At 61.1% G+C, this 57671-nt stretch carries 42 protein-coding genes, 4 tRNA genes and 9 pseudogenes (1 of these 55 running past the window's edge); 28 read left to right on the top strand and 27 right to left on the bottom strand.

What is annotated here, in order from left to right; genetic code table 11:
* Both JWR98_RS00505 and JWR98_RS00500 read right to left on the bottom strand, forming a co-directional pair.
* On the bottom strand, positions 1–808 hold the 5' end (the start) of the coding sequence (locus JWR98_RS00505) for an autotransporter assembly complex protein TamA (protein ID WP_205489107.1). 920 nt of this gene lie to the left of the window's left edge; the window shows 808 of its 1728 coding nt (coding positions 1–808); it begins with the start codon at positions 806–808; its stop codon lies beyond the left edge, outside the window.
* 63 nt (positions 809–871) lie between these two features.
* A complete protein-coding gene (locus JWR98_RS00500) occupies positions 872–1522 on the bottom strand; it encodes a GNAT family N-acetyltransferase (protein WP_078733750.1) in 651 nt (216 codons plus the stop codon).
* A 169-nt stretch (positions 1523–1691) separates the two neighbouring features.
* Here JWR98_RS00500 and xthA point away from each other — a divergent pair, with 169 nt between their 5' ends.
* Together xthA and JWR98_RS00490 are read left to right on the top strand one after the other, a co-directional pair.
* Complete coding sequence (gene xthA / locus JWR98_RS00495; protein WP_205489106.1) at positions 1692–2504, top strand: exodeoxyribonuclease III; 813 nt, start codon at positions 1692–1694, stop codon at positions 2502–2504.
* Positions 2505–2633: 129 nt separating this feature from the next.
* Entirely contained in the window at positions 2634–3965 is a 1332-nt protein-coding gene (locus JWR98_RS00490; RefSeq protein ID WP_205489105.1) for a substrate-binding domain-containing protein, read from the top strand.
* Between the two features lie 121 nt (positions 3966–4086).
* On the opposite strand, the gene JWR98_RS00485 is transcribed toward JWR98_RS00490, so the two are convergent.
* Positions 4087–5316: an acyl-CoA dehydrogenase gene (locus JWR98_RS00485; RefSeq protein WP_205489104.1), complete on the bottom strand. Its 1230-nt coding sequence runs from the start codon at positions 5314–5316 to the stop codon at positions 4087–4089.
* A gap of 166 nt (positions 5317–5482) precedes the next feature.
* Here JWR98_RS00485 and JWR98_RS00480 point away from each other — a divergent pair.
* From JWR98_RS00480 to JWR98_RS00470, 3 genes and pseudogenes are all read left to right on the top strand, one after another.
* Positions 5483–6417: pseudogene (locus JWR98_RS00480) on the top strand (LysR family transcriptional regulator).
* Positions 6418–6556: 139 nt separating this feature from the next.
* Positions 6557–6949 (top strand): MerR family transcriptional regulator, encoded by a 393-nt coding sequence (locus JWR98_RS00475; protein ID WP_003174785.1) that lies wholly within the window; start codon positions 6557–6559, stop codon positions 6947–6949.
* 16 nt (positions 6950–6965) lie between these two features.
* Positions 6966–7864 (top strand): annotated as a pseudogene (locus JWR98_RS00470) (hydroxymethylglutaryl-CoA lyase).
* Between the two features lie 549 nt (positions 7865–8413).
* Here the strand turns inward: JWR98_RS00470 and JWR98_RS00465 are convergent.
* Positions 8414–8581 carry a hypothetical protein gene (locus JWR98_RS00465; RefSeq protein ID WP_179119935.1) on the bottom strand — a complete coding sequence of 56 codons (168 nt, stop codon included), beginning with the start codon at positions 8579–8581 and terminating at the stop codon, positions 8414–8416.
* A 189-nt stretch (positions 8582–8770) separates the two neighbouring features.
* Complete coding sequence (locus JWR98_RS00460) at positions 8771–10402, bottom strand: AMP-binding protein (protein ID WP_205489103.1); 1632 nt, start codon at positions 10400–10402, stop codon at positions 8771–8773.
* Positions 10403–10552: 150 nt separating this feature from the next.
* On the opposite strand from JWR98_RS00460, the pseudogene JWR98_RS00455 reads away from it, so the two are divergent.
* From JWR98_RS00455 to JWR98_RS00440, 4 genes and pseudogenes are all read left to right on the top strand, one after another.
* Positions 10553–11715: pseudogene (locus JWR98_RS00455) on the top strand (isovaleryl-CoA dehydrogenase).
* Between the two features lie 11 nt (positions 11716–11726).
* Positions 11727–13332: pseudogene (locus JWR98_RS00450) on the top strand (carboxyl transferase domain-containing protein).
* Between the two features lie 15 nt (positions 13333–13347).
* Positions 13348–14154 (top strand): gamma-carboxygeranoyl-CoA hydratase, encoded by an 807-nt coding sequence (locus tag JWR98_RS00445; RefSeq protein WP_078733758.1) that lies wholly within the window; start codon positions 13348–13350, stop codon positions 14152–14154.
* Positions 14151–16073 (top strand): annotated as a pseudogene (locus JWR98_RS00440) (acetyl/propionyl/methylcrotonyl-CoA carboxylase subunit alpha). Before JWR98_RS00445 ends, JWR98_RS00440 begins: the two are co-directional and overlap by 4 nt.
* Here JWR98_RS00440 and JWR98_RS00435 read toward each other — a convergent pair.
* Positions 16070–16705 carry a LexA family protein gene (locus JWR98_RS00435; RefSeq protein ID WP_078733760.1) on the bottom strand — a complete coding sequence of 212 codons (636 nt, stop codon included), beginning with the start codon at positions 16703–16705 and terminating at the stop codon, positions 16070–16072. The pseudogene JWR98_RS00440 and the gene JWR98_RS00435 overlap by 4 nt on opposite strands.
* A 130-nt stretch (positions 16706–16835) precedes the next feature.
* On the opposite strand from JWR98_RS00435, the gene JWR98_RS00430 reads away from it, so the two are divergent.
* Together JWR98_RS00430 and JWR98_RS00425 are read left to right on the top strand one after the other, a co-directional pair.
* Positions 16836–17186, top strand: a complete 351-nt coding sequence (locus JWR98_RS00430) for a DUF6124 family protein (protein WP_078733761.1) — start codon at positions 16836–16838, stop codon at positions 17184–17186.
* Between the two features lie 460 nt (positions 17187–17646).
* Positions 17647–18798 (top strand): M14 family metallopeptidase, encoded by a 1152-nt coding sequence (locus tag JWR98_RS00425; RefSeq protein ID WP_078733762.1) that lies wholly within the window; start codon positions 17647–17649, stop codon positions 18796–18798.
* A 56-nt stretch (positions 18799–18854) separates the two neighbouring features.
* On the opposite strand, the gene JWR98_RS00420 is transcribed toward JWR98_RS00425, so the two are convergent.
* Both JWR98_RS00420 and JWR98_RS00415 read right to left on the bottom strand, forming a co-directional pair.
* A complete protein-coding gene (locus tag JWR98_RS00420; protein ID WP_003174798.1) occupies positions 18855–19394 on the bottom strand; it encodes a cytochrome b in 540 nt (179 codons plus the stop codon).
* Positions 19391–20473 carry a catalase family peroxidase gene (locus JWR98_RS00415; protein WP_078733763.1) on the bottom strand — a complete coding sequence of 361 codons (1083 nt, stop codon included), beginning with the start codon at positions 20471–20473 and terminating at the stop codon, positions 19391–19393. Before JWR98_RS00415 ends, JWR98_RS00420 begins: the two co-directional genes overlap by 4 nt.
* A 167-nt stretch (positions 20474–20640) precedes the next feature.
* On the opposite strand from JWR98_RS00415, the gene JWR98_RS00410 reads away from it, so the two are divergent.
* From JWR98_RS00410 to JWR98_RS00395, 4 genes are all read left to right on the top strand, one after another.
* Positions 20641–21147 carry an RNA polymerase sigma factor gene (locus tag JWR98_RS00410; RefSeq protein WP_078733764.1) on the top strand — a complete coding sequence of 169 codons (507 nt, stop codon included), beginning with the start codon at positions 20641–20643 and terminating at the stop codon, positions 21145–21147.
* Positions 21144–21881: an anti-sigma factor family protein gene (locus tag JWR98_RS00405; RefSeq protein ID WP_078733765.1), complete on the top strand. Its 738-nt coding sequence runs from the start codon at positions 21144–21146 to the stop codon at positions 21879–21881. The genes JWR98_RS00410 and JWR98_RS00405 overlap by 4 nt, the downstream gene beginning before the upstream one ends.
* Positions 21882–21957: 76 nt before the next feature.
* Positions 21958–23058, top strand: a complete 1101-nt coding sequence (gene zapE / locus JWR98_RS00400) for a cell division protein ZapE (protein WP_205489102.1) — start codon at positions 21958–21960, stop codon at positions 23056–23058.
* Between the two features lie 39 nt (positions 23059–23097).
* Positions 23098–24399 carry a protein kinase gene (locus JWR98_RS00395; RefSeq protein ID WP_205489101.1) on the top strand — a complete coding sequence of 434 codons (1302 nt, stop codon included), beginning with the start codon at positions 23098–23100 and terminating at the stop codon, positions 24397–24399.
* Positions 24400–24459: 60 nt separating this feature from the next.
* Here JWR98_RS00395 and JWR98_RS00390 read toward each other — a convergent pair whose 3' ends face one another.
* Positions 24460–25167, bottom strand: coding sequence for a YebC/PmpR family DNA-binding transcriptional regulator (locus tag JWR98_RS00390; protein ID WP_003174804.1), 708 nt, complete (start codon positions 25165–25167; stop codon positions 24460–24462).
* Positions 25168–25266: 99 nt separating this feature from the next.
* Positions 25267–26124 (bottom strand): LysR substrate-binding domain-containing protein, encoded by an 858-nt coding sequence (locus tag JWR98_RS00385; protein ID WP_078733767.1) that lies wholly within the window; start codon positions 26122–26124, stop codon positions 25267–25269.
* A gap of 111 nt (positions 26125–26235) precedes the next feature.
* Here JWR98_RS00385 and JWR98_RS00380 point away from each other — a divergent pair, with 111 nt between their 5' ends.
* From JWR98_RS00380 to JWR98_RS00370, 3 genes are all read left to right on the top strand, one after another.
* Positions 26236–27363, top strand: coding sequence for a 2-aminoethylphosphonate--pyruvate transaminase (locus JWR98_RS00380; RefSeq protein ID WP_205489100.1), 1128 nt, complete (start codon positions 26236–26238; stop codon positions 27361–27363).
* Positions 27360–28187 (top strand): phosphonoacetaldehyde hydrolase, encoded by an 828-nt coding sequence (gene phnX, locus JWR98_RS00375; RefSeq protein ID WP_078733769.1) that lies wholly within the window; start codon positions 27360–27362, stop codon positions 28185–28187. Before JWR98_RS00380 ends, phnX begins: the two co-directional genes overlap by 4 nt.
* A 172-nt stretch (positions 28188–28359) precedes the next feature.
* Entirely contained in the window at positions 28360–28917 is a 558-nt protein-coding gene (locus JWR98_RS00370; protein WP_078733770.1) for a cytochrome b, read from the top strand.
* Here JWR98_RS00370 and JWR98_RS00365 read toward each other — a convergent pair.
* Positions 28907–29797 carry a 1-aminocyclopropane-1-carboxylate deaminase/D-cysteine desulfhydrase gene (locus JWR98_RS00365; RefSeq protein ID WP_078733771.1) on the bottom strand — a complete coding sequence of 297 codons (891 nt, stop codon included), beginning with the start codon at positions 29795–29797 and terminating at the stop codon, positions 28907–28909. The genes JWR98_RS00370 and JWR98_RS00365 overlap by 11 nt on opposite strands.
* A 68-nt stretch (positions 29798–29865) precedes the next feature.
* On the bottom strand, positions 29866–31905 hold the full coding sequence (locus JWR98_RS00360) for an NADPH-dependent 2,4-dienoyl-CoA reductase (RefSeq protein ID WP_205489099.1): 2040 nt from the start codon (positions 31903–31905) through the stop codon (positions 29866–29868).
* Between the two features lie 212 nt (positions 31906–32117).
* Between JWR98_RS00360 and JWR98_RS00355 the strand changes: the two genes are divergently transcribed.
* Both JWR98_RS00355 and JWR98_RS00350 read left to right on the top strand, forming a co-directional pair.
* Positions 32118–33248 carry a carbon-nitrogen hydrolase family protein gene (locus JWR98_RS00355; RefSeq protein WP_078733773.1) on the top strand — a complete coding sequence of 377 codons (1131 nt, stop codon included), beginning with the start codon at positions 32118–32120 and terminating at the stop codon, positions 33246–33248.
* A 4-nt stretch (positions 33249–33252) separates the two neighbouring features.
* Complete coding sequence (locus JWR98_RS00350; protein ID WP_078733774.1) at positions 33253–34287, top strand: AraC family transcriptional regulator; 1035 nt, start codon at positions 33253–33255, stop codon at positions 34285–34287.
* Positions 34288–34295: 8 nt separating this feature from the next.
* Here the strand turns inward: JWR98_RS00350 and JWR98_RS00345 are convergent, their stop codons facing one another.
* On the bottom strand, positions 34296–34433 hold the full coding sequence (locus JWR98_RS00345; RefSeq protein ID WP_179119933.1) for a hypothetical protein: 138 nt from the start codon (positions 34431–34433) through the stop codon (positions 34296–34298).
* A gap of 277 nt (positions 34434–34710) precedes the next feature.
* Between JWR98_RS00345 and JWR98_RS00340 the strand changes: the two are divergent.
* Positions 34711–35931 (top strand): annotated as a pseudogene (locus JWR98_RS00340) (transketolase-like TK C-terminal-containing protein); the annotation flags it as partial.
* 1 nt (position 35932) lies between these two features.
* Here the strand turns inward: JWR98_RS00340 and JWR98_RS00335 are convergent.
* The 11 genes and pseudogenes from JWR98_RS00335 to JWR98_RS00285 form a co-directional block, all read right to left on the bottom strand.
* A complete protein-coding gene (locus tag JWR98_RS00335; RefSeq protein WP_205489098.1) occupies positions 35933–36742 on the bottom strand; it encodes a DUF2242 domain-containing protein in 810 nt (269 codons plus the stop codon).
* 207 nt (positions 36743–36949) lie between these two features.
* Complete coding sequence (locus tag JWR98_RS00330) at positions 36950–38824, bottom strand: SurA N-terminal domain-containing protein (RefSeq protein WP_205489097.1); 1875 nt, start codon at positions 38822–38824, stop codon at positions 36950–36952.
* Between the two features lie 231 nt (positions 38825–39055).
* Positions 39056–39328: an HU family DNA-binding protein gene (locus JWR98_RS00325; protein WP_003174819.1), complete on the bottom strand. Its 273-nt coding sequence runs from the start codon at positions 39326–39328 to the stop codon at positions 39056–39058.
* Positions 39329–39478: 150 nt separating this feature from the next.
* Positions 39479–41873: pseudogene (gene lon, locus JWR98_RS00320) on the bottom strand (endopeptidase La).
* Positions 41874–42033: 160 nt separating this feature from the next.
* Complete coding sequence (gene clpX, locus JWR98_RS00315) at positions 42034–43317, bottom strand: ATP-dependent Clp protease ATP-binding subunit ClpX (RefSeq protein ID WP_003238279.1); 1284 nt, start codon at positions 43315–43317, stop codon at positions 42034–42036.
* Positions 43318–43429: 112 nt separating this feature from the next.
* Complete coding sequence (gene clpP / locus JWR98_RS00310; protein ID WP_116626622.1) at positions 43430–44065, bottom strand: ATP-dependent Clp endopeptidase proteolytic subunit ClpP; 636 nt, start codon at positions 44063–44065, stop codon at positions 43430–43432.
* Positions 44066–44156: 91 nt separating this feature from the next.
* Positions 44157–45467, bottom strand: coding sequence for a trigger factor (gene tig / locus JWR98_RS00305; protein WP_078733780.1), 1311 nt, complete (start codon positions 45465–45467; stop codon positions 44157–44159).
* Positions 45468–45869: 402 nt separating this feature from the next.
* Positions 45870–45945, bottom strand: a tRNA-His gene (locus JWR98_RS00300).
* 77 nt (positions 45946–46022) lie between these two features.
* Positions 46023–46107: transfer RNA gene (locus tag JWR98_RS00295), tRNA-Leu, on the bottom strand.
* 57 nt (positions 46108–46164) lie between these two features.
* Positions 46165–46240: transfer RNA gene (locus JWR98_RS00290), tRNA-His, on the bottom strand.
* 32 nt (positions 46241–46272) lie between these two features.
* Positions 46273–46349, bottom strand: a tRNA-Arg gene (locus JWR98_RS00285).
* Positions 46350–46625: 276 nt separating this feature from the next.
* Here JWR98_RS00285 and folD point away from each other — a divergent pair.
* Positions 46626–47483, top strand: coding sequence for a bifunctional methylenetetrahydrofolate dehydrogenase/methenyltetrahydrofolate cyclohydrolase FolD (gene folD / locus JWR98_RS00280; RefSeq protein ID WP_205489096.1), 858 nt, complete (start codon positions 46626–46628; stop codon positions 47481–47483).
* Positions 47484–47687: 204 nt separating this feature from the next.
* Positions 47688–48611 carry a D-alanyl-D-alanine endopeptidase gene (gene pbpG / locus JWR98_RS00275; RefSeq protein WP_003174825.1) on the top strand — a complete coding sequence of 308 codons (924 nt, stop codon included), beginning with the start codon at positions 47688–47690 and terminating at the stop codon, positions 48609–48611.
* Between the two features lie 64 nt (positions 48612–48675).
* On the opposite strand, the gene JWR98_RS00270 is transcribed toward pbpG, so the two are convergent.
* Complete coding sequence (locus tag JWR98_RS00270) at positions 48676–49338, bottom strand: peptidase C39 family protein (RefSeq protein ID WP_003174826.1); 663 nt, start codon at positions 49336–49338, stop codon at positions 48676–48678.
* Positions 49339–49549: 211 nt separating this feature from the next.
* On the opposite strand from JWR98_RS00270, the gene JWR98_RS00265 reads away from it, so the two are divergent.
* Positions 49550–49702: a hypothetical protein gene (locus tag JWR98_RS00265; protein WP_179119936.1), complete on the top strand. Its 153-nt coding sequence runs from the start codon at positions 49550–49552 to the stop codon at positions 49700–49702.
* Here JWR98_RS00265 and JWR98_RS00260 read toward each other — a convergent pair.
* The gene (locus JWR98_RS00260) at positions 49699–50109 is read right to left on the bottom strand and encodes a PA0061/PA0062 family lipoprotein (protein WP_078733783.1); all 411 of its coding nucleotides are present in this window, start codon (positions 50107–50109) and stop codon (positions 49699–49701) included. The two genes, JWR98_RS00265 and JWR98_RS00260, sit on opposite strands and share 4 nt — an antisense overlap.
* 194 nt (positions 50110–50303) lie before the next feature.
* Between JWR98_RS00260 and JWR98_RS00255 the strand changes: the two are divergent.
* From JWR98_RS00255 to JWR98_RS00240, 4 genes and pseudogenes are all read left to right on the top strand, one after another.
* Positions 50304–53524, top strand: a pseudogene (locus JWR98_RS00255) (efflux RND transporter permease subunit).
* Positions 53514–54683, top strand: a complete 1170-nt coding sequence (locus JWR98_RS00250; protein ID WP_205489095.1) for an efflux RND transporter periplasmic adaptor subunit — start codon at positions 53514–53516, stop codon at positions 54681–54683. Before JWR98_RS00255 ends, JWR98_RS00250 begins: the two are co-directional and overlap by 11 nt.
* Entirely contained in the window at positions 54667–56100 is a 1434-nt protein-coding gene (locus JWR98_RS00245) for an efflux transporter outer membrane subunit (protein ID WP_078733786.1), read from the top strand. The genes JWR98_RS00250 and JWR98_RS00245 overlap by 17 nt, the downstream gene beginning before the upstream one ends.
* 199 nt (positions 56101–56299) lie before the next feature.
* Positions 56300–56758, top strand: coding sequence for an REP-associated tyrosine transposase (locus JWR98_RS00240; protein ID WP_078733787.1), 459 nt, complete (start codon positions 56300–56302; stop codon positions 56756–56758).
* 114 nt (positions 56759–56872) lie between these two features.
* Here the strand turns inward: JWR98_RS00240 and JWR98_RS00235 are convergent.
* Positions 56873–57671, bottom strand: a pseudogene (locus JWR98_RS00235) (hydantoinase/carbamoylase family amidase); the annotation flags it as partial.

Below are 57671 nucleotides of genomic sequence, written 5' to 3'. Positions count from 1 at the left end.
CCAGGCCCATGGTGCGTGGTTTACGGGTTTCCAGGCGCACGGCCACCGGGATCACATCGTTGGCCGACGCAGCTGGCGCGGCATCCACGCGCACGCCTTCGAAAAAACCGCTGGCCTGCAGGTTCTGGTTGAGTTCGGCGATCAGTTCGGAATCGTAGGGCTCGCCGGCCTTGAACGGCACCATGCGCTGCAACAGGTCTTCGTCGAACGGCGTGTCGCCGGCGAAGTTGACCTTGCCCAAGGTGTAGCGCGGGCCGCTGTCATACACCAGTTCGATATCGGCGACGCCCGCCTGCGGGTCCACCGCGAGTTTCTGGCTGGTAAAACGCCCGCTGAAAAAGCCGTAGCGCGAGGCCTGGTTCTGGATCAGCCGCTTGGCCTCTTCGTAGTGGCCGTGGTTGAGCACGGCACCGGCCTTGAGCTCGTCACTGGCGGGCACGCGAAACGCCTTGAGGTTCGCCGCAGGGCCGTCGACCCGAATGGTTACGTCGCGCAAATGCACCGGTTCGCCGGGGTCGATGTTGAGGATCAGGCGCGGGTTCTTGCCGCCCTTCACATCGCTGTCGATGCGTGGCTGATAAAAGCCCAAGGCCTGGGCCGCTTTGCGTGCCTGCTCCTCGGCGCCATGGCTGAACCGCAGCAAGGCTACTTCATCACGATCGCCCACCCCGCCGATGTAGCCTTCGATATTGGCTTTCAACGCGTCGTTCGAGGGCTTGATCCGCACGTCCAATTCGCTTTGCGCCACTACGCCGCAGCTTACGAACAGCAGAACCAAGCCGCTGGTGTATCTTCCTGGAAATTTCATAGGCGCGGATGCTACAGAGCTGAGGGGACTCTTTGAACTGAGAATTGTGTGAATAATTCTGTCTTAAGCTGTCGCAGCCTGTGACGGTTGCGGATTGGGATGAAAAAACACGTGTTCCAGAATAGGCCCTACAGCAACTTCACCGATTTCCTCGTAGCCCTGACGCTTATAGAAGTCCAGATAACGTGAATTCCCCGTATCCAACACCACGCCGGAGGAATGCGGGTCTTCGGCGCACCAGTTGTGCACCGCTTCCAGCAGCTGCTCACCGTAGTGCTTGCCCTGGAATTGCGGGTGGATGCCCAGCAACGGCAACACATGCACCGACTCACCGGGCAGGCATGCCATGACCGCGTGATGGTAGTCCAGATACCGCCGCGTACCGCGCACACCAGTGCTCAGCCACATGCGCAATTGCCAGGCCCAGCTCTCGGTAATCCCCAGCCGTCGTTGCGGCGGAGCGATCAGGGCGATGCCGATCAACCGGTCATTGACGAACAGGCCGATGGCCGGCAGTTTCTGGAAAAAATGCTGCTTGACCAGCTCGCGCACGGTGGCGCGTACCCGCTGTTCATAGCCGGCGCGCTCGGCTTCGAAGATGTAGGCGAACGTCGGCTCATGCCGATAGGCCTGGTACAACAGGGAGCGGGCCTCACGCGAATACCCGCTGTTGAGCAGGCGGATGTCAGCAATGGCAGTCGAAGTGTCAGGCATACGGTGAATCTCCCTGGGCGCCATTCAAACGACGGCGTTCGTATGGGTACGAACCTGTGCAGCGCGAGTCGTTCCCAGACCTTAGCAGCGCAACAGTGCCAGCGCCACGCTGGCCCCCATCCGACTTGTCGGCTAGCATCGCCTTTTTGCCAGGACCGGACCGCCGACCATGAAAATCGTCTCCTTCAATATCAACGGGCTGCGCGCCCGCCCTCATCAGCTGGCGGCGCTGATCGAAAAGCACCAACCGGACGTGATCGGTCTGCAGGAAACCAAGGTCCACGATGACCAGTTCCCCCTGGCCGAAGTACAAGCCCTTGGCTATCACGTGTATTACCACGGCCAAAAAGGCCACTACGGCGTGGCTCTGTTGTCGCGCCAAGAAGCCTTGAGCGTGCACAAAGGCTTTGCCGGCGATGAGGAAGACGCCCAGCGCCGCTTTATCTGGGGCACGTTCGCCGATGAACACGGCAACCCCGTCACGGTCATGAATGGCTACTTCCCGCAGGGCGAAAGCCGCGATCACCCCACCAAGTTCCCGGCCAAGCAGCGTTTCTATGAAAATTTGCAGCAACTGCTGGAAAGCCAGTTCAGCAATGACCAGGCGCTGGTGGTGATGGGCGACGTGAATATTTCCCCGGAAGATTGCGACATTGGCATCGGCGCCGACAACGCCAAGCGCTGGCTGAAAACCGGCAAGTGCAGCTTCCTGCCGGAAGAGCGCGAATGGATGGCCCGCTTGAAAAACTGGGGCCTGGTGGACAGTTTCCGCCATCTCAACCCGGACGTGACCGACCGTTTCAGCTGGTTCGACTACCGCAGCCGTGGGTTTGAAGACGAGCCCAAGCGCGGGCTGCGCATTGACGTGATCATGGCGTCCACGGGCCTGGTGCATCGGGTCAAGGATGCCGGGGTGGATTACGATCTGCGCGGCTTGGAGAAACCATCGGACCATGCGCCGATCTGGCTTGAACTGAGCTGACCCCCTGACCGTGTTGGGGCTGAATGTGGGAGGCCCCTTCCACATTTGATCGCTTGATCGCCAGTCACATTATTGAAACCCAACTGACTTAATCTCGCGGCACTCCCTTTGGCTTGAGAAGGTGCCGGCATGACGCTGCGCGTTCTGTTTCTGTTGTGTTGCGCGTTGTCCCTCCCCGCTGTGGCAACTCCCCTACCCGTCCCCGAACAAGGTCCTGCGCTACGCATCCAGGGTTCCAACACCATCGGCGCTGCACTGGGCCCTGCATTGGTCAAGGGATTGATGGAGCAACAGGGCTTGCACGCGATACACAGTGAATCGGCCGGTGCCAACGAACAGCGCGTGATCGGTACGACTCACCAGGGAAAGTCGGTCACGATCGAAGTGGCAGCGCATGGTTCCAGTACAGGTTTTGCAGCGCTGAAAAATGCCACGGCTGACCTCGCCGCTTCGTCTCGCTCGATCAAGGACAGCGAACTGGTCGACCTCGAACCCCTCGGCGACCTGAAAAGTCCTGAAGCCGAACAGGTGATCGCCATCGACGGCCTGGCCATCATTCTCAACCCCCGCAACCCGCTGAACACGTTGAACACCGAGCAACTGGCGCAGATTTTCAATGGTGAAATCAGCACCTGGGAGGCACTGGGCGGTATCGGCGGGCCCATTGAGGTGTACGCGCGGGACGATCAGTCCGGCACCTACGACACGTTCAAGGAGCTGGTGCTGCGCCTGCGCGGCAAGCCGCTCATCGCTTCGGCCAAACGCTACGAGTCCAGCGAGCAATTGTCCGACGCGGTGAGCCAGAACCCCCAAGGTATCGGTTTTATTGGCCTGCCCTACGTACGAAAGGCCAAGGCCGTGGCGATTGTGGATGGCGACTCGCAGCCGATGTTGCCGCTCAACAGCCTGATCGCCACCGAAGATTACCCGCTGTCCCGCCGCTTGTTTCTCTACCTGCCGCCGTCAAGCCATAACCCATGGGCCAAGGCGCTGGTAGCGTTTGCCCAGAGCGGCAAAGGCCAGGCCATCGTCGCAGCCAACGGCTTCATTGCGCAGCAAGTGCAGGCAATGGCCGTGGAACCGCGCGCATCGATGCCCCAGGACTATCAAGCCATCGCCCGTGACGCCCAGCGCCTGAGCGTGAATTTTCGTTTCGAGGAAGGCAGCGCCAGCCTGGATAACAAGGCGCGCCAGGATCTGCAGCGGGTAGTGGCGTATCTCAAGGGCCACGACAAACTCGACAAACAGGTCACGCTGGTGGGGTTCGGCGATGCCAAGAACGATCCGCAGCGGGCGGCGTTGCTGTCCAAGCTGAGGGCGATGGCGGTACGGCGCGAATTGGTCAAGAACGGCGTGGTGCTGAGGGATATTCGCGGCTTTGGCGCGCAGATGCCGGTGGCGGCGAATACGGCGGATGAGGGGCGGATCAAGAATCGGCGGGTGGAGGTTTGGGTGTATTGAGCCCTGCTGGATCTTCATTGCCTGAACCGGCCTCATCGGGGGCAAGCCCCCTCCCACATTTTGTCCGTGTACACCAATCCAAGTGTGGGAGGGGCTTGCCCCGATTGCAGACGACTCGGTCTTACTGCCCGCCGCGCATCAGCTCTTTGGGCACATACTTGCCGATCTCGAATTTACCAATCGCCGCGCGGTGCACTTCGTCCGGGCCGTCGGCCAGGCGCAGGGTACGTTGCATGGCGTACATGTAGGCCAGCGGGAAATCGTTGGACACGCCGGCACCGCCATGGATCTGAATCGCGCGGTCGATCACTTTCAAGGCTACGTTCGGCGCCACCACCTTGATCTGGGCGATCTCGCTTTTCGCCACTTTGTTACCCACGGTGTCCATCATGTAGGCCGCCTTCAAGGTCAGCAGGCGCGCCATGTCGATTTCCATGCGTGAGTCGGCGATCTTGTCGATATTGCCGCCCAAACGGGCCAACGGCTTGCCGAAGGCGCTGCGGCTGACCGAGCGTTTGCACATCAACTCCAGCGCACGCTCGGCCATGCCGATCGAACGCATGCAATGGTGGATACGGCCTGGGCCAAGACGGCCCTGGGCGATTTCAAAGCCGCGACCTTCGCCGAGCAGGACGTTTTCATACGGCACGCGCACGTTGTCGAACAGCACTTCGGCGTGGCCGTGGGGGGCGTCGTCGTAGCCGAACACCGGCAGCGGCCGTACGATTTTCACCCCGGGGGTGTCCACCGGCACCAGGATCATCGAGTGCTGTTGGTGACGCGGCGCATCCGGATTGCTCAGGCCCATGAAGATCAGGATCTTGCAGCGCGGGTCACAGGCGCCGGAGGTCCACCATTTTTTGCCATTGATCACCCATTCGGCGCCCTGGCGTTCGGCGCGGGCGGCCATGTTGGTGGCGTCCGAGGAGGCCACGTCCGGTTCGGTCATGGCGAACGCCGAACGGATCTCGCCGCGCAGCAGCGGTTCGAGCCAGCGGTGTTTCTGCTCTTCATTGGCGTAGCGCACCAGCACTTCCATGTTGCCGGTGTCGGGGGCCGAGCAGTTGAACGGCTCCGGGCCCAGCAAGGAGCGGCCCATGATTTCCGCCAGCGGTGCGTATTCAAGGTTGGTCAGGCCGGCGCCCAGTTCGGACTCGGGCAGGAACAGGTTCCACAGGCCTTCGGCCTTAGCGCGGGCTTTGAGTTCTTCCATGATGGCGGTGGGCTGCCAGCGGTCGCCTTCGCTGACCTGGCGTTCGAACACCGGCTCGGCGGGATAGACATGAGCGTCCATGAATGCGGTGACGCGTTCACGCAGTTCCTGAACCTTGGGCGAATAGGCGAAATCCATGAGCAGCTCCCTTCTCTGAGAGGTTGTTTAAGTCATGCAATCGATGCTAGAACAGCGTTGATAATTTACCTAGCCTATTCTCGGCGTGTATTAACATTCATCACCGATATATGATCGACGCCTCGGCACGCAACAAATCGCCATCTAACAATAAGAGCGCACCCCAATGAATCTGAGCAAGGTCGACCTCAACCTCTTTATCGTCTTCGACGCGATCTACACCGAAGCCAACCTGACCCGCGCCGGGCAGATCGTCGGCATCACCCAGCCGGCGGTGTCCAACGCGTTGCGCGCCTGCGCGAAACCTTCAACGACCCGCTGTTCGTGCGCACCGCACAGGGCATGGTGCCCACGCCGATGGCGCAGAACATCATTGGCCCGGTGCGCAACGCGTTGTCGTTACTGCGGGTGTCGGTGCAGGAAAGCCGCATCTTCAACCCGCAACAGGCGGCCAAGACCTACCGCATCAGCATGACCGACCTTACCGAGGCGGTGATTTTGCCGGCGTTGTTCCAGCGCCTGCGTCGCCTGGCGCCGACGGTGGTGATCGAAAGCTTCCTGTCCAAACGTCGCGAAACCACCAAGGAACTGGCCGCCGGCCGTCTGGACTTTGCGGTGGACGCACCGCTCAACACCGACCCGCAAGTGCGTCACGTCAAGCTGATGGAAGACCGCTACGTATGCGCCATGCGCAAGGGCCATCCTATGGCGACAAAGGACAAGCTGACCCTGGACGATTACCTGGGGCTGACCCATATCCATATTTCCAGCCGCCGCAACGGCCTGGGCCATGTCGACCTGGCCCTGGGCAAGATGGGCCTGCAGCGCAAGATCGCCCTGCGTTCCCAGCATTACCTGATGGCCTCGCAAGTGCTGCAGCAGACCGACATGGTCATGACCGTGCCCGAACGCTTCGCCCGACGCCACGAACTGCACTGGTTCAATTTGCCGGTCAACGACGTACCCGCGGTGGAAACGCACTTGTACTGGCACGAAAGCACCGACCAGGACCCGGCCAACCGCTGGATGCGTGAACAGATGATCGAGCTGTGCCAGCAGGTTACCGCCCATGAGAAGAAGCTCGATGGCAAGCAGGCTTGACCCGCACAAGAGAGCTTGCTGCAGCAGGCAGGCTTGTTGTAGTGAGCAGGCTTGCCCTACGCCGGGCTGCAAAGCAGCCCTTGACGTTAACGTAAACCAGCCACTAGCCTAACGCCCAAGCCACCCCTTGAGCACCGTCATGAGCACCACCTACAGCATCTCCGACCTCGCACGCGAGCTCGACATCACGACCCGCGCCATTCGCTTTTACGAAGAGCAAGGCTTGCTGGCCCCGGAACGCCGGGGCCAGGAGCGCATTTACTCGGCGCGTGACAAGGTCAGCCTCAAGCTGATCCTGCGCGGCAAACGCATCGGTTTCTCCCTGGCCGAATGCCGCGAACTGATCGAACTCTACGACCCCACCAGCGGCAATCACATCCAGCTCAACAGCATGCTGGCGAAAATCGCCGAGCGCCGTGAACAGCTGGAACAGCAACTGCTGGATATCGAACAAATGAAACTGGAACTGGACACCGCCGAAGAGCGCTGCACCCAGGCCCTTGCGCACACCATGAGCCAGGCCGGCCATTGATCAGAAGGTAACCGTCATGTCCCTCCCCTCACACGTACGCCTGGTGGAAGTCGGCCCGCGCGACGGTCTGCAGAACGAAGCCCAGCCCATCAGCGTGTCCGACAAGGTGCAGTTGGTGGACGCGCTCAGCGCCGCCGGTTTGAGTTATATCGAAGTCGGCAGTTTTGTCTCGCCCAAGTGGGTGCCGCAAATGGCCGGTTCGGCCGAGGTGTTTGCGCAGATCCAGCGCAAGCCCGGCGTAACCTATGGCGCGCTGGCGCCGAACCTGCGCGGCTTTGAAGATGCGCTGGCGGCCGGGGTGAAGGAAATCGCGGTGTTTGCGGCGGCGTCCGAGGCGTTTTCCCAGCGTAATATCAATTGCTCCATCAGCGAAAGCCTGGAGCGGTTTGTGCCGATCATGCCGCGGCCAAAGAACACGGGGTGAGTGTGCGCGGGTATGTGTCCTGCGTGCTGGGTTGCCCGTACGAAGGCTCGGTCGCCCCGGAGCAGGTGGCGGTGGTCGCACGGGAGCTGTTTGCCATGGGCTGCTATGAGGTGTCCCTGGGCGACACCATCGGCACGGGTACCGCAGGCGACACGCGCCGGCTGTTTGAAGTGGTGAGCGCACAAGTGCCACGGGACAAGCTGGCCGGCCACTTCCATGACACTTATGGTCAGGCGATTGCCAACGTCTACGCCAGCCTGCTCGAAGGCATCCATGTGTTCGACAGCTCGATCGCGGGCCTGGGCGGCTGCCCGTATGCCAAGGGCGCCAGCGGTAACGTCGCCACCGAGGATGTGGTGTACCTGCTCGATGGGCTGGGCATCGACACCGGTATCGACCTGGAGGCGCTGATTCTCGCGGGCCGGCAAATCAGCCAGGTACTCGGACGCCCCAGCGGCTCACGGGTGGCCAAGGCGCGTAACGCCGTGTGAGTAGAGCGCCTGTGACAATGTGTTACCGCGCGCCTACACATCGAGTAACACGGGAACATATTTTCTCGTGTTTGCTGCGAGGCATTTCCTCACAAAAATACAACTCATTGATTTTAAACACTTTTTAAAAGTTGGCACGGCTTCTGCTATCTCTATGGCATAACAAGAATAAAAAGCGCCAAACCTAATAAAAATAAGACGAAACGACTCTGACATAACAAAAACAACACGGCAGAGACGCAGCTAACAGATTTTTTTGGAGAAGATGTGCTTCGCAGGGTACGGCTCGCCGAAACCCGCAACCGGATAGAGAAAAATAAAACTACCTCAGGTAGCTACCCACTGGTTGGATCGTTTACGAAGAAGCAGATCAGCGCTCAAAAAAATACGTTTGCTCTTGACCCCGAATGGGGGTCGACAAAAACAGCGGTAAAGGGTCACGGCTGCCAAAAACAACAATAGGCCGCCCCTCAATAATAAAAAAAGAGCACGCAACGACAAATTAAAGGGGACCTCCGGGTCCCCTTTGTGCTTTCTGCGCTGGGTGCTTCAAAGCTGCGAGCCCTGCTCCGCCGCGTGGTTATTGAGCACTTTTCGCGTCAATCGTTTTAGCCCCAGGTTTGCCTCTCTGCTTCGTTCGATGCTGAGCGCGTCCATCTGCTTTACATAAAAGTCACTTTGCATCGAGCCATCGACCAGCATTTCGTCGCGGCTCATGCCCAGCGCGCTGGGCCCTCTTGCAACCTCGACAGTTCATACAACGCATCGCTCTTTTCATCTATCAGCTTGATGCCGGGGGCTGTCAGCGCTTGCAACTCATCGCTGTAGTGGGTGCGCAGGTACCCTAGGCTGTGGCACCGGCACACAAGCGGCACACGAGTATCGCCCTGCGCATGCTCAAGTGTGTCAACCGCGGCGGAGTTCGTTCAGAGTGATCTCACGCATGCGAAACTTCTGGATCTTGCCGGTCACCGTCATCGGGAATTCATCCACGAACTTGAAGTACCTCGGCGTCTTGAAGTGCGCAATGCGGCCCTTGCACCAGTCCTGAAGCTCCAGCTCGTTGACGCCATGGCCGGGATGGCACTTGACCCAGGCGACGATCTCTTCGCCATAACGTTCATCGGGAATGCCGATGACCTGCACGTCGGCCACCGCTGGATGCGTGAAGAAAAACTCCTCCAACTCCCGTGGATACACGTTCTCGCCACCGCGAATAATCATGTCCTTGTTGCGCCCGACGATGCACACGTAGCCCTGCTCGTCCATGGTTGCCAGGTCACCGGTGTGCATCCAGCCGGCCTCGTCGATGGCGTCGCGAGTGCCTTCGGGGTTGTTCCAGTAGCCGAGCATCACGCTGTAGCCGCGGGTGCACAACTCGCCGATCTCACCGCGCGCGAGCGTGTTGCCCGCGGCGTCGATGATTTTGTTTTCCAGTTGCGGCTGAGTGCGGCCGACGGTGGTGACACGGCGTTCCAGGTCGTCATTGGCACCGGTTTGCAAGGATACCGGGCTGGTTTCGGTCATGCCGTAGGCAATCTGCACTTCGCTCATGTGCATTTCGTCGATGACACGGCGCATGACTTCGATGGGGCACGTGGCGCCCGCCATGATGCCGGTGCGCAGGCTGGATAATTCAAACTCGCCACGTCGTGGGTGGTCGAGCAAGGCGATAAACATGGTGGGCACGCCGTATAGGCCGGTGGCGCGTTCTTCGGCGACGGCGGTGAGGGTCAGCAGCGGGTCGAAGCCATCATTGGCGTAGATCATGGTGGTGCCGTGGGTGATGCAGCCCAAATTCCCCATCACCATGCCGAAACAGTGATACAGCGGCACCGGGATCACCAGGCGATCCTGCGCGCTGAGGCCCAGGCTTTCGCCGACCATGTAACCGTTATTGAGGATGTTGTGATGACTGAGGGTGGCGCCCTTGGGGAAGCCGGTGGTGCCGGAGGTGTACTGGATATTCACGGGCTGGTCGAAATGCAGGCTGGCCTGGCGGCTGTGCAATTGCTCGGGCGGCACGCCTGCGCCGAGAGCCGCCAGTTGCGCCCAGGGCATAAAGCCCGGGGGCGGGCTGGGATCAAGGCTGATAAGGCCGCGCAGGTCTGGGTTCAGCGCCTGCAACATGGCGTGGTAGTCGGAGGTCTTGAACGACCCGGCGCACACCAGCCACTGGCAGCCGGACTGTTTGAGCACGTAATCCAGCTCGCTGCTGCGATACGCCGGGTTGATATTCACCAGGATCACACCGAGCTTGGCACTGGCAATCTGGCTGATGCACCACTCGGCACAATTGGGCGCCCAGATACCCAGGCGGTCGCCGGCCTGCATGCCCAGCGCCAGGAACGCACGGGCGTGCAACTCAACCGTTTCGGCCAGTTGCCGCCAGGTATAACGACGCGACTGATGGCGCACCACCAGGGCTTCACCTTCCGGGTACCGCGCGACGGTTTTATCAAAGGCCTGGCCAATGGTCATGGCCAGCAAGGTCTTGTCCTGAGAGCCACGGCTGTAGCTCGGGTGTGGTTGATCCATAACGACCCCTGTTGTCTTTTTTGTAGGTTGACGTAAACGTAAACTACGATTGACAGCGCGCTAACGCAAGCTTACGTTAACGTAAAGGTGAGCGCCCTCCCCTAGCGCGTGCTCCACACAACAACAACGCTGACATTAAGGTGCCTGTCCATGAATTACCCGTCCCTGAACTTCGCCCTCGGTGAAACCATCGACATGCTGCGCGACCAGGTGCAGTCCTTCGTGGCCAAGGAAATCGCCCCCCGCGCGGCACAGATCGACATCGACAACCTGTTCCCCGCCGACCTGTGGCGCAAGTTCGGTGACATGGGCCTGCTGGGCATTACCGTGCCGGAAGAATACGGTGGCGCCGGGCTGGGTTACCTGGCCCACGTGGTGGCCATGGAAGAGATCAGCCGTGGCTCGGCCTCGGTGGCACTGTCCTACGGCGCGCACTCGAACCTGTGCGTGAACCAGATCAACCGCAACGGCACCCACGAACAGAAACTCAACTACCTGCCCCAACTGATCAGCGGCGAACACGTCGGCGCCCTGGCCATGAGCGAGCCCAACGCCGGCTCCGATGTGGTTTCGATGAAACTGCGTGCCGACAAACGCGGCGACCGCTACGTGCTCAACGGCAGCAAGACGTGGATCACCAACGGCCCCGATGCCAACACCTACGTGATCTACGCCAAGACCGACCTGGAAAAGGGCCCGCACGGCATCACCGCGTTTATCGTCGAACGCGACTGGAAAGGCTTCAGCCGCAGCAACAAGTTCGACAAGCTGGGCATGCGCGGCTCCAACACCTGCGAGTTGTTCTTCGATGATGTGGAGGTACCCGAAACCAACATCCTCGGCGCACTCAACGGCGGCGTGAAAGTTCTGATGAGCGGCCTGGACTACGAACGCGTGGTGCTCTCCGGCGGCCCCACCGGGATCATGCAAGCCTGCATGGACCTGATCGTGCCCTACATCCATGACCGCAAACAGTTCGGCCAGAGCATCGGCGAATTCCAGCTGATCCAGGGCAAGGTCGCCGACATGTACACCCAACTCAACGCCAGCCGCGCCTACCTCTACGCGGTGGCCCAGGCGTGCGAGCGTGGCGAAACCACGCGCAAGGACGCGCCGGGGTGATCCTCTACAGCGCCGAACGCGCCACGCAAATGGCCCTGGATGCGATCCAGATCCTGGGGGGCAATGGCTACATCAACGAATTCCCCGCCGGACGCTTGCTGCGCGACGCCAAGCTGTACGAAATCGGCGCCGGCACCAGTGAGATTCGGCGGATGCTGATCGGTCGCGAACTGTTCAACGAAACCCGCTGAGGGAGCGCGCCATGGCCACCTTGCACACCCAGCTCAACCCGCGCTCGGCGGAATTCGCCACCAACAGCGCGGCGATGCGCCAGCAGGTCGACGCCCTGCACACCTTGCTTGCCCACGTGCAGCAAGGCGGCGGCGCCAAGGCTCAGGAGCGGCATACTTCACGGGGCAAATTGTTGCCGCGTGAGCGCATCAATCGCCTGCTAGATCCGGGCTCGCCGTTTCTGGAACTCAGCCAACTGGCCGCCCATCAGGTGTACGGCGAAGACGTGCCCGCCGCCGGGGTAATCGCCGGGATCGGCCGCGTGGAAGGTATCGAATGCATGATCGTGGCCAACGACGCCACGGTAAAAGGCGGCTCGTACTACCCGCTCACCGTAAAAAAACACCTGCGCGCCCAGACCATCGCCGAGCAGAACCGCCTGCCGTGCATCTACCTGGTGGACTCCGGCGGCGCCAACCTGCCGCGCCAGGACGAAGTGTTTCCCGACCGCGAGCACTTCGGCCGGATCTTCTTCAACCAGGCCAACATGAGCGCTCAGGGCATCCCGCAGATCGCCGTGGTGATGGGCTCGTGCACCGCCGGCGCGCCTATGTACCGGCCATGGCGACGAAGCGATCATGGTGCGCCAACAGGCCACCATCTTCCTCGCCGGCCCGCCGCTGGTGAAAGCCGCCACGGGTGAAGTGGTCAGCGCCGAAGACCTGGGCGGTGCCGATGTGCATTGCAAGGTCTCCGGCGTGGCCGACCACTACGCCGACAGTGACGAACACGCCCTGGCCCTGGCCCGGCGCAGTGTGGCCAACCTCAATTGGCGCAAACAGGGCCAGTTGACGCAGCGCGCGCCGGTGGCGCCGTTGTACAGCGGCGAAGAGTTGTACGGCGTGATCCCGGCCGACGCCAAACAACCCTTCGACGTGCGCGAAGTGATTGCGCGGCTGGTGGACGGTTCGGTGTTCGATGAGTTCAAGGCGCTGTTCGGCACCACCCTGGTGTGCGGCTTTGCGCACCTGCAGGGCTACCCGATAGCGATCCTGGCCAACAACGGGATTCTGTTCGCCGAAGCCGCGCAGAAAGGCGCGCACTTTATCGAACTGGCCTGCCAGCGCGGGATCCCGCTGCTGTTCCTGCAGAACATCACTGGTTTTATGGTCGGCCAGAAATACGAAGCCGGCGGCATCGCCAAGCATGGCGCCAAACTGGTCACCGCCGTGGCCTGCGCCAGGGTGCCGAAGTTCACCGTGATCATCGGCGGCAGTTTTGGCGCCGGTAATTACGGCATGTGCGGCCGTGCCTACGACCCGCGTTTTTTATGGATGTGGCCCAACGCGCGCATCGGCGTGATGGGCGCCGAGCAGGCCGCCGGCGTGCTGGTGCAGGTCAAGCGCGAGCAGGCCGAACGTGCCGGTAACGGCTTCAGCGCCGAGGAAGAAATCGCCATCAAGCAGCCGATCCTCGATCAGTATGAAACCCAGGGTCACCCCTACTATTCGAGTGCGCGCCTGTGGGATGACGGGGTGATCGACCCGTTGCAGACCCGCGACGTGCTGGGCCTGGCCCTGTCCGCCGCGCTGAACGCCCCCATCGAGCCGAGCCGCTTCGGCGTGTTCCGCATGTAAATGGAGCTGTACCCCATGAGCGATTTCAACACCCTCGAACTGATCACCGACCGTCGTGGCTTCGCCACGCTGTGGCTCAGTCGCGAAGCCAAGAACAACGCGTTCAACGCCGAAATGATCCGCGAACTGATCATCGCCCTCGATCAGGTACAAGGCGATGCCTCCCTGCGCTTTCTGGTGCTGCGAGGGCGCGGCAAGCACTTCAGCGCTGGTGCGGACCTGGCCTGGATGCAGCAGTCGGCCGAGCTGGATTATCACACCAACCTGGACGACGCCCGCGAACTGGCGGAGCTGATGTACAACCTGGCCAAACTGAAAATCCCTACCCTGGCGGTAGTACAAGGCGCGGCCTACGGCGGCGCGCTGGGCTTGATCAGTTGCTGTGACATGGCGATTGGCGCCGATGACGCGCAATTCTGTTTATCGGAAGTGCGCATCGGCCTGGCACCGGCGGTGATCAGCCCCTTCGTGGTGCAGGCCATCGGCGAACGCGCGGCACGCCGTTATGCCCTGACCGCCGAACGCTTCGGCGGCCAGCGTGCGCGGGACATCGGCCTGCTGGCGGAGAGCTACCCGGCGGACGAGCTGAACACGCACGTGGAGCAGTGGGTCACCAACCTGCTGCACAACAGCCCGGCCGCAATGCGTGCCAGCAAGGACCTGCTGCGCGAGGTGGGTAACGGCGCCCTCACCCCTGCCCTGCGCCGCTATTGCGAAAATGCCATCGCGCGGGTTCGCGTCAGCGCCGAGGGTCAGGAGGGCTTAAGGGCCTTCCTGCAAAAACGTGCGCCGAGTTGGCAGTCGCAGGAGCCGCGTTCATGAACACATTGACCACTGTACTGGTGGCCAACCGTGGCGAAATCGCCTGCCGGGTGATGCGTACCGCCAAGGCCATGGGCTTGACCACCGTCGCCGTGCACAGCGCCATCGACCGCGATGCACGGCACAGCCGCGAGGCGGATATCCGCGTCGACCTGGGCGGCAGCAAGGCTGCCGAGAGCTACCTGCAGATCGACAAACTGATTGCCGCCGCCCAGTCCAGCGGTGCCCAGGCGATTCATCCGGGCTATGGCTTTTTGTCGGAAAACGCCGCCTTTGCCCGTGCGATTGAAAGCGCGGGCCTGATCTTCCTTGGTCCACCCGCCTCGGCCATCGACGCCATGGGCAGCAAATCCGCCGCCAAGGCGCTGATGGAGACCGCCGGTGTGCCACTGGTGCCGGGTTATCACGGCGAAGCCCAAGACCTGGAGACCTTCCGCGAAGCCTGCGCGCGCATTGGCTACCCGGTGCTGCTCAAGGCACGCCGGCGGCGGTGGAAAGGGCATGAAGGTGGTCGAGCAGGTCGACCAACTCGCCGAAGCCCTGGCCTCGGCGCAGCGTGAAGCGCTGTCCTCCTTTGGCAATGGGCAGATGCTGGTGGAAAAATACCTGCTCAAGCCGCGCCACGTGGAGATCCAGGTATTTGCCGATCAGCACGGGCATTGTTTGTATCTCAATGAACGCGATTGTTCGATTCAACGTCGCCACCAAAAAGTCGTCGAAGAAGCGCCGGCGCCAGGGCTCAGTGTTGAACAACGCCGGGCCATGGGCGAAGCCGCCGTACGCGCGGCCCAGGCGATCGGCTACGTAGGTGCCGGCACCGTGGAGTTCCTGCTGGACGCACGCGGCGAGTTTTTCTTCATGGAGATGAACACACGGTTGCAGGTGGAACACCCGGTGACCGAGGCGATCACCGGCCTGGACCTGGTGGCCTGGCAGATTCGCGTGGCCCTGGGTGAGGCGCTGCCGATCACCCAGGAACAGGTGCCGCTGATCGGCCACGCGATTGAAGCGCGCTTGTATGCCGAAGACCCAGCCCATGATTTCCTGCCCGCCACCGGGCACCTGGCGCTGTACCGCGAGTCTGCCGCGGGCCCTGGCCGACGGGTGGACAGTGGCGTCGAGCAAGGCGATAGCGTGTCGCCCTTCTACGACCCGATGCTCGGCAAGCTGATTGCCTGGGGCGAGGACCGCGAACAGGCGCGGCTGCGCTTGCTGAGCATGCTCGACGAATTTGCCGTCGGTGGGCTGAAGACCAACCTGGGCTTCCTGCGGCGCATCATGGCCACCCGGCGTTTGCGGCGGCCGAACTGGATACCGGGTTTATTCCGCGTTATCAGGATCAGTTGCTACCCGTGCCCGGCGAGTTGAACGACGCGTTCTGGCAGGCGGCGGGCTCGGCGTTTATGCAGAGCTTGCCGGTGGGGGATGGGCCATGGGCGGATACACGCGGTTTTCGCGCCGGTTTGCCCGCTGAGGTGTCGTTGCATCTGAGCTGCAATGGGCAGGATCGGCTGGTGACCTTGGCGGGCACTGCGGCGCAGTTGCGCGGTGAGCAGTTGCTGATCGAACGTGAAGGCGTGCGGCGTTCACATCTGGCAATACGCAGCGAAGGCTCAGTATTCCTGCGCTGGGACGGCGAGATGCACGGCGTCAGCCTGTTCGACCCGATTGCGGCGGTGGACGCCAGCCAGGCTCATCAGGGCGGCCTCACCGCACCGATGAACGGCAGCATTGTGCGCGTGCTCGTGGCGGTGGGCCAAGCGGTCCAGGCCGGCGCGCAACTGGTGGTCCTGGAGGCGATGAAAATGGAGCACAGCATCCGCGCGCCACAGGCTGGGGTGGTCAAGACGCTGTTCTGCCAGGAAGGCGAAATGGTTGCAGAGGGTTGCGCATTGGTGGAGCTGGAAAGTGCCGATTAGAACTTCGCGCAAGCCTGCACCACCACGCCAAGGATGCGGCAATCGGCGGTGAACCGCTGTTTCGGATAGGTGGGATTGAGCGGTACCAGGTAACGCTGGCCGCTTTCTTCGAGCAACTGACGGAAGGTGGCCTGGGGACCGTCGGCCCATTGGGCGACCACCAGTTTGCCGGGTTCGGCGATAAGGGCTGGGTCCACCAGGATCAGCATGCCTGCCGCGATGCTCAGCCCAGTGGGCGCGGTCATGGCATCGCCTGTCACCGGTAGCCAGAAGGCATCACCCCGAGCGTGGTAATCGCTCAGTTCGAAGCGCGCATCGCCATAGGCCGGGCGCTCATCGCGCACTTCGCACAGAGCGTCCCAGTCACTGACCGGGTAACGGAAATACGGGTTGTACTGTTTGACCAAGGCCGGTGCGTCGTCGGCCCTTTCTCGCACCTGCTGCACCACCTCCAGGTAGCCCAGCCCCAGAGCCTCCAACACCCGGTTCATGTCCTCCAGGCTGGGTACGCGGCGCTTGTTGAGCCAGTGGCCGACACCGCCCTGGGACATCCCCAGGCGTTCAGCCAGCTCACCTTGCGTGACCTTGCGGTCTTTCATGTTGGCCTTGACCAACGCTATCCAGTTATCCATGGACGCGACGATACGTCAGCCAATTTTCAGGGCAATAAACAGTTTGTAGTAATCCATAAAACGACATAAATACGATACGTACTATCATCAGGCATAAGGTTTTCGACACCCACCCAGAGTACCGCCCCTTATGACGACGAGCCCGTATCTCCTGCCCGAAACACTCGAAGACAACGACCTGCAACACCTGCGCAGCAGCGGCGCCGCCAAGCGTGCGCTGGACTTTTACTTGAAAGAAGAAATGTCGGCCGCGACGGCGGATCAGACCCTGTTCGCCATCAAACCCGGCATCAGCCAGGAAGAAGCCCTGGTGCATGCCTCCGACCTGCTGCGCAGCGCAGCGGCAACGGCCTATGAGTCGGCGAGCAGCCATCAGGGCAATCAGCGCGACCTGGCGTTTTCAGTGGTGTATTTGATCGATATGGCGAAGGCGATGGTGGAGCGGTCGTTGCAGCCGCCGCCGAGTCAGGCGAACGTATAACGACGCGAAAGAAAAATATTTCTATCCGACGGATAAAAACATTTGACTTGCAAATGATAATGATTATTATTGGGCTCAGCTGATCGCGAGATCAGTCGATAGGCCAAGGGACCTTAGGTCGGACTCTTGGAATATCTCCTCATCAGGCTAATCACGGTTTTTGACCCGGCTCTTTGGCCGGGTCTTTTTTTTGCCAGTTTCCCTGGCATGGCTTCAGGCTAATGAAGACTGTGTGTTGCTTGATGACACGCATGGTAGCAAAAGACCATCGCCCAAAGAAACCCAGCCGAGCGCTCTGGCTCACATCTCTGCGAAATAGCGCTTGAGAATCAATCTCATAGAACCTAAGCTGCGGCCGCGTCAGGGATGATGCCCCCTCCTGCGCAACAATTTTGCGTCCAGCCTTTACCAGCGTCCTGTGTAATATAGCCGCCACAACTCATATTCAGGCAACCAGACTATGACCGTGGCCTTGACCTCCATCAAGATCAGCACCAACTTCGACAGTGGCAATATCCAGGTGCTCGACGCCAGCGATGCCTATCAGTTGCTGCTGGCAATCAAACCCGATACCCGCAGCCAACATTTCCAATGGTTCCACTTCAAGGCCGAAGGCATGCATGTGGGCCACACCCACACTTTCCGCTTGAGCAATGCCGGTAAGTCTTCCTATAGGCATGCGTGGAGCGGCTACAAGGCTGTCGCGTCTTACGACCACGTCAACTGGTTTCGGGTGCCGACGGTGTTTGACGGCGAGATCCTGCACATCAGCCTGCAAACCCGCGAGAAACATGCGTGGTTCGCATACTTCGAACCCTATAGCCGCGAGCGCCACGACGGGCTGATCGAGCAAGCATTGAAATACGCCGGCACCCAGCTGCTGGCCACCGGTAAAAGCGTCGAAGGCCGCAGCATCCAACTGCTGCGTCGCGGCAAAGGTGGCGAAGGCCGACGCAATATCTGGATCATCGCCCAGCAACACCCCGGCGAGCACATGGCCGAATGGTTTATGGAAGGCATCATCGAACGCCTGCAACAGGATGGTGATGCCCAGATGAAAAAACTGCTGGCCGTCGCCGACCTGTACCTGGTACCAAACATGAACCCCGACGGCGCCTTCCACGGCCACCTGCGCACCAATGCCGCGGGCCAGGACCTCAACCGCGCCTGGCAAAGCGCGAACCCGCAAACCAGCCCCGAAGTACTGTTCGTACAGCAACAGATGGAAAAGTACGGCGTCGACCTGTTCCTGGATATCCACGGCGACGAAGAAATCCCCTACGTGTTCACCGCCGCGTGCGAAGGCAACCCCGGTTACACCCCACGCATCGAAGCCCTGGAAAAACACTTTCGCCGCCACCTCAGCGCACTGACCCGCGATTTCCAGACCACCCACGGCTACACCCGCGACCTGCCGGGCGAAGCCAACATGACCCTGGCCTGCAATGCCGTCGGCGAGAAATACGACTGCCTGTCACTGACCCTGGAAATGCCCTTCAAGGACAACGACGACGCCCCCAACCCCCACACCGGTTGGTCAGGCGAACGCTCCAAGCAACTGGGCAAGGATGTGCTGAGCTCCGTCGCCGATATCGTCGGTGCCCTGCGCTGATAGTGGGCGTACCCCGTTGAATCAGTGTGGTGCAGGAGTTGACCACACTGACTTGCTCAGCCCTTGGTACCGGTCATGCTCTGCAGCACACCGTCACGCCGAATCCACCCATGGAACAGCGCCGCGGCCAGGTGCACCAGCACGGTCAAAAACAGCAGGTAGGCCAAAAACCCGTGGGCCTTGCGCAGCAGTGCAAACAACGGCGCATCAGCGCCCACCAATGCCGGCAACTGCACCGAACTGCTGAGCATCACCGGGTCGCCCGCCGCCGAAATCATCGCCCAGCCCAGCAGCGGCAATACCAGCATCAATGTATACAGCAGCACATGGGACGCCTTGGCGGCCAGCCGTTGCCACAGGGGCAGATCAGACGGCAACGGCGGTTGGCGAGTGGAGAAACGCACCACCAGACGCACGATCACCAACGCCAGGATCGCGATGCCCAGCGGCTTGTGCAGGTGGATCAACCATTCATGCCGCTCGGAAACGGACGCCGCCAAACCCGCGCCGATAAACAGCATGGCGATGATCATCAGCGCCATCAGCCAATGCAGCAGCCGCGCCAGGGGCGCGAAAAACCGTGGTTGTGCATTCATGGTTTCGACTCCTGAGGGGCGCTGTGCAACGGGCTGACTTCACCGGCACGGCGCAGGTAGGAACTGGCATACGCGGCGGAACGAGCGGCCAGCAGCGGGTCATTGGAGGCTTCGATACCGCTGGGCAAGATCAGCGGATCGAAGTTGATGTCGCGGCAGTCGCCGTCAGCCTGGGGCTGGCTGCTCTGCACCACCAGGGTGCCGGCGTTCAACAGTTTGTGCTCGCCGGCCCAGGTCTTGCTGGCGTCGTCCAGCGGGTCGCCGGGGTTGGCCAGGGTCATGTTCAATTGCCAACGCAACGGCCCGGCGGCCAGGTGTTGCACCAGGTCTTTTTCGAGGAAGTCTGCGCCGGCCGGCGCGGTATCGCCCAGCGCATCCTGACGCTGTGGTACCACGCTCCAGCGCACCGCCTGGCGCTTGCCATCGGCACTGACCAGATAGAACGCGTTAATGCCGTTATAGGTCTCGGTGGCGTAACTGGCAGACGGCTTGGCGGTCTTGACCCACGCCAGGAAGGGCGCAGTCTCCGGATGCGCGGCAAAAAACGCCGGCATGCTCAAAGGGTCCGGCTTGCCGGTGGCCGGGTCCGGCGCGCCCGCTTTGAGCAACTGGTAAAACGCCTCGGGCGTGCCCACCGGAAACACCGGCATACTGTTCATTCCCGTGCGCCATTGCTGGCCGTTAGCCTGGCTGAATTGCACGGCAAAACTGCGGATCGGCACACTGCTGTCCGGCGCATACGGGTTACCGCTGGGTAAGGCGAACCGGCCGATCAACGCGGTCCTGGCCTCGCTGAATACCTGCGCACTGGAATACGCACGGGCCTCGGGGCTGCTCTCGAAATATCCGGCCACGCACACGCCCTTGGCATGGTTGCGCCGAAAGCCCGGGTGCACGCCGTTATTGGTTTCCAGCGCGTTGACCAGGGTTTTCGGACGCAGGCGCTGTGGGTCAAGCGTGCCGTTGACGTAGGCAAATGCCCCCGCAACAACGGCAACCACGGCACCGATACCGGCGAGCCGCGCGATCAGGCTCGCTTTGCTCAACGGGGGACGCGGCGGTGATGAGTGATCTACCATAAACAAACTCCAGGGCCAGTGGCCTTAGGGGTGAACATAAGGTCGGTGTATTGAGACGAACACCACCCCACCCTATTCCCTGGGCGCGGATTTATTTTTCGTGGCCTGGAATAACCGCCGGCGCCGGCGTCTCTCTAGTCCCAGCGTAGTGACCAGCCAGACACCCCATGCATGAACTCGACGAACCGTTACGTGAACTCATCCCCAGGCTGCGGCGCTTTGCCGTGTCCCTGACCCGTAACGCCAGCAGTGCCGACGACCTGGTGCAATCGACCCTGGAACGGGCGATCACCCACTGGGCGGACAAACGCATCGAAGGCGACCTGCGCGCCTGGCTGTTCTCGATCCTCTACCGCCAGTTCCTCGATGCGCATCGGCGCACCCGGCGCTATGCGCGCATGCTGGAATTCTTCACCGGCCGCGAGGATACGCAGCCGTCGGTCGAGCGTACGGTGATCGCCCAGTCGACCCTGCAGGCGTTCGATCAACTCAACACCGAACAACGCGCGTTGTTGCTGTGGGTATCGGTCGAAGGCTTGAGCTACAAGGAAGTCGCCGAAATACTCGACGTGCCGCTTGGCACCGTGATGTCACGCCTGTCCCGAGCCCGCCAAGCCCTGCGGCAACTCAGCGACGGCGAAATTGCCAGCCCTTCCCTGCGGATACTCAAATGATCAACCTGCCCCCCAGCGAACGCGACCTGCATGCCTACGTCGACCACCAACTCCTGGAGAGCGATCGTCGTGTCCTCGAAACGTGGCTGGCCGCGCATCCCGACGTCGCGACCCAAGTGCATGCCTGGCAGCAGGATGCGCAGTTGCTGCGCGCGTCATTGAGCGGCGCCCTGCAACAGCCGGCCAACCCCAACCTTGAGCCGGCGCTGATTCGCCAGCGCATCCGGCACCGATCGCGCCGCCACTTCGCCACGGCCGCCGTGCTGCTGATCGCCGTGAGCCTTGGCGGCCTCGGCGGCTGGCACGCCCGTGAAGCCACGCAATCATCCCTGCTGCCGATGGCCGACGCGATGCAAGCGTTCCGCCTGTTTGCCCAGGACGGCGTGCTGCCCGCCGATTACAACGCCGAGGACAGCAGCACCATGCAGGCCTGGCTCGACCGCTATTTCAACCAGGCCCATCGCCTGCCGGACTTGAGCCCATCGGGGTTCAAGCCGGTCAGCGGGCGTTTGCTCAGCACCGAGCAAGGCGCTGCCGCCATGGTGCTTTACCAGGACGCGCAAGGTCGGCACATCAGCTTCTATATCCGTCCACCGGGCCCGAACAACGGTTTTCTACCGCGTGGCAGCCGCACCGCAGATGGGCTGCAAGCGCAATACTGGTCCGGCGGCGGCTACAACTATGCGGTCGTCAGCCCGGCGGACCAGGTGCCCGCACACTTATTGCAGTTCTAGACGCGCGCTGCTGTGTTGGTCAAATCAGCGCGAGCGCCCTAAAGTAAGCGACCACCGCATTACAGAGTGACTCGCATTGGCCGTGCTTCCCCTGCTCCGTCGTTTACTCGGTAAACCCGCCGCCGCCCACGACGACTCGCCCATCCAGGCATTTTTTGAGAACCAGGCCCGGCAACAGGGTTACACCCTCAGCGCCGGCCAGGCCCGGGCAATCGCCGTCATGGCACGCGAAACCCGGCACCGGCTCGCCCGCCGGCCCACTCGAAGCCTGTACCTGCACGGACCGGTGGGACGTGGCAAAAGCTGGCTGCTGGACGGTTTCTTCCAGGCGCTGCCCATCGCCGAGAAACAGCGTGTGCATTTCCATGAGTTTTTCGCGCGCTTGCACCGCGGCATGTTCGCCCACCGGGCCGGGGACGATGCGCTCGCCATGACCCTCGATGAGTTGCTCGACGGCTGCCAGGTGCTGTGTTTCGACGAGTTCCACGTCCACGACATCGGCGACGCCATGCTGATCACGCGGCTGTTCAAGGCCCTGTTCCGGCGCGGTGTCTGGGTGCTGGTCACCTCCAACTATCCGCCTGAGGGCCTGTTGCCCAACCCTCTGTACCACGAGCGTTTCAAGCCGGTGATCGACTTGATCGCCGCGCGCATGGACGTCTTGGAAGTCAGCTCCCCCGAGGATTTTCGCCGCCTGCCCCAGGCCCACGCCACGCAACGCTTTACCATGGGGCAGTATGTGTGGCCCGGCACTGCGGCCCAACGTGCGACGCTCGGCCTCCCCGCCATGGATGGCCCGGCGCACGCCCTCGCGGTGGGCAACCGGCAGTTGGTCTGCCGCTACCATCAGGCGCAGGCTCGAACGGTCGCGTTCACCTTCAGCGATCTCTGCGAACAACTGACGGCCGTGATGGACTACCTGCTGCTGTGCGAAGATTTCGACCACTGGATCATCGACGGCCTGCCGCACCTGGCCGAGTGCCCGATTGCCGTGCAGCAGCGCTTTATCAACCTGGTGGACGTGCTCTACGACCAAGACAAGCACCTGGTGCTGATCGGCGAACAGCCGCTGGCACAGGCGATGAGTGGCGAGGCCATCGACCTCGCCCGCACCGCCAGCCGCCTGAACCAATTGCAACAGGCCAGCCCGCAACCGGTGCCCGACCCGGTATCATGAGCGCCCTTTACGCCCCCTAGCCGAGTGACCGCGCCGCTGATGCATACCCTCGCCCAACTCAAGTCCGGCCAATTGGCCGGTATCCAGCGCCTGGACCTGTCCTGCGGGCTCACCGAGTTCCCCCGGGAAATCTTCGAACTGGCCGACTCCCTGGAAATCCTCAACCTCAGCGGTAACGCCCTGAGCCGGTTGCCCGACGACCTGCATCGCCTGCCACACCTGCGGGTACTGTTTTGCTCGGACAACGCCTTCACCGAACTGCCCGAATGCCTGGGCCAGTGCGCGCAACTGAGCATGATCGGCTTCAAGGCCAACCAGATCAGCCACGTGCCCGCCGCCGCGCTGCCGCCATTGCTGCGCTGGCTGATCCTCACCGACAACCGTATCAGCCAATTGCCCGATGAATTGGGCGAGCGCCCACTGCTGCAAAAACTGATGCTGGCCGGCAACCAATTGGCACATCTGCCGCCGAGCCTGAGCCACTGTCACCACCTCGAATTGCTGCGCATCGCGTCCAACCGCTTCACCCATCTGCCGGCGTGGCTGTTGACCCTGCCCAGCCTGACCTGGTTGGCCTATGCCGGTAACCCGGTGGAAATGGCGGTGGATGTGGCGGTGGACGACGCCACGCCGGACATCCCTTGGGCCGAGCTGGAACTGGCCGAAGTGCTGGGCGAAGGCGCTTCGGGCGTGATTCGCAAAGCGCTGCGTAAATCCACGGGCACGCCTGTTGCCGTCAAGCTCTACAAAGGCACCATCACCAGCGACGGTTCGCCGTTGCACGAAATGCAAGCCTGCATCGCCGCCGGGCTGCACCCCAACCTGATCAGGGTGCAGGGCCGCGTCATCGGCCACCCCGATGACCAGGCTGCGCTGGTGATGGACCTGATCGACCCAAGCTACCGCAACCTGGCGGCCCTGCCGAGCCTGGCCTCGTGTACCCGTGACATCTACACGCCCGATACGCGTTTCAGCGCCGAGGTGGCCTTGCGTATGGCGCGCGGCATCGCTTCGGTGGCCGCGCACCTGCACCGGCACGGCATCACCCATGGCGACCTCTACGGCCACAACATCCTGTGGAATGAAGCCGGGGATTGCCTGCTCGGGGATTTTGGCGCGGCGTCGTTCCATGCCACGGCGGACACCCTCGAAACACGGGCGTTGCAGCGCATTGAAGTGCGGGCGTTCGGGGTGTTGCTGGGGGAGTTGCTGGAGCGGGTTGAGGGGGGCATGGGCGACGAATTGCTGGAACTGCAAAGAACCTGCTGTCAGCCGGATGTGCTGGCGCGACCGAGCTTTGAAGAGATCGAGGTCTTGCTCGAATCCTGCCAACACCCCTGAAACCAATGAGGGAGGGGCTGTGCCCCTGCCTCATTTGAACAGTGTCTAATCAGTTATAAATCAGCCCGCCAAACCGACGAACATATCCTGCACGTCATCATGGTTGTCCAGGCCTTCCAGGAACGCCTCGACTTCAGCCATCTGCTCATCGGTCAAACCGCTCACCGGGTTTTTCGACAGGTAACCAAGCTTGGCCGACAGCACGGTAAAACCCTGCTCCGGCAGTGCTTTCTGGACCGCGTCCAGGTCGGTGGTCTCGGTGATAAACAGGGTCGTCCCCTCTTCCTCACCGGCTTCAAAGTCCTGAGCTCCGGCTTCGATGGCGGCCATTTCCGGATCGGCGTCCGGCGTGTCCGGCGAGGCTTCGATCAGACCCACATGGTTGAAGTCCCAGGCAACCGAGCCCGAAGCCCCCAGTTGACCCTTGCGGAACGCCACGCGGATCTCCGCCACGGTGCGGTTGATGTTGTCGGTCACACATTCAACGATCAGCGGCACCTGGTGCGGGGCAAACCCTTCGTAAGTCACACGGTGGTATTGCACGGTCTCACCGAGCAGACCGGCGCCCTTCTTGATCGCGCGGTCCAGGGTTTCCTTGGGCATCGAGGCTTTTTTGGCCTGTTCCACCACCAGCCGCAGGTGGGCGTTGGTCGCGGTGTCGGCACCGTTGCGGGCGGCGATGGTGATTTCTTTCACCAGCTTGCCGAAGATCTTGCCCTTGGCATTGGCTGCCGCTTCTTTATGTTTGACTTTCCACTGTGCGCCCATGACTCACTCTCTGATATCCATAGCGCCGAGACGTCTACTGGCCGGCGCTTTGGGGGCAGAGTTTATAGCGCGAGAACGCATCGTTCCACCAAAAAACCCTCAGGGCGCCAACTCGAAAAACGCCTGGATCAAGCGCAATGAGCGACGCCGCTCCATGCAACCGAGCAAATGCCGATTGACCAGCCCGGCGCCCTGGATCGCTATCGCCAGCACGCGAGGGTCCGGGCTGACCTCCATCGACGACACCACCCCCACCCCCAATTGCGCCGCGACGGCTTCGGTCACCGCCTCACGGCTGTCCAGTTCCAGCAGCACGTTGGGCTGCACACCGGCGGCCAGGCAAGCCCCATCAAAGGTGCGACGGGTGATGGAGCCAGGTTCGCGCAGCACCATGATCACCTCGTGCAGTTGCGCCAATTCAATGCCCTTGTCCGCCGTCGCCCATGGATGCCCGCTGGGCACCAGCGCACAGATCCGCGACTCGTTCAAGGGCTGCAGGTGCAAGCCATTGCGCGGTTCCACCTCGGTGAGCACCGCCACATCCACGTGCTCGGACAACAACGCGGCCAGGGTTTCCTGGGCATTGCCCAGGCGCAGGTTCACGGTAATGCCTGGGTATCGCGCGCGCAGGCGCGCGATCAATGGCATCACCAGGTGCGGACCGTCCGCCGCCACTTCCAGGCGCCCGGTGAGCAATTGGCGATTGGCTTCCAACAGGGCCTGCGCCTCGTCCACCAGGCCGAAGATCGAGCGGGTGATCGCCGCCAGGCGCACGCCTTCCTCGGTCAATTCCACCCGTCGCGCGGTGCGGCGCAGCAGCGGGATCTGGTAATGCTCCTCCAGGGCCTTGATATGCCCGGTCACCGCCGGCTGGCTGATAAACAGCCGCTTGGCGGCCTGGGTAAAGCTGCCCTCGCGGGCCACGGCATCGAATGCGCGCAGTTGGAACAGGTTCATTGTTATCGGCCTCACTGATAGCTCGCATAACAACAAACAATTTGATTGATAACAAGCCAAACTGCAATTTAGGCGCCGTAGAGTCAACCCGTTGTTTTGCGAGGACACCCGATGACCACCGCCGCGCCCATCCTGCTCACCCCCGGGCCGCTGACCACGTCTGCTCGAACCCGTCAGGCAATGACGCAGGATTGGGGCTCATGGGACGAGGATTTCAACCAACTCACCGCCAGCGTCTGCGAGCAACTGCTGGCGATCCTCCATGGCGCCGACAGCCACCACTGCGTGCCGTTGCAGGGCAGCGGCACGTTTGCCGTCGAAGCGGCCATCGGCACGTTGGTCCCACGCAACGGCAAGGTACTGGTGCTGATCAACGGCGCCTACGGCAAGCGCCTGGCGAAGATCTGCGAGGTGCTCGGCCGCGACTTCAGCACCTTTGAAACCGCCGAAGACGAACCCACCACTGCCGCTGATGTAGACCGCTTGCTGCATGCCGACTCGACCATTACCCATGTCGCGCTGGTCCACTGCGAAACCAGCACCGGTATTCTCAACCCGCTGGCGCACATCGCCCAAGTGGTGAACAACCACGGCAAACGGTTGATCATCGACGCCATGAGTTCCTTCGGCGCGTTGCCTATCGATGCTCGCCAAGTGCGGTTCGACGCACTGATCGCTGCCTCGGGCAAGTGCCTGGAAGGCGTACCGGGCATGGGTTTCGTCTTCGCCGACAAACAGGCGCTGGCCGCCGCCCAAGGCAATTGCCATTCCCTGGCGATGGACCTCTTCGACCAGCACAGCTATATGGCCAGGACCGGCCAATGGCGCTTCACCCCGCCGACCCACGTGGTCGCCGCCCTGCACGAAGCGCTGCGGCAATACGCCGAAGACGGCGGCCTGCCCGCACGCCATCGACGCTACGCCAACAACTGCCAGGCGTTGCTCGACGGCATGGCCGGGCTGGGCTTGCGCAGCTTCCTGCGGGCCGATATCCAGGCGCCGATCATCGTCACCTTCCATGCCCCGCAAGACCCGCACTACCGCTTCAAGGAATTCTATGAACGGGTCAAGGCCCAGGGTTTCATTCTGTACCCCGGCAAATTGACGCGGCTGGAGACGTTCCGCGTCGGTTGCATCGGCCATGTCGACGCAGCCGACATGCGCGCCGCCGTTACCGCCATCGCCCAGGCACTGCAAGCGATGGGCATCCCCCTCTCACCCTTTGGATCGCACCCATGAACTATCAAGCCCCCAACACGCTCCAGGCCGTGATCCTCGATTGGGCCGGCACCGTGGTCGACTTCGGCTCCTTCGCGCCCACCCAGATCTTTGTCGAGGCCTTCGCCGAGTTCGGTGTGCAGGTCTCTATCGAAGAAGCCCGAGGCCCGATGGGCATGGGCAAGTGGGACCACATCCGCACCCTGTGCAACCAGCCGCAGGTCGCCGAGCGCTACCGCGAGGCGTTCGGCCGCACGCCCACCGACGACGACGTGACCGCGATCTACCAGCGCTTCATGCCGTTGCAGATCGAAAAGATCGCCGAGCACTCCGCACTGATCCCTGGCGCCCTCGACACCATCGCCCAGCTGCGTGCGCACGGTCTCAGAATTGGCTCCTGCTCCGGCTACCCCAAACAAGTGATGGACAAGGTCGTGGCACTGGCGGCCACCAACGGCTACATCGCCGACCATGTGGTGGCCACCGACGAAGTGCCCAACGGCCGACCCTGGCCGGCCCAGGCGCTGGCCAACGTCATCGCGCTGGGCATAGACGATGTGGCGGCATGCGTGAAGGTCGACGACACTGTGCCGGGCATCCTCGAAGGCCGTCGCGCCGGAATGTGGACCGTGGCACTGACCTGCTCCGGCAATGCGCTGGGCCTGACCTATGAGCAGTTCCGCGCCCTGGATAACGCCACACTGGCCAACGAGCGCAAGCGCATCGAGGCGATGTTCGAAGGCTCACGCCCGCATTACCTGATCGACACGCTCACCGACCTGCCGACGGTGATCGCCGATATCAACCAGCGCCTGGCCCGCGGTGAAATGCCGCAGAGCCACTGATAGAGGTCAAAACAGCGGCATTCGCACCGGGCAATCCGATCAAAACAGGCATACAGTTAAAACACTGCGTCACCAAAGAACGCAATGCTGTTCCGTGAAAAATCTGTGCCTGTGGCGAGGGCGCTTGCTCCCTCACCACAGGCTTGCCCTGATGAAATGAGGAAACCCAGCGATGCCGTGGAAAAATTCCGATACGCGCTACAGCACCATGTCGATTGCGCTGCACTGGTTGATGGTGGTGCTGCTGGCGGTGGTCTACGCCTGCATTGAGTTACGCGGCCAGTTCCCCAAAGGCAGCGGCGCCCGCACGCTGATCGTCGAGATGCACTTCATGCTCGGCCTCACCGTGTTTGTGCTGGTGTGGCTGCGCCTGTTTGCACGCAGCCTGGGGGTTGCACCGAAGATCGTACCGGCGCCGCCGCAATGGCAAAGCCTGTTGGCCACGCTGATGCACCTGGCGCTCTATGCGTTGATGATCGGTATGCCGATCGCCGGTTGGTTGGTCGTCAGCGCCGAAGGGCATTCGGTGCTGTTCTACGGCATGGAGTTGCCGCCGTTGATTGGCGAGAACAAGGCCCTGGCCAAGCAGATTGAAGGCTGGCATGTGTGGTTCGGCAAGCTCGGTTATTGGCTGATCGGGCTGCATGCATTGGCGGGCATCTTTCACCATTACGTGGTGCGCGATAACACCGCCTTGCGCATGATGCCGGGCAAGCGCGCTAGCCTGTAAACCCTCGGCGACCTTGCAGGCCACCGGTGTGCACGAAGATCAGGCGAGTGTCGGGCGCGATACGTCCGGCCTCGATCTGTTGTTTCAACGCCAACAGGGCCTTGCCGGTGTAGAGCGGTTCCAGTAGCAGCCCGCAGGCTTGCTCGGTGGTATCAATGAAATCGAGCAACACCGGATCGACCTTGGCGAAACCGCCGCGGCTGGCGTCCACCAGTTCGTAGCCGCCTGACACCAGGGCGCTCACGTTCTGCGCCACCCCGTGATCGTCCGGCACAGCCAGCGCGCCGTACACCGGATGCACGCCCGCCTCGGCCAATACCAGCCCGGCCAGCGTGGTGCCGGTGCCCGCTGCCAGCCACCAGGCGTCGTAGGCGGGCCAGCCCAGGTTGCTCAATTGCGCGCGGGCCTGTTCGACCAGCACCCTGCAACCCGTTGCGCCGGCCAATCCGCCGCCCCCTTCGGGCACGGGAGACAGGTGCGGATAACGCTCACGCCAAGGCGCCCAGAAACCCGGCTCATGACGCGCGCGATAGCCGCCGTAACCCAGCCAATGCAGCTGCATGCCGAACGCTTTCAAGTCCAGGACAGTGGGTGTGTCTTGTGGATGGCCGCGCAGCAGGCCGACGGTGGGAAAACCAAAGCGTCTCCCCGCCGCCGCAAGCGCGTGCAGATGGTTGGAGTAGGCACCCCCCAGGCTGATGATGCCGTGGGCATCGGCCTGTCGGGCCTGGGCCAGGTACTCGGTGAGCTTGAACCACTTGTTGCCGCTGATCAGCGGGTCGATGCGGTCCAGGCGCAGCACGGCCAGTTCGACCCCGTTCAGCCAGTCCAACTGCAAGGGTTCAAGGGGAGCCTGGGGCAGCCAATCGAAGGGACCCATTGGGGGCGCATCTGCATGAAAAAAGGTGCGGTAGTCTAACACCGCACCTTTGGTTGACCGTTCGCTCTTTACAGCTCGGCGGCAAGGCGCGAGCCCTGGTTGATGGCGCGCTTGGCATCCAGCTCGGCCGCCACGTCCGCACCGCCGATCAGGTGCACGTTCTGGCCGGCCGCGACCAGACCGTCGTGCAGTTCACGCAACGGATCCTGGCCGGCGCAAATCACGATGTTGTCCACCGCCAACACCTGTGGCTCGCCTTCGGCGCCGATGCGGATATGCAGGCCGTCGTCGTCGATTTTCAGGTACTCGACACTGTTGAGCATTTGCACCTGCTTGTTCTTCAACCCGGTGCGGTGGATCCAGCCGGTGGTCTTGCCCAGGCCGTCGCCGACCTTGGACGCCTTGCGTTGCAGCAGGAATACCTCACGCGCCGGCGCATGGCGCTCGGGCTTGATCCCGGCCACGCCGCCACGGGCTTGCAGCTGGGTGTCGATGCCCCACTCCTTCCAGAACGCTTCGCGGTCCAGGCTGGTGGACACGCCTTGATGCACGAGGAATTCCGACACGTCAAAACCAATACCACCGGCGCCGATCACCGCGACACGCTTGCCCACCGGCTTGCGTTCAAGGATCACGTCCAGATAGCTCAGTACCTTGGCGTTTTCCACGCCTGGAATGGCCGGTGTGCGCGGCGCAATGCCGGTGGCCAGGATGATTTCGTCGTAGCCACCGGCCGTCAGTTGCGCCACATCCACCCGGGTCTCGAGGCACAGTTCGACATGGGTGGTCTGCAACTTGCGTTTGAAGTAGCGCAGGGTTTCGAAAAACTCTTCTTTGCCCGGCACACGCTTGGCGATGTTGAATTGGCCGCCGATTTCGCTGGCCGAATCAAACAGCGTCACTTGGTGGCCCCGCTCGGCCGCGACCGTCGCAGCGGCCAGGCCGGCAGGGCCGGCGCCGACCACGGCAATTTTCTTGATCTGTTGTACCGGCAGGTAATTCAGTTCGGTCTCGTAGCACGCGCGCGGGTTAACCAGACAGGTCGTCAGCTTGCCGCCAAAGGTGTGGTCCAGGCAGGCTTGGTTGCAGCCGATGCAGGTGTTGATTTCATCGGCACGGCCGGCGGCGGCCTTGTTGACGAACTCCGGGTCGGCCAGGAACGGCCGCGCCATGGAGACCATGTCCGCATCGCCTTCGGCAAGGATCTGCTCGGCGATTTCAGGGGTGTTAATGCGGTTGGTGGTGATCAACGGGATCCGCACCGCACCGCGCAATTTGGCGGTCACTTTGCTGAACGCGCCACGCGGCACCTTGGTGGCAATGGTCGGGATACGCGCTTCGTGCCAGCCGATACCCGTGTTGATAATCGTCGCGCCGGCCTGCTCGATGGCCTTGGCCAACTGCACGATTTCTTCCCAGGTGCTGCCGCCTTCCACCAGGTCGAGCATCGACAGACGGAAGATAATGATGAAATTCGGGCCAACCGCTGCGCGCACACGGCTGACGATTTCCACCGCCAGGCGCATGCGGTTTTCATAGCTGCCGCCCCAACGGTCGGTGCGGTGGTTGGTGTGGGCGGCCAGGAACTGGTTAATGAAATAACCTTCGGAACCCATGATTTCCACGCCGTCGTACTCGGCCACCTGGGCCAAGAGCGAGCAGGTGACAAAATCCCGGATCTGCTTTTCGATGCCCTCTTCGTCCAATTCCTTGGGCTTGAACGGGTTGATCGGCGCCTGGATCGCGCTTGGCGCCACCTGCTTGGGGCTGTAGGCATAACGGCCGGCGTGAAGGATCTGCATGCAGATCTTGCCGCCCGCCGCGTGCACCGCCTGCGTGACGATCCTGTGCTTCTGCGCTTCTTCGTCGGTGGTCAGCTTGGCCGCGCCGGCGTACACCCCGCCTTCATCGTTCGGGCCAATGCCACCGGTAACCATCAGGCCCACACCGCCACGGGCGCGCTCGGCAAAATAGGCGGCCATGCGCTCGAAACCGCCAGGCTTTTCTTCAAGGCCGGTGTGCATCGAACCCATCAGGGTACGATTGCGCAAGGTGGTAAAACCCAAGTCCAACGGGGCCAGCAGATGCGGGTAGGCAGCAGCGGTCATGGTACAGCTCCACAACGGATCATCACGGGACGTGGGACGTTCGAATGACGCCCCATCGGTTTATATCCCACAGACTAAGAGTCGATGCCCTACCGCTCAATGACCGAAACTCACAACTTATTGATCCAAATGCACAGCACCCCTTGGCAAGCCGCTGCCAGAGCCCTACCCTAGTCAACGAACCCTGCACCCGGTCTGTTGTCTGTTGCCCCATGCGCAAACTTCTCGCTTTTACCGTCACCCTGGCTCTGGTTGCCGCCGTTGCCGCGTATCTGGTCTGGACTCAGGAGCGCCCCGTGGCGCATTACCTGTCGGACCTGCGCAGCACCCTCGCCGTCAACGAGGGCCAGCCTGCCGACCGCGGCAACCTGCTGGGCATCCAGCCGGAGCTGTTTCCCGCCGACTACCAGAGCCTGGAACGCCTGCACCTGAAACTCGCCGCCTATCTGCAGAACGCACGGGACCAAGGCCTGATCAATGACAAGACCATCGTGGTGCTGCCCGAGCATATCGGCACCTGGCTGATGCTGACCGGCGAAAAAAACGAGGTGTACCAGGCGCTGCACGCCAAAGACGCCATGCACTGGCTATCGATCAGCAACCCGCTGCAGTTCCTGCGCGCCTGGATCAGCGCTACCGGCGATGACCGCACCAACGACGCCTACCTGCGCATGAAAGCGCCGGCGATGGCACGCGATTACCAGGTGCTGTTTGGTGGGCTGGCCAAGGAGTTCGGGGTCACGCTGGTAGCCGGCTCCATCACACTGCCCAATCCCAGTGTGAGCCAGGGGCAACTGCAGGTCGGCCACGGCGCGCTGTACAACGCCAGCGTGGTGTTTGCGGCGGACGGTCTGCCGGTCGGCGATCCGCAGCGCCAGCTGTACCCGATCTACGATGAGCGTGGGTTTATCCAGCCTGGCGACGAAAACATCATCAGCGTGGTCGATACCCCAGCCGGTCGCCTCGGTGTGCTGGTGGGCAGTGACAGCTGGTACCCGGACAACTACCGCAAGCTCAACGAGCACGGCGCGCAATTGATCGCGGTACCGGCCTTTGTGCTCGGCCGCGAGACCTGGGACCGCCCGTGGCGCGGCTTCAAAAGCGTGTCTACGCCTCAGGAAATCAGCCTCAAACCCGAAGAACTCAGCGAAGGCCAAGCGTGGCGCCGCCTCACCTTGATCAGCCAGCCGCCGGTGAGCCAGGCAGGCGCCGGCGTGAGCGTCTTCCTGCGTGGGCAGTTCTGGGACCTGGGCACCGCCGGGCAAAGCTTTCTGAGCCACAACGGGCAGATCAGCGCCGACGGCGACGCCCGTGGCGCACGCTTACTGAATATCTGGCTGTAACGCCGTGAAGCCGGTGCGTCTGGGAGATCTGTCGGTGGGTTTCGTGCACACCCTGGCCGATGCCGTCGCCAGCCATGGCCTGGACCCACGACCGTTGCTGCTGCAATACGGTCTCGACCCTGCCCGCCTCGCCGAAGCCGGCGCGCGTTTGTCGATCCCGCGCTACATGCGCCTGGGCCATGCGGCGATTCAACTGACCGGCGACCCAGCGTTGGGCCTGCGTATGGGCCAATTCAGCCGTTTGAGCCAGGCGGGCCTGGCCGGAGTCACCGCCGCCCAGGCACCCACCGTACGCGAAGCCGCCCGCACACTGACGCGCTTTGAGCCGCTGTATGGGTCCAACTACCGTGGGCAATCGAGTTTTCATGAGGACACGGAAGGTGCCTGGCTGCGGTTCTATTCCATCAGCCCCTATAACGCCTACAACCGCTTTGTGGTGGATTCGGTCCTGTCCAGCTGGCTGCATCAGCTCTCCAGCCTGGCTCGACAACCGGTACAGGCGCAGCGGATCGACATTGAATTCGACGCCCCGGACTACAGTGAACACTACAGCCTGTTGGGCACCAGCCCGATCCACTTCGGCGCCGCTGCCAATCAACTGCGCCTCGGCCAGCTAACCCTGGCCCTGCGCAACCCGGACCATTGCCCGAGTACCTGGCAACTGTTGCTGCAACTGTGTGAACGCGAACTGGAGCAACTGACGCGCACCCGCAGCCTGCGCGAGCGCATTACCCGACTGCTCGGGCCGATGCTCCATGGCGGCCGGGAACCCGACCTTGAAGAAGTGGCGGCACGCTTGAAGCTGCCGACCTGGACACTGCGCCGCAAACTGGCCGAGGAAGGCACTCAGTTCCGCGCGATTCTCAACGATACCCGTCGCGACCTGGCCATGACCTACATTCGCGATACGGAACTGGCGTTCGGCGAGATCGCCTACTTGCTCGGTTTTGCCTCGGCCCAAGCGTTTCAACGGGCATTCAGGCGGTGGAATAACCAGACCCCAGGCGAATTTCGCCGCAGTCAACGGCATTGCGCCTGAAGTCGGTCTTACAGCTCGGTGGCGTCGTCGGCCGGATCCAGCGGATCCCATTCAAAGGCCTGGTACTCCAGCAGTTCTTCCTGATAATCGTCCATCGCGGACTCCTCTTCTTCGTTAAAAGCGGTTGCAGGATTAATGACCTGCACAGCCAGCCTAAAGTGCCGTCATGACGAAAAAAAGTCTGCGTCATGACATTCCTGCCCTTCGGGAGTAAACGTAGCAGTGTTATCCGGATTTAGGTATCTACATCACTTCAACAGGATGACGCGTAGCAAGGGTTTGATCGCGGCGGTGCGACGATTCGAAACGCCAGCTCCCACAGGGACTCTTCGTTGTGCTTCAGGACTTGCGTCGACTGCGAGTCTGCGCACCCGCGTCCATCGCCAGCCCCGCCGTGCGCTCCAGCGCATCGGCAAACCCTTCTTCGCCACCCAACTCAAGGACACCGGCGAGCGTGCCATTTCCACCACCATGGCGTTCGTACGCATCCTCGGCACCCTGCTCAAAGACCCCCAGGTGGGCAAGCTGATCGTGCTCATCGTGCCGGATGAATCACGCACCTTCGGCATGGAAAGCCTGTTCCGGCAGATCGGCATCCACTCCGCCGTAGGCCAGCTTTATACGCCCCAGGACGCCGGGCAATTGAGCTACTACAAGGAGAGCAAAGACGGACAGATCATGCAGGAAGGCCTGAGTGAGTCCGGCGCAATTTCCTCGTGGATTGCGGCGAGTACGTCCTACAGCAACCACGGCCTGATGACCGTGCCGTTCTATATTTTCTATTCGATGTTCGGCTTCCAGCGCGTCGGGGACCTGGCCTGGGCGGCAGGCGATGCGCGGGCGCGTGGCTTCCTGCTGGGCGCTACGGCCGGGCGCACCACGCTGATGGGCGAAGGCTTGCAGCACGACGATGGGCATAGCCATATCCTGGCCTCGGTGATTCCGTGCTGTGTGTCCTATGACCCAACCTTTGCCTACGAACTGGCGGTGATCATTCGCGAAGGCATGCGGCGCATGTATGTGGAGCAAGAGGACATTTACTACTACATCACCCTGCTCAACGAAAACTACCCCCACCCGGCGATGCCCGAAGATGTGGAAGAAGGCATTCTCAAGGGTATGTACCCGCTGAGCGTCGCCCCGCAGGCCCAGGTGCAACTGATGGGCAGCGGCTCGATCCTGCGCGAAGTGATCGCGGCGGCGCGATTGCTCGCCGAGGATTTCGCCGTGTACAGCAACGTGTGGAGTGCGACCAGCCTCACTGAGTTGCGCCGAGACGGGCAGGCGGCCGAGCGCTGGAACCTGTTGCACCCGGAAAGTGCGCCACGCGTGAGTTATGTGGAGCAAGGCCTGGCCGGACACACGGGGCCGATGGTGGTGGCGACGGACTACATGAAACTGTTCGCCGACCAGATCCGCCCTTTCGTGCCGAACCGACGCTTTGTGGCGCTGGGCACCGACGGCTTCGGGCAATCGGATACGCGGGAAACCTTGCGCGAATTCTTCGAAGTGGATCGACACTTCATCGCACTGGCGGCGTTGAAGGCGTTGGCCGATGACGGCGTGATCGGTCGCGATAAAGTCAGTGAGGCGATCAAACGCTACGGGATCAACGTCGACAAAGTCGACCCCGCGGCGGTCTGATTTATTGTGCAGGCGTCGGCAGCGGTGGAATCGCCTCTGTCGGCGCAGGCAGGTCCGGATTGGTCGGCGCCGGTGCAGGTGTTGGTGCCTCGGTCGGTGTCGGTGTCGCTGTCGGCTCTGGCTGAGGCGCGATCGGCGCAGGCTCGGCCGGCGGTGCCAGAGGCTGGGAAGCGGCGGGGTCCTCCTTCGGCGCTTCAACCTTCTCGGCAGCCGGTGCGGCCTTGGGTTCCGGCACACCCAGTTCCGCCTTCGGCTGCTCGGAAATATGCGCGGCCTTCTTTACTTCCTGAGGCAGGAACACGTCCACCAGCGCAAAGTAACGCTCGTAGAACTTCGGTGCCGAAACGGTCTCGCTGGCCACTTTCACCATCGAGTCATCGGTGGAGCCGATCGGCATCGACACCGAGCCCAGCACGCCCACACCCAGGCTCGCCGAGTTGTTGACCTTCTTCAACGCGTAGCGGTCCTGCAAGGCGTTGGCGAACATCGTTGAGTGATGGGTGCCTTTGCCGTCGTCGGCGCACACCACGTTGAAACTGATCTGCAGATGGGTTTCGCCGGTCTGCTGGAAACTCTTGTTACCCACCACCAGCTTCGGATCGCTGCTGGTAATAATGTAGCCCTGGCTCAGCAAGGCACGCCGGGCAGCTTCGCACGCAGCGGTATCACTGACCGGGTAATCCCGGGAAAACGTACCGGAGTCGTCGAAGTTCTCATGTTCGTAAATAGCGGTCTTGGGTGACGAGCAGCCCGCGGCGCCCGCCAACACCAGCGCCACCCCGAGGCTGCGCAAGTAAAATGATGTCGACATTGATAATCCTGAGGAAAACGGTCTGGCCGGTATTGTGCAACAGAAAGCGGCCTTGGCGCGCGCATTCCTGTCGGTAAAACGTCACAGGCGTATGCGACGGGGCCTGCAGGAACAGCTGCCACCTGCGGGGTGCTCTACCATCCTGGACAACGGCGCAAAAAAAGCCCCCGGACTTTTCAGGCCGGGGGCTTTTTATTCAAACCGCCATCAGTACTTCTTGATGTCAGCCTGGGTTTCCAACTGCTTACGGTAAGCCGCGAAGTCCTGCTGGCCGACACGGGAAGCGAGGAAGCGGCGGTATTGTGCCTTTTCTTCGTCCGTTGGGGCGCTCGCTTCGTTCACGCCGTTCAAGCGCACGATCACCAGGCTGCCGTCAGCCAGGGTCACGGTGGTAAAGGTCGGCTTGTCCTTGGCCGCAGGCTTGGGCATGCGGAACAGGGCTTGCAGCACGGCAGGATCAACCGCTTCAGCATTACGGCTAGCCGCTTCAGTGACTTTCCAGGCCTGGCCATCGACCGGCTGATTCAGCGGGGTCTTGCCATCACGCAGGCTGGCGATCAGCTCGTCAGCGTGAGTCTTGGCCGCCGCGCTGGCGCGTTCCTTGGCCATCTGGGTGCGGATCGCCGCTGCAACGCTTTCCAGCGGCAGTTGTGCAGGCTTGCGGTGCTCTTTGGCACGCAGCACGATGATGGTTTCCGGATCCAGCTCGATGGCGGTGCTGTTGGCTCCCTCATCCAGCACTTCCGGGCTGAACGCAGCGGTGACCACGGCACGGTTGGCCGCAACACCTTCGCCACCTTCACGGCCAAATGGCACGGAGGTATGCACGGTCAGCTTGAGGTCGGACGCGGGTTGAGCCAGGTCGGACGCTTCGAATGCCGCATCTTCCAATTGCTTGGTTGCTTCGACGAAACGCTGTTCGACCTGCTGGGCCTTGAGTTCACGCGTCAGCTTGTCTTTCAGGCTGGCAAACGTCGGCACTTCAGGTGCTTCAACGCCGAGCAGCTTGATCAAGTGCCAACCGAAGGTACTGCGTACCGGCGCCGAGACCTGGTCCTGCTTCAACGCGTACAGGGCGGTTTCGAAATCCGGGTCGTAGACGCCAGGGCCGGCAAAGCCAAGGTCGCCACCATTGTTGGCCGAGCCTGGATCCTGGGAGAACTCCTTGGCCAGGGCGTCGAACTTCTCACCCTTGGCCAGGCGTGCCTGGATTTCTTCGATCTTGGCCTTGGCTTGCGCCTCGGTGACCTTGTCGTTGACTTCAATCAGGATATGCGCGGCACGACGCTGCTCAGCGAGGTTGGCGGTTTCTTTCTCGTAGGCGGCCTGCAGCTCATCATCCTTGACGGTGACCTGGTCGAAGAAGGACGACTTCTTCAATTCCAGATAGTCGATGACCACCTGGTCGGGGGTCATGAACTCTTTGGCGTGTTGGTCGTAGTAAGCCTTGACCTCGTCGTCGGTGAGTTTCACCGCCGCAGGGTTGGCCTTGAGGTTCACGGTGGCGAAATCGCGGGTCTGTTTTTCCAGACGGGCGAATGCCAGCACTTCGGCATCAGTGACGAAACCGCTGCCCGCAATACCTGCGCGAACCTGGCCGATCAGCATTTCCTGGGTCAGCATCTGACGGAACTGCAGACGGCTGTAGCCCAACTGACGGATCACCTGGTCAAAGCGTTCGGCATTGAACTTGCCGTCCACCTGGAATTCCGGCGTTTGCAGGATCACCTGGTCCAGCGCAGCTTCAGAGAAGCCGAACTTCGAATCGGCGGCGCCTTGCAGCAGCAGTTTGCGATCGATCAGCCCCTTGAGGGCCGCATCGCGCAGCAGTTTTTCGTCCAGCAGCGAAGCATCGAAATCCTTGCCGAGCTGTTGCATCAGCTGGCGACGTTGCATATCGACGGCCTGGCTCAGCTCGGGCTGGGTGATGGCTTCACCGTTGACCTTGGCCACGTCCTGCTTGTTAGTACCCGAGGCCTGGAAAATGGCTTCGATACCGGTGAACGCCATCAATGCGACGATGATCCCGATAATGGTCTTGGCAATCCAGCCTTGTGAATTGTCCCTGATATTTTGCAGCATGCGTCCCCCAGAAACGGTTGAACTTCAAAAATAGGCAACCGTGGAGCGTGGGTAGAGTCCGGATAGAAGAAAGGCGCATCCGAGGATGCGCCTTCTCGTAACTGGCGGAGCGGACGGGGATTTGAATTCTCACCCCCGGCGTGGCGACCCAATGAATACGTGGGTCAGCTACCGCTCCGCTGCCAGGCCAGACCTGCGTCCGACCCGGGTAAGCAAAGGCTTGATCGAAGCTTAGTTAACGGCTTCTTTCAGGGCTTTACCGGCTTTGAAACCTGGTTTCTTGGCAGCAGCGATTTGCAGTGCTTTGCCAGTCTGTGGGTTACGGCCAGTGCGAGCTGGGCGGTCAGTCACAGAGAAAGTACCGAAGCCTACCAGTACCACGGAGTCGCCGGCCTTCAGAGCGCCAGTGACGGATTCGATTACTGCATCCAGCGCACGGCCAGCAGCAGCTTTCGGGATATCAGCGGATGCAGCGATAGCATCAATCAGTTCCGACTTGTTCACTCTAAGTCCCCTTATATTTCTATTGAGTATGATTCTAAGTTTTTTGGTAAACAGCAAAAAATCAGTGCTGAATGGCCTACAGACACTTAAGAGCCGCTTTATAACAAGGGCTCTAAAAAACTGTCAAGGAAGCCCCCAGGCTAAATCGCATTAATGCGTGCTAATTCTTTCCTTGGAATCAGACTCTCGCTTTTCGTCCTTAGCGACTATCTCCGGAGCCACATCCGGCAAGGGCTCCGGCGCGTATTGCAGCGCAATTTGCAGGACCTCGTCAATCCATTTAACCGGTTTAATCTGCAGATCCTGCTTGATATTGTCAGGAATTTCCTTCAAGTCGCGAACATTCTCTTCAGGAATGATCACGGTCTTGATGCCACCACGGTGTGCCGCCAGCAATTTCTCTTTCAGGCCACCGATGGCCAATACCTGGCCACGCAAGGTGATTTCCCCGGTCATCGCGACATCGGCGCGCACCGGAATGCCGGTCAGGGCCGACACCAGCGCGGTGCACATGCCTACACCTGCGCTAGGGCCGTCCTTGGGCGTAGCCCCTTCCGGCATGTGGATGTGGGTGTCGTGCTTCTCGTGGAAGTCCAGGGGAATCCCCAGGCTACGGGCGCGGCTGCGCACCACGGTCTGCGCGGCGTGATGGACTCGACCATCACGTCACCCAGGGAACCGGTCTTGATCAGTTGGCCCTTGCCCGGGATCACCGCGGCTTCGATAGTCAGCAATTCGCCGCCCACCTGGGTCCACGCAAGCCCTGTCACCTGCCCTACCTGATCCTGTTGCTCGGCCAGTCCGTAACGGAATTTTTTCACACCCAGGAAGTGCTCCAGGGAGTCGGCAACGACCTTCACGGAGAAGCGTTTTTCCAGCGCATGCTCCTTGACCGCCTTGCGGCAAATCTTCGCAATCTGGCGCTCGAGGCCCCGTACGCCGGCCTCGCGAGTGTAGTAGCGCACGATATCGCGGATCGCCTCGACCTCAAATTCGATCTCGCCCTTCTTCAGGCCATTGGCCGAAATCTGTTTGGGCGCGAGGTATTTGACGGCGATGTTGATTTTCTCGTCTTCGGTGTAGCCCGGCAGACGAATCACCTCCATCGGTCCAGCAACGCTGGCGGAATGTTCATGGAGTTGGAGGTGCACAGGAACATCACGTCAGACAGGTCGTAGTCGACCTCCAGGTAATGGTCATTGAAATTGTGGTTCTGCTCCGGGTCGAGCACTTCAAGCAGCGCCGATGCCGGATCGCCACGCATGTCGCTGCCCATTTTGTCGATTTCATCGAGCAGGAACAGCGGGTTGCGCACGCCCACTTTTGTCATCTTTTGAATCAATCTACCGGGCATAGAACCGATGTACGTACGGCGGTGCCCCCGAATTTCTGCCTCATCACGCACGCCACCCAGGGCCATGCGCACAAACTTGCGGTTGGTGGCACTGGCAATCGACTCGGCCAGCGAGGTTTTACCCACACCAGGAGGACCGACCAGGCACAACACCGGGCCGCGGATCTTCTTCACGCGCTTCTGCACGGCAAGATATTCGAGGATGCGCTCTTTGACTTCTTCGAGGCCATAGTGGTCGGCATCGAGGATTTCTTCGGCACGGGTCAGGTCCAGACGCACCTTGGTCTGGGCTTTCCACGGCACTTGCACCAGCCAGTCGATGTAGGAACGCACCACGGTGGCTTCAGCCGACATGGGCGACATCTGCTTGAGCTTGTTCAGCTCGGCAGTGGCCTTGGTCAGAGCATCTTTGGGCAGACCAGCGGCGTCGATGCGCTTTTTCAGCTCTTCGATTTCGTTGTGGCCTTCCTCACCGTCGCCAAGCTCCTTCTGAATGGCCTTCATCTGCTCATTCAGGTAGTACTCGCGCTGGCTGCGCTCCATCTGCTTTTTCACACGACCACGGATGCGCTTCTCGACCTGCAACAGGTCGATTTCGGCATCCAACAATGCCAGCACGTGTTCGACACGGGTCGACAGGTCGATGATTTCGAGGATGTCTTGCTTCTGCTCGATCTTCAGGGCCATGTGCGCGGCCATGGTATCGACCAGGCGGCTTGGCTCATCAATGCTGTTGAGCGACGAGAGGACTTCAGCCGGGACTTTCTTGCCCAACTGCACATACTGCTCGAACTGCGAGAGCAGGCTGCGTACAAAGACTTCGGACTCGCGCTCAGGGGCCTCGACCTCGTCGATCAACGCCACTTCGGCGCGCAGGTGGCCATCCACCTCCATGAAGCGCTCCACCGCGCCGCGCTGCTCACCTTCGACCAGCACCTTGACGGTGCCATCCGGCAGTTTGAGCAGTTGCAGAACAGTGGCAACGGTGCCGACGCGATACAGGGCGTCTTCGCCCGGATCATCATCAGCTGGATTCTTCTGGGCCAACAGCAAAATCTGCTTGTCGCCCGTCATCGCGGCCTCGAGGGCTTCGATAGACTTCTCGCGCCCCACGAACAGCGGGATAACCATGTGCGGATAGACGACGACATCACGCAACGGCAGGAGAGGCAATTCGATGGTTGTCTTCATGATTTCGCCTCTATGACAGTTGAAAAATAAGCATGAAGCCAAGATGGGGGCTGCATGCAAAAAAAACAAGCTTATTGCCAGCAGTTAAATACAGTAAAAAATTCTGAAAAAACAAAGGGGCCCCTGAAGGCCCCTTGTCTGTACCGAAACTGCGCAGCGCTTACGCGTCTGGCGCAGCCTTGGCGGTCGGCTCACTGTTTTCGTAGATATACAGTGGCTTGGACTTACCTTCTATAACGCTTTCGTCGATCACCACTTTACTCACCTCCGACTGCGAGGGGATTTCGTACATGGTGTCGAGCAACACGCCTTCGAGAATGGAACGCAGGCCACGTGCACCGGTCTTGCGCTCCAGTGCCCGCTTGGCCACCGACTTGAGTGCATCGGTACGGAACTCGAGGTCCACGCCTTCCATTTCGAACAACTTGGCGTACTGCTTGGTCAGGGCGTTTTTCGGCTCGGTGAGGATCTGAATCAAAGCAGCCTCATCCAGCTCGTCCAACGTGGCCAGAACCGGCAGACGGCCAACGAATTCCGGGATCAGACCGAACTTGACCAAATCGTCAGGCTCGACTTCACGCAGGGACTCGCCCACCTTCTTGCCTTCTTCCTTGCTGCGCACTTCTGCACTGAAACCAATGCCGCCACGGGTGGAACGTTGCTGAATAACCTTTTCCAGCCCCGAGAACGCACCACCACAGATAAACAGGATGTTACGCGTGTCTACCTGAAGGAATTCCTGCTGCGGGTGCTTGCGACCGCCTTGTGGCGGTACGGAAGCAACCGTGCCTTCGATCAGCTTCAACAGCGCCTGCTGCACGCCTTCACCGGAAACGTCCCGGGTGATCGACGGGTTGTCGGATTTGCGCGAAATCTTGTCGATTTCGTCGATGTAGACAATACCCATCTGGGCCTTCTCTACGTCGTAGTCGCACTTCTGCAGCAGTTTCTGAATGATGTTCTCGACATCCTCGCCCACGTAGCCAGCCTCGGTGAGGGTGGTGGCGTCGGCGATGGTGAAGGGAACGTTGAGCAGACGAGCGAGGGTTTCTGCAAGCAGGGTTTTACCCGAGCCTGTAGGACCGATCAGCAAGATGTTGCTCTTGCCGAGTTCGACTTCGTCGCCTTTCTTGTCACGCTGGTTCAGACGCTTGTAGTGGTTGTACACCGCTACGGCCAGAACCTTCTTTGCACGCTCTTGACCGATGACGTATTGGTCAAGGATGCCGCTGATTTCTTTAGGCGAAGGCAATTTATGCGCGCTGCTCTCGGCCTGGGCTTCCTGCACCTCCTCACGGATGATGTCATTGCACAGGTCGACGCATTCGTCGCAGATAAAGACCGAGGGGCCGGCAATCAATTTGCGTACTTCATGCTGGCTTTTGCCACAGAAGGAGCAATAGAGCAGCTTGCCGTTGTCCTCGCCGTTGCGGGTGTCAGTCATTCGTTCGATCCAAATCCGATAGGCTTGCAACACAAGATGAAGGCTAATGCGGGCTTTTTCAAGCCCGCCAGTGATCGGATAATCCGACCTGCCCTATTTTGAGCTGCTTATATTAAGCGGGGCGCTTGTCGATCACTGCGTCGATCAACCCGTATTCACGTGCGGCTTCGGCGCTCATGAAGTTGTCGCGGTTGGTGTCGCGCTCGATTTCTTCCAGCGTGTGCCCACTGTGCTTGGCCATCAGCGTGTTGAGGCGCTCGCGGATGAAGAGGATTTCCTTGGCGTGGATTTCGATGTCCGACGCCTGGCCCTGGAAACCGCCCAGCGGCTGGTGAATCATCACGCGCGAGTTCGGCAGGCAGTAACGCTTGCCCTCGGCACCGGCGGTCAGCAGGAATGCACCCATGCTGCAGGCCTGACCAATACAGGTCGTCGATACGTTCGGCTTGATGAACTGCATGGTGTCATAGATCGACATGCCCGCTGTTACCGAACCGCCCGGTGAGTTGATGTAGAGATGGATGTCCTTGTCCGGGTTTTCCGCTTCAAGGAACAGCAGTTGCGCACAGATCAGGTTGGCCATGTAGTCCTCTACCGGACCCACCAGAAAGATCACTCGCTCCTTGAGCAGGCGCGAGTAGATATCGTAGGCGCGTTCGCCACGAGCGGACTGCTCGACAACCATCGGGACCAAGCCGCCAGCGGCCTGGATATCAGAGTTCTGCTGAATATAGGAATTACGGAACATGCTCTGCAGTTACTCCCAAATAGTCATGTCTTGAAAACGCATAAGCCAGCGCGAGGCTGGCTTATGGTTATATTTCCAACGAGTTGGACAATCAGTCGGCTTGTGCTGCTTGCGCCGGTTTGACTGCTTCTTCGTAAGAGACCGCTTTATCGGTCACCTTAGCCTTCTGAAGAACAGTATCCACAACTTGTTCTTCCAGCACAACCGAACGTACTTCGTTCAGTTGCTGGTCGTTCTTGTAGTACCAAGCCACGACCTGCTCAGGCTCCTGGTAGGCCGAGGCCATTTCCTGGATCATTTCGCGAACGCGGTCTTCGTCAGGCTTGAGGTCGAATTGCTTGACCACTTCAGCCACCACCAGGCCCAGCACAACGCGGCGCTTGGCTTGTTCTTCGAACAGCTCGGCCGGCAACTGGTCAGGCTTGATGTTGCCACCAAACTGCTGGACCGCTTGAACGCGCAGGCGATCCACTTCGTTGGACAGCAGAGCTTTAGGCACTTCGATCGGATTGGCGGCCAGCAGACCGTCCATCACCTGGTTCTTGACCTTGGACTTGATAGCCTGACGCAGTTCGCGCTCCATATTCTTGCGAACTTCGGTGCGGAAGCCTTCGATGCCGGTTTCTTTGATACCGAACTGTGCGAAAAATTCTTCGTTCAGTTCTGGCAGCTTAGGCTCGGAAACGCTGTTGACGGTCACGGTGAACTCGACGGCTTTGCCGGCCAGGTCCAGGTTCTGGTAGTCAGCAGGGAATTCCAGCTTCAGGACACGCTCTTCGCCGGCTTTAGCGCCAACCAGGCCGTCTTCGAAACCAGGGATCATGCGGTTGGAGCCCAGCACCAGTTGAGTGCCCTTGGCGGAACCGCCAGCGAACACTTCGCCGTCAACCTTGCCTACGAAATCGATGTTCAGTTGGTCTTCGTTCTGGGCTGCACGGTCGGCCACTTCGAAACGGGTGTTCTGCTTGCGCAGGATTTCCAGCATGTTGTCCAGATCGGCATCAGCAACGTCGGCGCTCAGGCGCTCGACTTCGATACCTTCAAAACCGGCAACCTGGAACTCCGGGAACACTTCGAATACGGCAACGTATTCCAGGTCCTTGCCAGCTTCCAGGGACTTAGGCTCGATCGAAGGCGAACCCGCTGGGTTCAGCTTGTGCTCAACCACTGCTTCGTAGAAGGAAGCCTGGATGACGTCACCCACAGCTTCCTGGCGCGCATCGGCACCAAAACGACGCTTGATTTCGCTCATCGGCACTTTGCCTGGACGGAAACCAGCGATCTTGGCCTTCTGGGCAGTCTGCTGCAGACGCTTGTTGACCGCAGTCTCGATACGCTCTGCTGGCACGGTGATGCTCAGGCGGCGCTCGATAGCAGTAGTATTTTCAACAGAAACTTGCATGGATATTCCTCGTTGCACAGACGTTAGCCGGCCATTTCCGACCCCAATCAAGGGCATGCATTCTAGTGGGTCAAACTCAAGAAGTCACCCTACTGGAAATACGCCCGAAAACAGCCGGCAATTTATCGGTACGAAGGCACTGATGCACCTCGCCCCGGTGACAAAAACCAGCCAATCACGCCAGGGCTCTGCGCCGCCCCTTCTATATATAGAAGAAGTCGTCATCCATCTCCCTGACAGCCAACCCTCAAACGGGGCCAGCAGGCAGCGCGGCATCATCGTGCTACATAATAAATACGACGAAACGCCCTGCCGTTGCGACCCAATACCTGCAGCCGCGAATATTCAAACCGCCAAAACCAAAAAAGGCGCCAGACTGTTAAATCTGGCGCCTTTCGAATATGGGGTGGACGAAGGGGATCGAACCCTCGACAACGGGAGTCACAATCCCGTGCTCTACCAACTGAGCTACGCCCACCATATTGCGTTAACAAAGAAACCAAACCACTTCTTTGTTTAGCCCTGCCCCGCCTGTCGACCGAACAACGCTTTAATTGGTGCGGATGAAGAGACTCGAACTCTTACGCCTCGCGGCGCTGGAACCTAAATCCAGTGTGTCTACCAATTCCACCACATCCGCGCATGAAGCTCTTAAAGCAAAGGCGCCAGATAATTAATCTGGCGCCTTTTCAGAATATGGGGTGGACGAAGGGGATCGAACCCTCGACAACGGGAGTCACAATCCCGTGCTCTACCAACTGAGCTACGCCCACCATCTAGCGCTACTTGTGCCAAAGCTGCCTAATGGCGCACCCGGCAGGACTCGAACCTGCGACCATCCGCTTAGAAGGCGGATGCTCTATCCAGCTGAGCTACGGGCGCCTTATTAATCTGTACTCTTGGAGGATTACAAACTAAGTGCTTTCCAGCCTTGCAAAATAACCATTCTGCTCGACCTTCTTAACCAGTGCTAGGCTGTGCCCGACAAGTGCGACGAATAGTATAGAGGGCCTCGAAACCCGTCAAATCTTTTTTGAAAAAAATTCATTTTATTTAAGGGGTTAGGCCAATTTGCAGACCAAGCGCCTTTGCCCTCACGTCATGGCGTGCGAGAATGCGCGCACTTTTCTTCCCCCTCTCGATGGTTAATCACGCGTAATGACTGCACAACTTATCGACGGCAAATCAATCGCCGCCAGCCTGCGCCAGCAGATCGCCAAACGAGTCACCGAGCGCAGCCAGCAAGGCCTGCGCACGCCTGGCCTCGCGGTGATCCTGGTCGGCAGCGATCCTGCCTCTCAGGTTTATGTCTCGCACAAGCGTAAAGACTGTGAAGAGGTTGGCTTTATTTCCAAGGCCTACGACTTGCCTGCCGAGACCACCCAGCAGGCCCTGACCGACCTGATCGACAGCCTCAACGATGACCCGGCGATGGATGGCATCCTCCTGCAACTGCCGCTGCCCGAGCACCTGGACGCGTCCAAACTGCTGGAGCGCATCCGCCCGGACAAAGACGTCGACGGCTTCCATCCTTACAACGTCGGTCGTCTGGCCCAGCGTATCCCGCTGCTGCGCCCCTGCACGCCGAAAGGCATCATGACCTTGCTGGAAAGCACCGGTGTCGACCTGTACGGCCTCGATGCCGTGATCGTCGGTGCGTCCAACATCGTCGGCCGCCCGATGGCCATGGAACTGCTGCTGGCCGGCTGCACCGTGACCGTCACCCACCGCTTCACCAAGGATCTGGCCGGTCACGTCGGCCGCGCCGACCTGGTGGTGGTGGCTGCCGGCAAGCCGGGCCTGGTCAAGGGCGAATGGATCAAGGAAGGCGCCATCGTCATCGACGTGGGCATCAACCGTCAGGCTGACGGCAAGCTGGTCGGCGACGTGGTGTACGAAACCGCCCTGCCCCGCGCCGGTTGGATCACCCCTGTGCCGGGCGGCGTAGGCCCGATGACCCGCGCCTGCCTGCTGGAAAATACGCTGTACGCCGCAGAGACCCTGCACGGTCAATAACCAGACGTACTTAAAAAGCCCTGCCTTAGCGCAGGGCTTTTTATTGCCCGGGAAAAACCCATTTTTTCTTAGTTTTTAAGCACTTTCGTCTGGATGTAGAAGCACATTCGACAATTTCTGATCCATACTCCTAAAATGTAACGTCATTTTTCACAAAATCCGTTTTCCAACGGTATTCATTACTTTTTTAGCGAGTTCATCCGCGTGAAAATTCGTCTTTCCATTGTCAGCCTGTTTTTTGCCTTCACCGGCACCTTTGCGCACGCCGCCGAATCCACCCTGGCGCCGCGTGATCCCTCCAAGCTGCAGATCGCGTCCGGCAGCGCCATGCTGGTCGACCTGCAGACCAACAAAGTCATTTATGCCAGCAACCCCGACGTGGTGGTGCCGATTGCATCGGTGAGCAAATTGATGACCGGCCTTATAGTGCTTGAGGCCAAGCAGAACATGGATGAGTACATCGACATCAACATCACCGACACCCCGGAGATGAAAGGTGTGTTCTCCCGCGTGAAAATCGGCAGCCAGATGCCGCGCAAGGAAATGCTGCTGATCGCCCTGATGTCCTCGGAAAACCGCGCCGCCGCGAGCCTGGCTCACCACTATCCAGGCGGCTACGCAGCGTTCATCGCAGCCATGAACGCCAAGGCCAAGGCCCTGGGCATGACCAGTACCCACTACGTCGAACCTACCGGCCTGTCGATTCATAACGTGTCGACCGCCCGTGACCTGAGCAAGCTGCTGGCCTATGCACGCAAGTTTCCGATGCTCAGCCAACTGAGCACCACCAAGGAAAAGACCGTTTCGTTCCGCAAGCCCAATTACACTCTGGGTTTCTCCAACACCGATCACCTGATCAACCGCGCCAACTGGGACATCAAGCTGACCAAGACCGGCTTCACCAACCAGGCCGGCCATTGCCTGGTGCTGGTGACCAGCATGGGTAACCGCCCGGTGTCGCTGGTGATCCTCGATGCCTTCGGCAAGTTCACCCACTTTGCCGATGCCAGCCGTATTCGCAGCTGGGTCGAAACCGGCAAGGGCGGTTCGGTGCCGGATGTGGCATTGCGCTACAAGGCCGACAAGAACCTTAAAAGCCGTCCGAATACCGCGGAAGTTCGTCGCTGACCGACACATCTATTGAACCCAACAGGTCCAATGTCAGCGGGAGGGAGCTTGTTCCCTCCCATTCTCACTTATGTTCCGCCAGCACCTTGAGCGCCTGCGCCGCCGCCCGCTCCTGCCCGGCCTGGGCCGTCGCATTCGCCGCCTCGCGCCAGCGCTGCGCATCCACATTCGCCGGCAACTGGCTCGGCCGCTGGGTAAGAATCGCCCAGTGTCCGGCGCTCGCCCACTTCGATTCAAAGTCACTGAAGCTCATCAACAAACGCCGGTCCATGCCCGAGCGCAGCAGCACCGTGCTTTTCTGTTGGTTGAAACCCACCACGACCACGTAGCGCGCGTCAGACCACAGCCCACCGCCCAGACGCGCCATCACCGGATAACCCGCCGCCACTTGCGCCAGTACCGCCGTCAGTTTGGCATCCAGCGGGTACACCATCAGCCCGTATTCACGCGCCAGCACCTGCATGTTGCGCTCCAGGTCCGCTTCGCCGCCCGGTAAACGCAGCGGTTTATCCAGCAAGCCCGGTGTCATCACAATGCCTTGTTGCGACAGCATGCTGGCCAAAGCCGTAGGACCGCTCTGATAAGCCTCGCTACGAAAGGTCGGCACACCGTTGAGTTCGACGCGTTCAGGCAGGCCGGGCAGTTTCGAAGGGTGCCCGGAACAGGCGGCAAGCCCCAGGGTGCAGGCCAGCAACAGGGAAGTTGTAACGTTCGACCGTAACCGCAATTTTTTACTCTCTTGATCAACTGCCGGTAAGGGCACTGATCATAGGACGCTCCGTCACGCGGGTATAGCCCAAAGCCATGGTTCACCGTGCGGCATAGAGCAAACAAGTTGGACGAACACGACCATTGGTCAATAGCAGGCAACCGTCAGGTAGCTAGACTGTCCATTGAGAAGACTGTGTGTGCCCCGTGCGGGGCGAAAGGAGGCCAGAATGAGCCTTGTAACAACGATTTTCATGTTGATCTGCGGGTGGCTGGCGGTCGCCGGCGCCATGTTGTGGGGGGTGTTGCGCATCAGCCGTCGGCACCATCACCCCCACGTCAAATCCGCCAAGCCGCATAAGGCGACGGCGCACCATGCCTAGCCAGGCATGCAATTGAAGTCCTGCGTCGCCGCGACTTCCTTGCCGTGGCCATCCTTCAAGGTTGCGCGCACGGTGGTGCCCAGGCTGGATTCTTCCAAGGTGTAGTGCTCACCCGCCTTGAAATGCTTGTACTCGACGCGGCCCTGGCAATCCTGCTGGTTGTCGTCACCGGGTTCCTCCTGAAACAACGTCACGTCCAACCGGTGATCGCCCGGCGGCACTTCAAAGAAGCGCCCGTCATCCACGCGCTTGCCATCCAAGCGTTCGGCCATCAGGTCGTTCGGTGCTTCCTCCTTCAAACCAATCCAGGCTTCGCTCGGGTCCGCCTTGGGAATCGGGCCGGCGCACGCCGACAGCAGCAGGACGGCACCGAGTGCGGGAATCAACAACAAGGGTTTAAGTGACATGGCAGGGCTCCAAAAAGACGATGTGTCCGATGGGCGACAAGCTTGGCGAGCGGCCCTGTGCAGAACAAATGAATACCTATGAAACGATCTTCAGCCTTGACCTAAATGTTCCTTCACCTGGCTGAAAGGTGCGTGTTAGGTGGGTCGGTCAAGACTGCCGGGGTTTGCAATCCTGCTTTTTCCGGAGATCACGCATGCTCGGGCTGGTAAAGACCGCACTGCAAAAGCCTTACACGTTTATCGTGCTGGCTATATTCATCTGCATCGTCGGGCCGATGGCGGCCCTGCGTACCCCCACTGACGTTTTTCCCGATATCGGCATCCCGGTGGTCGCCGTGGTGTGGCAGTACAACGGCCTGTCCCCGGATGCCATGGCCGGTCGGGTGATCTACACCTACGAACGCTCCCTGAGCACTACCGTCAACGACATCGAACACATCGAATCGCAATCGCTGCCCGGCATGGGCATCGTCAAGATCTTCTTCCAGCCCGGCGTGGACATCCGCACCGCCAACGCCCAAGTGACCGCTGTGTCACAAACCGTGCTCAAACAGATGCCGCCGGGCATCACGCCGCCGCTGATCCTCAACTACAGCGCGTCCACGGTACCGATCCTGCAAATGGCGTTTTCCAGCCCCAGCCTGTCGGAAGCCAAAATCCGCGACCTGGTGCAAAACAACATCCGCCTGCCCCTCAGCGCCCTGCCCGGCCTGGCCATGCCCACCCCCATGGGCGGTAAACAGCGCCAGATCACCCTCGACCTCGACCCCCAGGCGCTGGCCGCCAAAGGCTTGTCGGCACAGGACGTGGGCAATGCCCTGGCGTTGCAGAACCAGATCATCCCGGTGGGCACCGCCAAACTCGGCCCCAACGAATATACGATCCTGCTCAACAACAGCCCCAAGGCCATCGATGAACTCAACGACCTGCCGATCAAGACCGTCGACGGCGCGCTGATCACGATCGGCCAAGTGGCCCATGTGCGTGACGGCTCACCGCCACAAACCAATATTGTGCGCGTCGACGGCCACCGCGCCGTGCTGATGCCGGCGTTGAAAAACGGCAGCATTTCCACCCTGTCGATCATCGACGGCATTCGCCAGATGCTGCCGCGCATCGACGAAACCCTGCCGCCATCGCTGAAGACCTCGCTGCTGGGCGATGCCTCGGTGTTCGTCAAGCAATCGGTCGGCAGCGTGGCCCAGGAAGGCATCATCGCCGCGCTGCTGACCAGTGCGATGATCCTGCTGTTCCTCGGCAGTTGGCGCTCCACCCTGATCATCGCCGCGTCGATTCCCCTGGCGGTGCTGTCAGCCATTGCACTGCTGGCGGCCACCGGGCAAACCCTCAACGTGATGACGCTCGGTGGGCTGGCGTTGGCCGTGGGGATCCTGGTGGATGACGCCACGGTGACCATCGAAAACATCAACTGGCATCTGGAACAAGGCAAGGCGGTGAAGACCGCGATCCTCGACGGCGCCGCGCAGATCGTCGGCCCGGCGTTCGTCTCGCTGCTGTGTATCTGCATCGTGTTCGTGCCGATGTTCCTGCTGCAAGGCATCGCCGGTTACCTGTTCCGGCCGATGGCGCTGGCGGTGATCTTTGCCATGGCCAGCTCATTCGTCCTCTCGCGTACCTTGGTGCCGACGCTGGCGATGTTCCTGCTCAAGCCACATATACCCGAGCAAGGCGCAGGTCATCACCCGGAAGATGCATTCATCAACCACCATGAGGGTGAGCAGCACAACAAACCGCGCAACTCCGCGCTGCAAGCGGTGCTGAATTTTCAGCAGGGCTTCGAGCGCCATTTCTCGAATATCCGCGATACCTATCATGGCCTGCTCACCCTGGCGCTGGGCCAGCGCCGCCGCTTTATCGTCGGTTTCCTGGCCTGCGTGCTCGCCTCGTTCGCGTTGCTGCCGAGCCTGGGCCAGGACTTTTTCCCGGCCACCGATGCCGGCGCACTGGCCCTCCACGTTCGCCTGCCGCTGGGCACACGCATCGAAGAAAGCGCCGCCGCTTTCGACCGCATCGAAGCGCGGATTCGCGAGGTCATCCGCGCCGACGAGTTGGACACCATCGTCGACAATATCGGTATCCCGCTCAGCGGCATCGACATGGCCTACAGCAGCAGCGGGACTATCGGCCCGCAGGATGGCGACATCCAGGTCACCCTGAAACAGCACCACGCCCCCACCGCCGACTATGTGAAAAAACTGCGTGAAGCCCTGCCGCAAAGTTTCCCCGGCAGCCATTTCGCGTTCCTGCCCGCCGACATCAGCAGCCAGATCCTCAATTTCGGCGCACCGGCCCCGCTGGACGTGAAGATCTCCGGGCGCAACGACGCCGAAAACCGTGCGTACGCCGTCGAACTTGAACGCCGTCTGCAACACGTACCGGGCATCGCCGACCTGCGTATCCAGCAGTCCACCGGCTACCCGTCGCTGCAGGTGAATGTCGACCGCCTGCGCGCCGAAGGCCTGGGCATTACCGAGCGTGACGTGACCAACAGCATGGTGGCCTCGCTGGCCGGCAGCTCCCAGGTCGCACCGACGTTCTGGCTCAACCCGGCCAACGGCGTGTCCTATTCGATCGTCGCCGCCACCCCGCAATACCGCCTCGACAGCCTGCCGTCGCTGGAAGCCTTGCCGGTCACCGGCGCCGATGGCCAATCGCAGATCCTCGGCGGTGTGGCCAGCATCTCTCGGGTACAAAGCCCGGCGGTGGTCACCCACTACAACATCGAACCGACCCTGGACCTGTACGCCAACGTGCAAGGCCGCGACCTCGGCGGCGTGGCCCGCGACGTGCAAAAGGTGCTGGATGACACCGCGCACCTGCGCCCCAAAGGCGCGACGATCAGCCTGCACGGCAGATCGATGCCCTGCATGAAGCGTTCAGCGGCCTGAGCCTGGGCCTGCTCGGCGCGGTGGTGCTGATCTACCTGCTGATCGTGGTCAACTTCCAGTCGTGGGTCGACCCGTTCGTGATCATCACCGCATTGCCGGCCGCGCTGGCGGGGATCGTATGGATGCTGTTCCTCAGCGGCACCTCGCTGTCGGTGCCTGCCCTGACCGGCGCGATCCTGTGCATGGGCGTGGCCACCGCCAACTCGATCCTGGTGGTGAGCTTTTGCCGCGAACGCCTGGCCGAACATGGCGATGCGCTCAAGGCCGCCCTGGAAGCCGGCTATACGCGCTTTCGGCCGGTGTGCATGACCGCCCTGGCGATGATCATCGGCATGTTGCCGCTGGCCTTGTCCGAGGAACAAAACGCGCCGCTGGGTCGTGCGGTGATCGGTGGTCTGATCTTCGCCACCGTCGCCACCCTATTGTTTGTTCCCGTGGTCTTCAGCCTGGTCCACGGGCGTCACCCTACTCGCGCAGTTGTTGGAGAAACCCCACATGTCGTCTGATCACACCCCCTCGCGCAAGCGCCTGATGCTCCTGGGTATCGGTGGCCTGACCCTCGCCGCCCTGCTGGTCGCCAACGGCCTGCACGCCCGCACCTTGCACGAACAATCCGTCACTGCCTGGACCGAAACCGCAGCCGTGCCCCAGGTAATGGTGTTCCAGCCCAAACAGAACGCCGCCGGCGATACCCTGCGCTTGCCCGCGCACCTCGAGGCCTGGAGCAAGGCGCCGATTCATGCACGGGTCAGCGGCTACCTCAAGGACTGGAAAGTCGACATCGGCAGCCCGGTCACCGCCGGGCAAATCCTCGCCGAAATCGACAGCCCGGACCTGGACCAACAGCTTGCGCAAACCCACGCAAGGCTGGTGCAGGAACAGGCCAATGCGCGCCTGGCGCAAACCACCGCCACGCGTTGGCAGAACCTGTTGGCCAGCCATTCGGTATCGCGCCAGGAAGCCGATGAAAAAACCTCCAACGCCGCAGCCGCCAAAGCCAACGCCGAAGCCGCCGCGGCCGACTTCGCGCGGCTCTCGGCACTGGAAAGCTACAAGACGATTCGTGCGCCGTTCACCGGCACCATCACCGCGCGCAACACCGATATCGGTCAGTTGATCAAGGCCGATACCGACAGTGATCCGGAGCTGTTCAACATTGCCGACACCCACCAGTTGCGCCTGTACGTGCCGGTGCCGCAGAACTACGCGGCGGTGATCCACCCCGGCCTGGAAGCCGAGCTGACCGTGCCCGAACACCCCGGGGAGCATTTCAAGGCACGCCTGATCGGCGACTCCACCGCCATCGACCGCCGCTCCGGCACCCTGCTCGCGCAGTTCGTGGTCGACAACCCCAGCGGTGAGTTGCTGCCCGGTGATTACGCCGAAGCCACCCTGCCGATTCCAGCCGATACCCACGGCGTGAGCATTCCGGCCAGCGCCTTGATCTTCCGCGCCCAGGGCACTCAGGTTGCGGTGTTGGATGCGCAGAATCATGTGCACCTGCAAACCATACACATCGGCCTGGACCTGGGCGAACGCCTGGTGATCGACCAAGGTTTGAAACCCGCCGATCGCATCGTCGACAACCCGCCCGACGCCCTGCGCGAAGGCGATCCGGTGCAACTGGCCGACGCCTCGGGAGGTGCGCATGCGCCCAAGGCTTAAACCTCTCGCGGCGCTAGTGCTGCTGGCGCTGCAAGGCTGCTCGATGGCGCCGGCCTATACAGCACCGTCGGTTGAACTGCCCGCCAGCTATCGCGAACAGACCAGCGACGGACCATGGCACAGCGCGCAACCGTCCGACTCACTGGCGCCCGCCTGGTGGACGCTCTACAACGATTCGCGCCTCAACAGCCTGCAACAGCAATTGCTCAAGGCCAACCCGGACTTGGCGGCGGCACTTGCGCACTTCGACGCCTCACAGGCCTACGCCAGCCAGCTGCATGCTGGGTTGTTCCCGCAAATCACCGCCAGCGCGCAGCCACTGCGCCAGCGCCAATCGGACTCGCGGCCATTGCGCGGCAGCACCCAGCCGTCGGTATACAACAGCAACAGCGCCGGTTTTTCGTTGAGTTACGACCTGGACCTGTGGGGCAAAATCCGCAACCAGGTGGCGGCCGGCGATGCCCAGGCGCAAGCGAGCGCCGATGACCTGGCGGTGGCGCGCTTGAGCCTGCAACACCAATTGGCGAGTTTGTATGTGCAGCTCAATGGGTTGGATGCGCAGAGCCGAATCCTGAGCCGTTCGCTGGAGGATTTCAGCCAGGCGTTGCAACTGACCCGTAGTCGGTACGAGGGCCAGATCGCGTCGGAACTGGACCTGACCCGTGCACAAAATCAACTGGCCGAAGCCAAGGCGCAGCTGGATGAAGTGCAGGGGCAACGCAACCTCACCGAACACGCTATCGGCGAGTTGGTGGGCGTGGCGGCCAGTGATTTTTCATTGCCGCCAAGCCAGGGGTTGATGGCGTTGCCGGGAATCCCTTCACAACTGCCAAGCCAGCTGCTGCAACGTCGCCCGGATATCGCAGCGGCGGAGCGACGCGTGTTTGCCGCCAACGCCACGATCGGCGTGGCCAAGGCCGCATGGTTCCCGGATTTCAGCTTGACCGGCTTGATCGGCGGGCAGACGCAGGGCGTGGGCAATCTGCTGTCCGCCGGCAATCGGTACTGGGCGCTGGGGCCGCTGATGAATCTGCCGATCTTCGACGGCGGGCGCCTGAGCGCCAATGAACGCCAGGCCAGGGCCGAGTTTGAAGAAGCGTCGGCGCAGTACCGCAGCCAGGTGTTGAAGGCCGTGCGCGAGGTGGAAGACAACCTGGCGCAACTGCGCGATTTGCAGCAGCAAGCACAGGACGAGCAAGCAGCGGCGGATGCGGCGCAGCACACCCAGGCATTGGCAATGAACAGCTATCAGGCGGGCGCGGTGAGCTACCTGGACGTGGTGACGGCGCAGACGGCGGCATTGCAGGCGCAGAGGACATTGCAGGCGGTGCAGACGCGGCAGTTGCAGGCGAGTGTGGGCTTGGTCACAGCCCTGGGCGGCGGTTGGCAGCCTGGCGCCGACCCGATGGCTCCGTAGCTGACCCACCGCAATCGGGGGCAAGCCCCCTCCCACACTGTCCTGCGCCAGACACACATTGTATGAATGCCGTAGATCCAATGTGGGAGGGGGCTTGCCCCCGATTGCGCCCTTCCAGACACATCCTGCCAAAAGCCTGCCGATCAATCCCTTGCCCTCCAACCTAGCCTCTTGAAACCCCCAAAAAAGAGGCCAAGGAATGCCTGACCTACCCGCTTCTCACCGCCTGCGCATCGGTCGCTTCAGCGAACCAAACCGCATCTACCTCATTACCACCAACACCCACGAACGCATCCCCATATTCAACGACTTCCACCTCGGTCGCCTCGTGGTCTGGCAATTTCGTCTCGCCCAGTACCAAGGGCTGGCGAAGTCCCTGGCATGGGTGATCATGCCGGACCATTTTCATTGGCTCATCGAACTACGCAAAGGCTCGCTGGCGGATCTGATGCGGCAGGTGAAATCCAAAAGCACGCGGGCCGTCAACGGCGCGAGCGGTCGCAAGGGCCGGCTTTGGCAAGAGAGCTTTCATGATCGAGCACTGCGCAAGGAAGATGATTTGGTGAAGATGGCTCGGTATGTGGTGGCCAATCCATTGCGAGCAGGATTGGTAAAGAAGATTGGCGACTATCCATTGTGGGATGCAATCTGGATCTAACGCCAACGAGCAGTCAATGTGGGGGCTTGCTCCCGATGGTGTGTCAGCTGGATATGAGCTGACTGACACACTGCCATCGGAGGCAAGCCTCCTCCCACACTTTTTTCCCGCATTTCAGGCCGCGAGCTTGCCGCTGGCGATTGCAGCAGAAGCGGCAACCATGGCACGCAACAACACCGCGCACCCCGCCGCCAGGTCATCCGGGTTGGCATTCTCGATTTCGTTATGGCTGATGCCGCCTTCACACGGCACGAAAATCATCCCCGCCGGGCCCAGCTCGGCGACGAAGATCGCGTCGTGCCCCGCCCCGCTGACGATGTCCATGTTCGACAAGCCCAAGCCATTCGCCGCATTCCGCACGGCGTCCACGCAGCCTTTGTCGAAGTAAAGCGGCGGGAAATCGGCGGTGGGTTCCATCTCGAAGCTCAACCCATGCTTGGCACAGGTGTCGTCGATCACCTTGCGCACCTGGGCGATCATCGAATCCAACCGCGCCGGTTCCAGGTGACGGAAATCCAGGGTCATACGCACCTCACCGGGAATCACATTGCGTGAACCGGGGTACGCCTGCAGGCAACCGACCGTGCCGCACGCATGGGGCTGATGCCCCAACGCCGCCGCATTCACTGCCGCAACCACCGCCGCCGCGCCTACCAGGGCGTCCTTGCGCAAGTGCATCGGCGTCGGTCGCATGGGCTTCAACGCCGCGCAGTTTCAGGTCGAACCATTTTTGCCCGAGGGCGCCGAGCACCACGCCGATGGTTTTTCTCTCATCCTCAAGAATCGGCCCTTGTTCGATATGCGCTTCGAAATACGCACCGACTTTATGCCCACTGACGGGACGCGTCCCGCATAGCCAATCGCATTCAGTGCCTCACCCACGCTGACACCGTCCACATCCCTCTTGGCCAAG

Source organism: Pseudomonas lactucae, assembly GCF_016937615.1.
Lineage (GTDB): Bacteria > Pseudomonadota > Gammaproteobacteria > Pseudomonadales > Pseudomonadaceae > Aquipseudomonas > Aquipseudomonas lactucae.
Note: the sequence above shows the minus strand (reverse complement) of the source record. Positions and strands in the feature narration are given on the sequence as shown.

Bases quoted from the DNA above. Each gene is read 5' to 3' on its own strand.
- JWR98_RS00380 (WP_205489100.1), top strand. From the start codon at position 26,236: ATGACCACCGCCGCGCCCATCCTGCTCACCCCCGGGCCGCTGACCACG.
- JWR98_RS00485 (WP_205489104.1), bottom strand. From the start codon at position 5,316: ATGGATTTCGCCTATTCGCCCAAGGTTCAGGAACTGCGTGAACGCGTC.
- xthA (WP_205489106.1), top strand. From the start codon at position 1,692: ATGAAAATCGTCTCCTTCAATATCAACGGGCTGCGCGCCCGCCCTCAT.
- JWR98_RS00410 (WP_078733764.1), top strand. From the start codon at position 20,641: ATGCATGAACTCGACGAACCGTTACGTGAACTCATCCCCAGGCTGCGG.
- JWR98_RS00490 (WP_205489105.1), top strand. From the start codon at position 2,634: ATGACGCTGCGCGTTCTGTTTCTGTTGTGTTGCGCGTTGTCCCTCCCC.
- JWR98_RS00425 (WP_078733762.1), top strand. From the start codon at position 17,647: ATGACCGTGGCCTTGACCTCCATCAAGATCAGCACCAACTTCGACAGT.
- JWR98_RS00405 (WP_078733765.1), top strand. From the start codon at position 21,144: ATGATCAACCTGCCCCCCAGCGAACGCGACCTGCATGCCTACGTCGAC.
- JWR98_RS00250 (WP_205489095.1), top strand. From the start codon at position 53,514: ATGTCGTCTGATCACACCCCCTCGCGCAAGCGCCTGATGCTCCTGGGT.
- JWR98_RS00355 (WP_078733773.1), top strand. From the start codon at position 32,118: ATGCGCAAACTTCTCGCTTTTACCGTCACCCTGGCTCTGGTTGCCGCC.
- JWR98_RS00390 (WP_003174804.1), bottom strand. From the start codon at position 25,167: ATGGGCGCACAGTGGAAAGTCAAACATAAAGAAGCGGCAGCCAATGCC.
- JWR98_RS00245 (WP_078733786.1), top strand. From the start codon at position 54,667: ATGCGCCCAAGGCTTAAACCTCTCGCGGCGCTAGTGCTGCTGGCGCTG.
- JWR98_RS00360 (WP_205489099.1), bottom strand. From the start codon at position 31,905: ATGACCGCTGCTGCCTACCCGCATCTGCTGGCCCCGTTGGACTTGGGT.
- JWR98_RS00420 (WP_003174798.1), bottom strand. From the start codon at position 19,394: ATGAATGCACAACCACGGTTTTTCGCGCCCCTGGCGCGGCTGCTGCAT.
- JWR98_RS00395 (WP_205489101.1), top strand. From the start codon at position 23,098: ATGCATACCCTCGCCCAACTCAAGTCCGGCCAATTGGCCGGTATCCAG.
- clpP (WP_116626622.1), bottom strand. From the start codon at position 44,065: ATGTTCCGTAATTCCTATATTCAGCAGAACTCTGATATCCAGGCCGCT.
- clpX (WP_003238279.1), bottom strand. From the start codon at position 43,317: ATGACTGACACCCGCAACGGCGAGGACAACGGCAAGCTGCTCTATTGC.
- JWR98_RS00365 (WP_078733771.1), bottom strand. From the start codon at position 29,797: ATGGGTCCCTTCGATTGGCTGCCCCAGGCTCCCCTTGAACCCTTGCAG.
- phnX (WP_078733769.1), top strand. From the start codon at position 27,360: ATGAACTATCAAGCCCCCAACACGCTCCAGGCCGTGATCCTCGATTGG.
- JWR98_RS00370 (WP_078733770.1), top strand. From the start codon at position 28,360: ATGCCGTGGAAAAATTCCGATACGCGCTACAGCACCATGTCGATTGCG.
- JWR98_RS00260 (WP_078733783.1), bottom strand. From the start codon at position 50,109: ATGTCACTTAAACCCTTGTTGTTGATTCCCGCACTCGGTGCCGTCCTG.
- JWR98_RS00445 (WP_078733758.1), top strand. From the start codon at position 13,348: ATGAGCGATTTCAACACCCTCGAACTGATCACCGACCGTCGTGGCTTC.
- JWR98_RS00385 (WP_078733767.1), bottom strand. From the start codon at position 26,124: ATGAACCTGTTCCAACTGCGCGCATTCGATGCCGTGGCCCGCGAGGGC.
- JWR98_RS00475 (WP_003174785.1), top strand. From the start codon at position 6,557: ATGAGCACCACCTACAGCATCTCCGACCTCGCACGCGAGCTCGACATC.
- JWR98_RS00465 (WP_179119935.1), bottom strand. From the start codon at position 8,581: ATGAGCCGCGACGAAATGCTGGTCGATGGCTCGATGCAAAGTGACTTT.
- JWR98_RS00435 (WP_078733760.1), bottom strand. From the start codon at position 16,705: ATGGATAACTGGATAGCGTTGGTCAAGGCCAACATGAAAGACCGCAAG.
- tig (WP_078733780.1), bottom strand. From the start codon at position 45,467: ATGCAAGTTTCTGTTGAAAATACTACTGCTATCGAGCGCCGCCTGAGC.
- JWR98_RS00460 (WP_205489103.1), bottom strand. From the start codon at position 10,402: ATGGATCAACCACACCCGAGCTACAGCCGTGGCTCTCAGGACAAGACC.
- JWR98_RS00430 (WP_078733761.1), top strand. From the start codon at position 16,836: ATGACGACGAGCCCGTATCTCCTGCCCGAAACACTCGAAGACAACGAC.
- JWR98_RS00415 (WP_078733763.1), bottom strand. From the start codon at position 20,473: ATGGTAGATCACTCATCACCGCCGCGTCCCCCGTTGAGCAAAGCGAGC.
- JWR98_RS00330 (WP_205489097.1), bottom strand. From the start codon at position 38,824: ATGCTGCAAAATATCAGGGACAATTCACAAGGCTGGATTGCCAAGACC.
- JWR98_RS00335 (WP_205489098.1), bottom strand. From the start codon at position 36,742: ATGTCGACATCATTTTACTTGCGCAGCCTCGGGGTGGCGCTGGTGTTG.
- JWR98_RS00500 (WP_078733750.1), bottom strand. From the start codon at position 1,522: ATGCCTGACACTTCGACTGCCATTGCTGACATCCGCCTGCTCAACAGC.
- folD (WP_205489096.1), top strand. From the start codon at position 46,626: ATGACTGCACAACTTATCGACGGCAAATCAATCGCCGCCAGCCTGCGC.
- JWR98_RS00265 (WP_179119936.1), top strand. From the start codon at position 49,550: ATGAGCCTTGTAACAACGATTTTCATGTTGATCTGCGGGTGGCTGGCG.
- JWR98_RS00240 (WP_078733787.1), top strand. From the start codon at position 56,300: ATGCCTGACCTACCCGCTTCTCACCGCCTGCGCATCGGTCGCTTCAGC.